This is a genomic window from Acinetobacter sp. Root1280 (genome assembly GCF_001425285.1).
GTDB classification, from domain to species: Bacteria; Pseudomonadota; Gammaproteobacteria; order Pseudomonadales; family Moraxellaceae; genus Acinetobacter; species Acinetobacter guillouiae.
Window position 1 is genome coordinate 1 of record NZ_LMED01000010.1, and the last position, 57,671, is coordinate 57,671.

The window sequence follows — 57,671 nt, forward strand, 5'->3', positions numbered from 1 at the left end:
TCAAGACTCAGCTTCAGGCAATCATCTTGATGCAACTGCAGCGAAAAGTCAGTTAGAAAGCAGTCTAAATAACTCTAAAGCCTTAAGTGAAGTTGCCAAGAATCAGCAAACTGATCCACTGGATGTATTGGAAAATCTCAAGCAATTTCTTGATCAAATCGAAAAAGGTGAAAAAGACAAAGCGGATGCATTTAAACAAGCTTTGATGATTTTAGCTGCACCGAATTCAATTGCATTGGCAAGCAATGAAGACTTACATCTTTCTGCGGATAAACAAATCAGTTATACCGCAGGTGATAGTATCAACCTGAGTACGCAAAAGAATTTAGTTGCACATGCACAATCAAAGATTAGTCTTTTTGCGGCACAAGAAGGTGCAAGACTTTTTGCTGGGAAAGGTAAGGTTGAGATCCAAGCACAAGGTGATGGTGCGGATTTGATTGCACGTAAAGGTATTCAAATCATTTCGACTGAGGAGATGATTGAGCTAAAGAGTCTCAAAGAAATTATTATCACCTCTGGTGGCTCTCAATTAAAGATTAATGGTTCAGGTGTATTTGTGACTACGGCTGCTAAGTTCGAAGTGAAGGCAGGGCAACATAGTTTTATTGGTGGAGCAAAAGTCGATTATTCACTTCCATCATTCTATGAAAATATTTGTAAGCCTTGTTTGTTAGATGCTGCAAAGTTTGGAATGGCATTTGTTGATAAATAAAATGAAAAGAAAAATTGTTCCATTTAAAAATATAAAAAGCTGTATCGAAGATGATCAACATGATTTGAACATGTATTTAATCTTGGATGCAGCGCAAGTTTCAGATCAAACTTTGCACTTTATCAATACATGGCGAAATGACGCAAGGTTAGAGTTTTATTCATTATTTTCAGGTACAACGGAGGGCAATGCACCTTTTGAAGTAGCCCCTGTACTTGTCTTAATCAATGATTTAGAGGTGCTCGAAGAAGAAGGGTTTAGCTTTATTTATCAAACATGGAAAGATGAACAGGCGTTAAATCTGGTATTCAGTTCATTGGATTTGGCTCAGTTTGTTAAAAAAATGAAACGCTATCTCACAGTAGAATTTCCTGATGGTACACAAAAATTATTTAGATGGTTTGATCCAAGAATTGTTAAAAAAATTCATAAAATACTGACAGATCAACAAGAAGATGAGTTTTTTGAGGGTATTACAAAATGGATCATTTCAATTCGAAATTATCAGGATGTAGATTCTAATCAATTAATGGTATTGGAGAATGCATAATGTTCATACTCAGCCAAGAAAAATTATATGAATTAGATGTTGAGCAAAATAAAGAATTTTTATATGACCTTGTCTATGAAATTATAAAAGAAAACCCAGCCCTTAAACTGAATAGGCAATTTGATCAGCTATTAAAACCTGTCCAAAGCCTGATCAATCTATATGTTGAAAAAGGCATCAATCAAATTTATACACTCAAATATATGGTGAAGAGCCATGTTTATTTGGGAATAGATTATCCAAATGATCCGCAATATCTTTGGCTCCAAAATGAAATGCAGCATTACAGTATTGCGGAGCAAGTATCTTATGTAGATGCTTTTTATACACTTTTGGAAAGCTATAAAAGTGTAGTTTTAGGGTATGATTTTAAATTTTTTTTTAAAGCAATTGAGCGGTTAAATCAGAGTCTTAGCTATTCTAATCTTCAAGAAAATCTTTCAATTATTTATCCAGAAAAAATAGAGTTTTTAAAACAAAAAGATTTATTGGGTTCACTTCAAGAAAATTATTCCAATGATATCCAATCATATAAAGAGTATGTATTGGGAAAAGAATTTCATCATAACGTTTTTATAAAAAATTTGATTAATTTGGAGGTTTAAGATGGGTGTTGGTGGTGCAAGTCCTACAGCGGGCACTTCATGTGCAACGTGTTTGAAAAAATTTTTAGTTCATTTTCGGAGACCTCAAGACTATAGTGGTAATTATGGATTTGATTGGTTAAGAGATGATTATCTTTATGCTAATAAATTTGTTGCAGAAGCGGGTAATACAAAAAGCCCATTTTGCATTGATGTGGAAAAATTAAAAAATGAGTACAAAACTGATGTTAAGAATCCAATAGCACCCTATGGGAAAGAATATTTTCCTGCATGGTTGAGTTTATTTTCTTATATTAATGGTTCTAATAGTCCTCATATCTCTACAATGACAAAAGATGGGTTAAAATTAGATTTATATATAGAAGAAATTGAGCCTTTAAGCAACGATGGGACAGAGTTAATTTTTCAATGTCAAAATAAATTTATTCAGATATCTCCTAAAAATATTCCTTTAGAAAGTGCATTTAAAAAGAAAGTATTAGATTTTGATGGGAAAAAACAATTTTATCATTTAGCTCGCAGTATTTTAATTAAGTGTGAAGGTGGTTGGTTAACTAATCATGAAGAGATTAAGGTTTTTGCAAAGAAGGGAAGTGTGAAGGTTGAAGTTGGAAAGTTAATGCTTTATAAGAATGATATTATAAAGCATGCAGATATTATATTAATACCAGTAGTTACTGAATATAGAGGTGGAAAACCCGTTTTACCAGATCGTGTTGATGCTTATGAATACCTAATAAAACGTATAGCATTTAATCAAGCTTTAATTCGTGCGGAAATTAAAAGAGAAGCCATATTAGACTTAACAAAATATCAAACAGATCCTTTGGTAAATATTAGACTTCTTTCATAAGTCCTTTTTAAAACCATTAATCAACATAAAAGTACCCTCATCCTAGCCTTCTCCCAAAGGGAGAAGGAACTTTCAATACCAATGCACGAGCATTACGAGAATTATATAATAAGTATGGTCCAATACAAGTCAATGGAGGAATTGATCAAAATGGTAATGGGACTTCAAATAGTAAAAAGACATTTGTATTTTTGACTACAAAGCAGACAGCTGCTGGAGGAGTTTGTACTTTAGATGGTCATGTCTGGGGGGATATGGTTATTGTTTTTAAATCAAATTTGAATCATGCACATTCTTATCCTCACGAGCTTGGGCATTCTTTTTCATTACCTCATACTTTCCAAAAAGGAAGTATGGCAAAACATACTTTTTATCGTGGTTTTACTGAAAATTATATGGATTATATGACAGATAGTTTAGGCAATAACAATCCTTTTCATACCGGGAAAAAGCCATTTACTTTTTTTAAATGGCAATGGGATATTATGCGTCAAGATAAAAGCATGAACTAATAAATGGTGGATAGTAGTTATGAATATTTTTTTAAAAATTAATTTTTTAATATTTTCTTTTTTAATTTCATCGTGTAGTTCTGGGAATAATGTAGAAAAGAGTAGTAATAAGTTGGACGAAAGGATATATGTTTTTGAAAAAAAATCAAATTTAGAATCATCTTCTGAAATAAATTACTCAAGGTTTGCACCAGTAAATCAGCTTAATTTAAAAGGGATGCCTGTGGATTTTAGAAAGATAATAAATATTCTTGAAAAAAAAGGATATATTAATACTGATAAAGTCTCTAGTATTAAGCGCTATGAAGTTATATCGTATAATTCAACTACAAAAAAAATATATTTTTTTAATAATGGCAATGAAAAACCAGACCTTTTTTCTGAAATCTATGCAACGAGCTCAAAATTTAATCAACTTGAAAGTATTCGTTTAGGGTTGAGCGCTGGATATGATGGAGAAAAATTTAAACAAATGAGTACTGATACAACTATTCCTACAAGCTTTATTTCTGCTTTAAACGTGATTGATGAAAAAAAAGCGAAAGAAATATATGGTTCACTTATAAACCAGCATATTTTGAATATAAAAAAAAATGTGAATGAGTATTGTGGGTTTTTAGTGACAACAAGAGTGAAAGTACAAGATTATTGGTTTGAGTTAAATACAGAACAAATAAAAAATAATACTTATTTTAATATTTATCAAAGTGACGAGATCCCCAAGAAATGTGATTTTTGATTTTATTGTTATATGTTTTATACAGTAAATTAGTTGAAATTATTTTAAAATATAGGTGTTTAAGTTGATATGGGTGAAAATTAAAATATATATTGGATTCTTATTTTTAATATTTACGATCGGTTGTGATGGAAAAGTAATATCATCTGGTGATAAAAATGATGAGGTAATAAATAAATTTTGCCTTACTCCTGAGCCTAATGTTAGTTTGGATATAAATAAATATTTACCATTTGAAAGTTCAATGGAGAGTCCTATAGAAAAGAACTTAGGAGTAAATGTTATTGATTTTTATAATAAAATTCAAAAATCCACTTCCTTGAATAATATGGATGTATATGAAAATCAAGGTTATATCGATATTGTTGATGATAACTACGATGTGGTAGGCAAAATTCTAATTATTTCAGCAGGCACTTATGTTAAATATATTAATTTTGAAGTTAGATCTGATCCCCAAATTTTTAAAGGAAAACTTATAAAAAGTGCACTTATAGATGTGATTTCTGCAGTAAGTGATACCGATTCTGAATTAATCTATGACAAAGTTTTAAGTAATTTAATTAACAATATTAAGGATGGTAAATTTAATCCTCGAACTGGTATATATTCAGGTTCTTTTGATGAGAATGAAGTTGTATATGAAGTATCTACAATTAATAAAAAATTTATTGCAGCTAAAGTTGCTAGCGGCGAAATTAGAGATATCGATTGCAAAACTAAAAAATACAATGAGTATAAAGATTTGGAATTATCACTTTTTTCAATATTCAAACATTAATCTTAATGATTTTAGACATCAGGTATAATTATTTATTAGGTTATTAGAGATGGTGGTGTTATGAAATCTTTCATTTTGGTGATAGCTTTAATAAATCTATCAGCTTGCTCATTTGACTCAAATAAGGATAATTATAGTTTAAAAAATAGTGAAAATTCAGATGTTGGAAATAGTTATGATATTAAAGTTGGAAAAAATATTTCTAGTTTTGTAGATGAAAATAGAATTTTTTTAAATTATCATCAAAAAGAAATAATTAACAGATATAAAAAATTAAATAGCAATTACATGGTTTTAAAGGTTTTAGATAAACTTCCTGCTGAAATAGGGTTTGCAGATGGTACTGTCGGTAATAATGTTGAAGAAAATAAGCATTATATGTCTAATCTAGATACACATATAAACTTTAAGACAAATTACATATTTTTTAAAAGTACGAATTATGTACCTTACGATGATAAAATTTTCAATACTATTGCTAAAATGTTGGGTGATCAAATTTATGTGATCAATGGAAATAAAGTAGATTATAAAGATTTAGATAAAAATATTAATCTTTTTATTAAAAGGCTCGAGTGCAGCACTTCGTCACAAGAAGAAGTGCTAGAGTGGAATGTAAATGATATTCATATTATTTTAGAAGCATCAGGAAATAAAAATGAAAAATTAACCAGTCTTTTTTTTACAGCTTATTTTACAAAGAAAACGGATAAAAAATATGAAACATCAATATATTAGTTTTCTATATCTATGGTGTTGAAAATTATATAAAAATTTTATACCTTTGATAAGGCTTAATGAGTTATGAGGAAAATTTTAACTATTTTTATATATTCTTTTTTTCTATTTGCATGTGCTCCTAATGAGCCATTAGATCATCTATGTCAGATAAATAAAAAAACTAAAAAAAGCGATACTCAAAGTGACTTAAAGGACATATCGAGAGATATTAATTTATTTGTTGTTAATCATGATTTGTATTTGGACTATAATTTTAAAAAAATATATAGCAAATATAAGGAAATGAATTCAAATTATTTGAAGTTAAAAGTTATAGATCGATTATCAGCTACTCAAGGTTTTGATAATGGAATAGTTCACAATGAAAATTTTGAAGATAATTATCATCATATGTCTACATTAGAAGTACGAACTACAGGACAAGGTCCAAATACAAATTATTATGCTAGTGATAATTTCGTTCCATTTGATGAAAATATCCATAAAAATATCTATCAATCAATTTCTGATCAAATTTTCTTAATAAATTCAGCAGCTTTAGATAAAAGTAGTCTTGATAACTTCATAGAAAATTTTTTAACTAAAGGGCGATGTCAAGGTGGGGATCAGTACGGAAAGGTTATTACTGAAAAGAATTTTAATGGTGTACATATTATCTTGGAATCTGAACCTGAATGGTTTGTAGGGAAAGGCCAAGTCAATAGTTTTGCTTATACTGTATACTATACAAAAATGACAGATAAAAATTATGAAAAATCATTATATTATTAAACTTAAAATAATAATTTTGATATGCTTTTTTATAACGTCCTATAGTTTTGGTAGGAGTATTGAAGATCATACAAATTATTATATTTTTAAAAATAATAGTGAACGTCTAATAGCCCCAGAAGTGGATTTTAGTAAAAATGCCCCAGTGAATCAGCTTAAATTGGAAGCTATTTCTATTGATTTTTATAGAATTAAAAATGAAATTTTAAAATCAGGATACATTGAGCATAAGAAAAATGCTCCCTTGAGTAAGAAACGTTATGAAATTGAACCAAATTCATATGGTATAAATAAGATCTTCTTTTTTGGTCGTGGTGACGAACTACCTGAAATCTCATCTACAATATATTCAACTGGAGAGAATCTTAAGTCTCAACGTAAAATAGTAATCTATTTAGGTCATGATTATGATGAAGTTACTGGAAGATATAAGAAAATTAATTTGGATCCAGAAGTTCCAATGATCTTTACAAATATTTTAGGATTGAATGAAAAGATTTAATGGATGTTTACGAAAAACTATTGCATGAGCACATAACAGATATTGAGAATAGAGTACATAAGTATGGAGAATTCTTAGTCACAAATAGAATTAAAGTTTCAGGTTTTTGGTTTGAGTTTAATACTGATCAAACAAATAATTATACTGCCTTTTATATTTATAAGAGTAATGGTGTAACAAAAGTAAATGCTAGTGATTAATACATTAGTCAATAATGAAAAAAGGTTGGAATGAAAAAAATATTTTTAGTACTACTTTTTGTTTCTCTTGTATTTTATGTTTCTAAGAATAAATCTGATATTCATTTTGAGAGTATGGAGGCAAGTGAAAACAGAGTAAATGACCCATGTGCGAGTGCAGATTGTACGCCTAGAAGCTTGTCTACGTCATACCATAGCGTTGCACACCAAGATAGGAAACGAATAGATAATGTTTTATTTAAAAATCTGGTTGATGGCTTATTTTATAAAAAAATCATAAGTGAAAATGACTACAAAAAAGTAAATTTTAACGACAATGTAAATCCTTTGATTTTAGAAATTGGAAGTTCTATTTTAATTATTGGCCCTGAGGAAAATGGTTTTGGTGTTAAAACGATTGAATATAGGTTTGATGATTGTAATAAAATTTCAGATCTAGATAAGAATAATGTTAAATCTATTTTGAGCTTAATTGGGTTTGATGGTAATCATGATAATTTCTATAAATTTAACAGGAATAAAGATGAAATAATGGTTAATAACTATAATTATAAAAGATTTAGTTTAGAAGTGAATTGTGATCCAATTAATAATTTTGGTCAATTTAATATATATAATAAATAAAACAATGAGTGTGAACTTTAAAATTTTTTAAGATGAAAATTATGAAAAATCATTGTTTTATTAAATTTGAAATTCGAAGCTTTAGGATATCCAATTTAGCACTCAGGTCAATTCCATATCTACTGCGAATAAGCTATATTAATGGCACCAAAAATAGATAATCAACAACATGCAAAATTTACAACAACTCTTTATCAACACCCAAGAAAACTACGAATTGATCCCTGATTTTATCGATCTGCTTTTAGCATCGGATATTTATTGTTTGGCAACACAAGATCAGCATAAAAAAATTCAATTCCGTATTCTAGAAACACCAGAAGGCGATCAAGCAATACCATTCTTCATAGAGCTAGAAACCATTCAAAATGATATTGGCGTCGATGCCGAATATATCACTTTAAATACACGGCAGTTTTTTGAAATGACTCAGGGGGCAACATTGGTATTGAATCCAACTTCTGAATTATCAAAAGAATTTCAACCTGAAGAAATTAAAGCAATTTTAGAGATTGATGAAGAAATTTAAGAATGTGCAGGATTCAATTTCTCCAGCACTTCGTCAATTTTTTTCAACCGTTTGATTTCATCCCATAAGGCTTTGGCTTCGGGGTAATGCTTAGACATCATCCCAATCCATTGTTTATAACGGCCGACCATGTTCAGCTCTTTTTTATATGGGCCATTTAAAAAACGAATTTGTAAATTTAATAGTTCAGACCAAGTGATAAGTGGTTCATCCGTATTTTTACGAATGCACTGGGTGAGATCTGGTGTAGTCACAGCACCACGACCAATCATCAAATCTTGGCAACCTGATTCAAGTTGGCATTGTTTCGCATCAGCATTGGTCCAGATTTCACCATTGGCAATCACATTGATCTTGAGTGCTTCACGAATAGGCTGTAGCTGATCCCAAAATGCTGGTGGGGTGTAACCATCAGCTTTGGTCCGAGCATGGACAGTGACCCACGCTGCGCCAGCATCTTCAATGGCATGCGCATTTTCAAGGGTAAAATTTCGGTCCATATAACCTAAACGCATTTTTGCTGATACAGGGATGTGTTTGGGTACAGCATCACGTACAGCCTTGACCAACTCATGTACAACTTCAGGCTCATCGAGAAGTACTGAACCACCTCTATGACGGTTTACTGTTTTGGCAGGGCAACCAAAATTCATATCGATTGCAGGAGCACCTAACTCAGCAGCGCGGACCGCATTGGCTGCGAGCATTTCAGGATTATTTCCTAAAAACTGAACGTGTACTGGTGTGCCAGCAGCTGTCTTGCCTTGATTGTTTAATTCTGGACAATAGCTATGGTAAACATGGTCAGGTAAGACCGAATCCGTTACACGGATAAACTCAGTCACGCACCAGTCAAAGCTACCGACATGTGTGAGAACGTCACGCATGATAGGGTCGGTTAAGCCTTCCATTGGGGCGAGTATAAGTTTCAATGTGATTTTACCTAAGAGTTAAAAACAGGTGCGTTATACTTTTTTTTGAAAGGGTTGTCTATAAAAATTAAAGCAATAATGCCTAGCTAACCTAAAAAACATTGATCTATTGCATTATGTTCAAATCGATATTTTATACCCTATAAAGAAAATAATGTTAAAACACCATAAAATTTATTATTTTTTAGTGATTTATGGTCGTAAATAGAAAATTTCACCCCATCAGTATATCCTCTTTCATTCACTATTGCATATACAGTTCCGATCGCAAAATTATTTAAATGAAAGGTAAAATTATGCTTAATGGTATCATTTTTATGGATAATAAATTCTGGCAGTATTTGAAATTCAATTTCATCCGTGTCAGCATTTGTATGAAATAACCAATAAACTAAATTTACTTTTATAATAACTTGAGGAAAAAGAAATGAAGAGTTTGAATGTTGAATAATATGGAAATCATTGATGACCCTTTCTTCTTCTAGATTTTTTAGATAGTCAAAAAAAGAGCTGATTTCCATAGTTTTATCTTAATTCGTAATATGTACTAGTCGTTTAATAACTGATTTTTTATCACCGATGCAAAATCATTTCCAAAACAAATTTAGAGCCAATAAAGCCAACCGCCAATAAAAAGAATCCGATCATGGTAAAGCGAATGGCTTTTTGACCACGCCAGCCAAACTTATAGTGACCAATTAACAACGCACCGTAAACAAACCAAGACACAATACTAAACACGGTCTTATGTGCTAGGTGCTGTGCAAAGAAGTCATCAATGGTAAAGAAACCAAAACATAGGGCGACAGTTAATAAAACAAAACCAGTAATGAGCATATCAAAAAGTAAGGATTCCATGGCTTGATATGACGGTAAGAAGTTGACCCAAATACGTTTTTTTTGTTTCTTTTTGAGTTCACGGTTTTGAAACCAAATCAAAACGGCTTGTATGGTTGCCATGAGTAAAACGGCATAAGCAGATAAAGACAGAATGATATGGATGTCTAAACCGATAGAATGCTGTTCAATAAATTGATCTGGTTTACTAAAACAAAAACCGAGAATCAAACCAAAGGCGGCAACAGGAATTCCAATCAAATTTAGTGAAAGAACAGGACGATAGGTACTATAAAGCATACTTAGAACCAACATTAACGCAGAGGTAAAAGACATCAAGTTAAAGACGTCGTAATTAATCCCTAGTGGTGTAAGTATGTCGTTATGCAGTACACTTGCATGTAATATCAGCCCTAAACCTGACATGATGCCAATAAACCAAGGGTTTGCGGAACGTTTAGCCATTAAGTGCATGAACAAATACCAAAATGAAGAGGTATAGGCAATTAATGCTAAAATCGTATAAACCAAGGGTAGGCTAATCATGTCAAACCTTTTTCAGGATGATGAATATTCATGTTATAAGATATAAATTCCATGTGAACTACAGTATCCTATAGCATCTTGAGCATAAATTTTCTATTTTAAGAAAGATTTTTTTGCTACTAGCTATTTTAAGCGGATTTTGCAATGTTTGATACCTTAACAGAACGACTCACGCAGAGTCTCAGAAATGTTACTGGCTCTGGGCAGCTAACCGAAGATAATATTAAAGATACCTTACGTGAAGTGCGTATGGCACTTCTTGAAGCCGATGTTGCTTTGCCTGTAACTCGTGAGTTTATTGCGAAAGTTAAGGAAGAAGCATTGGGTCAAGAAGTTATGACTCAGCTTTCACCAGGTCAAGCTTTCGTTAAAATTGTGTATGACGAACTCACCAAAATGATGGGTGAGGCAAACGAAAGCCTAGACTTAGCTGCAAAACCACCTGTTGTGATTCTTCTCGCAGGTTTACAAGGTGCTGGTAAAACCACGACAGCGGCAAAACTTGGACGTTTCTTAAAAGAACGTCAAAAGAAAAAAGTGGCGATGGTTTCTGCCGATGTTTACCGTCCAGCTGCGATCAAGCAACTGCAAACAGTTGCTGCTGAAGTGGGTGTTGATTTTATTGAATCGGACGCTTCTGAAGATCCGATTAAAATTGCACAACGTGCAATTGGTCAAGCCAAAATTAACTTTAACGATGTTTTGATTGTCGATACGGCAGGGCGTTTGCATGTCGATGATGACATGATGGACGAAATTAAAGCATTACACGCTGCAATTGGCCCAACTGAAACCTTATTTGTCGTTGATGCAATGACAGGTCAGGATGCGGCAAATACCGCCAAAGCCTTTAATGATGCATTACCATTAACGGGTGTTATCCTCACCAAAACTGATGGTGATGCACGTGGTGGTGCGGCGCTTTCGGTACGAGCGATTACCGGTAAGCCAATTAAATTCTTAGGTATGGGTGAAAAACTCGATGCCTTAGAGCCATTCCATCCTGAGCGTGTTGCACAACGTATCTTAGGTATGGGTGACGTACTTTCTTTAGTCGAAGAAGTTGAACGTAAAATCGACAAAGAAAAAGCCGAAAAAATGGCAAAAAAATTGCAAAAGGGCGGGAGCTTCAACTTTGAAGACATGCTGATGCAATTTGAACAGATGAACAAAATGGGCGGTATGATGGGCTTCTTGGATAAGTTGCCTGGCATGAGTAATTCAGGCATTCAAGATGCGATTGCACAAGCAAATCCTGAAAAGCAAGTGAAAAAGATGGAAGCGATTATTCAATCGATGACCATTAAAGAACGTCGTAACCCAGACTTAATGAATCCGAGCCGCAAAAAGCGTATTGCAGCAGGCTGTGGTATGGATGTGGTTGAAGTCAATAAACTGATCAAACAACATGCACAAATGGCGAAAATGATGAAGAAATTTGCCAATCCATCGGGTATGGCAAAAATGATGCGCTCATTGGGTGGAATGCAAAAACAGTTTGGCGGTGGTGGCGGTATGGGACCATTGTTTGGTAATAACGATAAAAAATAAGTCTCATTTTTTTTATAAAAAGCGCCTTAGGGCGCTTTTTTGTTAAATAAAAATAACATACTTTTGTTGGCTGTTTAGATATTCTGAGCCCATTATTTGAATATGATTTAAACAATAATTGATAAGAAGTTTATTTATGAAAAAAGTATTTATCGTACACGGTTATAAAGCCTCCCCTGAACATCATTGGTATCCGTGGCTAAAGCAACAAGTATTGTCTACAGGGCATGCATGTGAAGTGATTGATCTAGAACATCCAGAGCAGCCCCAATATGAGCTGTGGAAGCATAATATTACGCAGCAAATTAAGTCACTCAATGACGATACCATCATTGTGGCACATGGTTTAGGCGGGATTGCCAGTCTAGACTTTCTTTCGAGTGAATTATTGGGGCGAAAATTAGCTGCTTTATTTTTGGTTGCTGGATTCAGTAAAAACTTAGCCGTTTTACCTGAACTTAACTTATTTTTACAACACGCTCGGGTCGATGATGCGCTGCTCAGAATGAATATTCTGAATCGCTTTATCTTTTTCTCTAACAATGATCCTTTTGTTCCAGCGCCTGTCAGTATTCAATTGGGTTATTCGCTGAATTCACAAATGATTGAGGTGAAAGGTGCAGGGCATTTCATGGCAGCAGAGGGCTATACCAGCTTAACTGTACTTTGGGAAAAGTTAGCAGTTCTATTACAACCTGAATCCCAAGCTGGTACTCAGGCTGCATATTCGATTTTATCTTGATGCTGTTTTATTGATTGAGCTTTTGATAAAGCTCGTCAAGTATCTCCTGAGCGCGTTGCTCATCTTGAATCAAATTGCCTTGTTGATCCCAAACCTTACTGTCCAGAATCGAATAATCTTCACTTGGGCTTAATTTTAGTTCAGCTGCAGGTTTACCATCTTCATACCATACTTTTTGAACGATGGGCTGATCATCTGAATATTCTTCCTGTAGCCCAAGTTGGCCATTTGTATAATATGTTTCAGTTTTTCCAACTGATCTCTGGTCTTGGCTGGTCGATTTAAAGCTGATTTTTCCATTTTCAAAATAGCCCACAACTTCACCGTCGACATATTTACTATCAAAGCTATTTAAGCCTTGAGGGGCTTTAATCCAAAATGGGTCAGATTGTTTTTTACGACTATTTTGATAGAAGTCCTGAACTAAGAAACGGCCATCTTTATCACGACCTAATAATTTTCTGAAATATCCATTTTCTACAGGTGTGAGTGAATAACCCTGATCCATGACTAAGCCGCAGTCACAGGCTTCTTCACCTGCATCTGGAGCAAAGTAAGCAATAACAGGTTCAGTTGTTGCCATGGTTGTTGAAGATGAGTGCGTAGTTTGTAAACTGGTACAACCCACCATTGTGAAGCTCATTAAACAGGCACTAAGCAGTAAGGGTATCGTTTTCATAATGATTGCTCTTTTATCGTGTTTATGATTGTGTTTATTTATTAAAAATGGAAGATTGCTGATCTTCCATTAAATTGTATTTAGGTTTAAGCGGTTTGTCGATCTATATAGAACTGTAAGCCTTTGAGTAATAAATCTGATTCAATTCTTGGTTGATATTTCTCTAGAAATTGTGCAAATAGATTGGCATCACCACCTGTTAAAATAAGCTTTCGTGGTTGTTGCTCAAGAACTTTTTCAATGGTGCTTAACAGCCCCAAGAAAATGCCATGATGCACTGCATCTATGGTATTTCGACCAGGACTTAGCTCTGAAAAAGCCGCATCTGGAATTTTAATGCCTTTGGTTTTTTGAATTAAAGAATCACGTTGTAAATAGAGGTTAGGCAGAATATAACCGCCTAAATGTTGTAACCCTTGGGTTAAATCAATTGTTAAAGCTGTACCGCAGCTAATCACACACAAGTCATCATCAGCTTTCGCCACAGCCAAAACTTGTAACCAACGATCGATTCCAAGTTGTTCTATATGGTCATAGCCACAACGTAATCCTGCATATTCAGCATGCACTTTGGCAAAAGTCACCGGAATATCGAGTAATTTTAAAATCTGGACAATGCGTTCGTTGTTCTTTTTATCTTGGACTGAGGAGATTCCAATTTTGTCTAAGCCTAAACCACGAAAATGTTGAATTAAACCCAGTAGCAGATCCGCAGGGGATTGGAGATGTAATTCTGCTGCCTGTTGGATAATTTGATTATTTTCAGTAATCCAATATTTTAGACGGGTATTTCCAATATCTAACCAAAGTGCTTTCATGATTTTGCCTAATTGAAACTGAACACAATCTGCATAATTATTTTATTTGAAAATATTGAACGACTTAGAGAGCATCTCAATCTGATCAATCAAATAGGGCAAATAACCTGCGGTTCATTTTGCTGAACGTTGTTCCGTACTGTTAGTAACTGTTTGCTATGATCTTTGGATCAATACGATTACTGCGCAATATATAGCGAAATGTATAGCGAAAAAAGCCCTGTTTTAAATAATTGCCGAACACTTTTTAGCAATTTATATGCTCAATCTAACTCATTTTAAACAATAGATCACATCGTTATTTATGCTTCAGCTAAGCGTAAACGCCCTTGATAGACATTGACTAAGCCTTGAGCTGTCAATAAATTCAGTGCGCCATCATCAGAAATTCCTTTGAAAATACCCTCAATTGAATTTTGAATTTGTTCAAAATGAACCTGCTGATCCATAAAGGCAGCATAGTGATTAAATCGTGCTGCGAGGTTATAGCAACCATGATCAAACCATTGTCCAGCTTGTTGAATTGCCAAATACATTTCTGCAATGATTTGGATTCGATTTGGAAATTTTAGGCCTAATTGCATTACCGAGGTGGCTTGTTGGGTCACATTTTCTTTGGGGATCGGAAATAAGTTGATCCCGATTCCAACAATGGCTTGATGTGGTGAAATGGGCTCAACCAAAATTCCACCCCACTTTCCTTGAGGGCTATATAGATCATTGGGCCATTTAATTTGTAATGCTGGTAAATTCTTAAGTGTTGGCATTTGTAAGATATTTAAAGCAATTTCCAATGCTAAACGCCCATCTAAGGGTGTTCGAGTTTCAAGCAATGTGCTTAAATAAATGTTACCAATGGGCGAAACCCATTCCCGTTGGTGCTGACCTCGTCCTTGAGTCTGAGTTTCACTACAGACCAAAACTGTCTTGACGCCGCTGAGCGCAATTTCACGCACATCATCATTGGTCGATGCTGTCGTCTGCTTTAAAAGCAGCACTTCAGGGAGTTCATTTGCTTGTGTAAGAAGTTGTCTAAGATGACGAGTCTCTAAATCCATGTTGAATCTGAGAAGAGTGAAGGAACATTTATGGAGTTAATCATATATTTAGGTATTGGTGCAATCGCAGGATTTGCCGCAGGACTATTTGGTGTTGGCGGTGGCTTAATTATTGTACCAATTCTCTATGTGGTCTTTACCAAAATGGGCTATGATCCTTCGGTCATTATGCACATGGCATTGGGAACTTCACTTGCAACAATTATTGTAACTTCAATTAGTTCCGTAACAGCGCATCATAAAAAAGGTGCAGTACTTTGGAATGTTTTTAAAAACTTAGCCCCAGGTTTGGTGATCGGCTCATTTATTGGTGCTGGCATTGCAGATATTTTATCAGGTCAGCATTTACAGCTGATTATTGGTGCATTTGCGATTTGGGTGGCATTTAAGATGTTTAAAGGGGCCAATGTCAAAGTTGATGAATCTAAACAATTACCGACCGCACCTATGCAAATGCTGGCTGGTGGGGGAATTGGAGTTGCATCGGCAATTTTTGGTATTGGTGGCGGAAGTCTGACCGTTCCCTATCTCAACAAAAATGGTGTGGTGATGCAAAAAGCCGTTGCAACATCAGCAGCTTGTGGTTTACCAATCGCGATTGCGGGTGCGCTCGGCTTTATGTTCTTTGGTGCACAAGAACCAACCGAAATTAAAAATTCAATTGGTTATGTCCATATCTATGCCTTTATTGGGATCAGTGTAATGAGTTTTATCACTGCCAAATTTGGTGCAAAGGTGGCGCATGCACTTTCTCCTGCGATGTTGAAAAAATGCTTTGCATGCTTACTTACAGTGGTCGGTCTTTATTTTATTTATCAAGGTATTACTAAGTAGATTCCGATCAATGGTACTTTTTCTAAACACTGAGTTGACTTAAAATACATTAAAATTGTCGGACAATGTCATGGTTTCAATTGAATTAAATCAGGTACAACTAAAATAATGACAATTGACATTGTCCAAGTAAAGAATAATAAACCAAGATAGGAATTATATGCATTCGGAAGAAGTGGATAGCCTTTCAGAACAGATTGCCAAACATATTAGTGAACAAATTATTAGTGGCGAGTTGGTTGAAGGGGAAAGAATACAAGAACTACGTATTGCCAAAGAACTGGATGTCAGTCGTGGCTCGGTACGTGAAGCCCTTTTGCTTTTAGAAAGAACCCATCTGATTGAAATTTATCCTCGTCGTGGTGCAATTGTCTCAGAAATGTCAGCACAACAAGTCCGTGCATTGTTCGATACCAGCGCATTGTTATTAGGTCAAATCGTGCAACGTATGAGTGAAACATGGCGCAATCATGAAGCTGAAGCGATTCAGCAGATGATGAATCATTTGGTTGAGCAGGTGAAGCAAGGCAATACGGAAAAGTTTTATGATGGCATATTTCAATTTTTATCAGGGCAACAGGACATGGTTGGGAATCCCTACCTGATGAAATTTTATAAAGAGCTGTTACCATCCCTACGAAGAAGTTATTTTTTAACCTTAAATACTTCAAGACGCGAGCTTCAAGAAGCTTTAGAATTGCTTAAGTTGGTGATTGACGCAATTTTAATCCGAAAATCACAACAAGCTACTTTATTTATGGAAGATTTTTGTCGACACTTACGTAATCTGGTGTTGGAATCTCTGACACGGATGAAACAAATCGAACTCGCTTGGGCGCGGAGATCGCGTCGGTAATTACTAGGACATTATGCGTTTAAGCAGCTTAAAACTTTCAGGCTTCAAATCTTTTGCCGATAGTACAACACTACAATTCAAAGATAACCGTACAGCGGTGGTAGGTCCTAATGGTTGTGGTAAATCCAATGTGATTGACGCGATCCGTTGGGTGATGGGGGAATCCAGTGCACGCCAGCTCCGTGGTGGCAGTATGCAGGATGTTATTTTTACAGGAACGGCAAAACGTAAACCTGTAGGTATGGCAAGTGTAGAACTGCGCTTTGAAAACACCTATGGCAAATTAGGTGGGGCTTATAACGCCTATACTGAACTTGCTGTTCGCCGTCAGGTGAATCGTGATGGAAAATCTGAATACTTTCTCAATGGGACGAAGTGCCGACGTCGTGATATTACTGACATTTTCTTGGGTACAGGTTTAGGTCCTCGTTCCTATGCAATCATCGAACAGGGAATGATTAACCGCTTGGTTGATGCCAAACCTGAAGAAATGCGTATTTTTCTTGAAGAGGCTGCTGGAGTTTCTCGTTATCAGGCTCGTCGTCGTGAAACACTACAACACTTAGAACATACCACGCAGAACTTAGACCGTCTCGAAGATATTGCTTCAGAACTCAAATCACAGCTTAAAACTTTAAAACGCCAGTCTGAAACTGCGGTTCAATATAAGACTTTAGAAACTGAAATTCGTACGTTAAAGATTGAAATTCTATCTTTCCAGTGTGATCGTAGTTCTCGTTTACAAGAACAATATACGATTGAAATGAACGAATTGGGAGAGCACTTCAAACTGGTGCGCTCTGACATGAGTACTTTGGAACATGATCTGACTTCAACCAATGAGTTGTTCCAACGTTTGATTCAACAGTCCACGCCTTTGCAAAATGAGTGGCAACAAGCTGAGAAAAAACTCTCTGAGTTGAAAATGACTTTGGAACAGAAACAAAGTTTATTTCAACAGAACTCAGAAGCTTTGGGAAATTTTGAACAGCAAAAAGCTCAAACCAAAGAAAAGATTCAGTTGATGGAATTGCAATTGGAAACCTTGCACGGTCAATTGGAGCAGCAGACTGAACATTTACAACATGCTGAGTCTGAAACACAACAACGTAGCCAGTCCTTTACCGATTTAAAAGCGCAGCAATTGCAAGCACAACAACAGTATGAACAGGTCAAAGTTCAAGTTGAAAAGCAACAGCAGCAAAAAGCACAAATGCAGGCGCAAATTGAACAACTTGCAAAAAATGTAGAGCGTATTGAACAGCAGAAAGACACCTTAAAAACCCAAGCTGTTCAGGTTCAAAGTCAATTTCAAACTGAAGATGTTCAACAACTTGAGCAAGATAAAATAGCAATCCAAGCTGTAATTGTTGAATTAGAACAAAAAATTAATCAAGCAAAGCAGCAGTTTGAACAACTACAGGAAAGCATTAATCAGCAAAAAACTCAGATTTCAGCTTTAAAATCTGATGTACAAGTGTTGCAATCTGAACAGAAAAACCTCACCCAATTAATGGCGAAAAGTGCTGTAAATAGCAAGGCTGATACTGTGCAATTGATGCAGGTATTAACGCTGAATGCACAAGGCAAAGCACATGCACCGCTGGTTGAAAAGTTTTTAGCCAAATGGTTGTCAGCCCATATTGTTGATCAAGATGCTGATTTTGCTGAAAGTGTGGCACGCCAGCTTAAAGCAACAAGCTCGCAAGATAAAATTCAATTGAATGGATTGGCATGTTTAGCAGATTGGATTGAATCTCCACAGTATTCATTGTGGAATCAAGTCGCTGTAATTGAAAACCTCGCTCAAGCTTTAGCGGTACAAGCACAGTTAAAAGCAGGACAAAGCATATTGACGCTGGATGGTTATCATGTTGGTCAAGATTGGGTGATTGGTCTGTTCTTTGATGAGTCGAGCCAAGCCGCACAGGGTGCACTTAGTCATCGTATTCGCCTTGAAGAAATTGAAACACAACTTGCACAGCTACAACCACAGTTGATTGAAGCTGAAACGGTATTGCCAAATTTAAATCAGCAATTGCTGAACCTACAAAAACAGATTCAAACAGAGCAAGACACGCTAAAACATCAGCAAAAACAGCTACAACAGTTTGATCTGCAAATTGCGAAGCAGCAAAGTGCTTCACAAGCATTTGAGTTACAGAAAGTTCAGCTGAATAGTCAATTACAGCAATTAGATGAGCAACTTGAAGAAGATGCAATGCAGAAAGATGATCTTGAAATCGATATGCATTCGGTCATCCTCAAGCTTGAACAAAATCTTCCTGAGTTTAAAACCTTGCAATTTAAGTTGGATGAGCTCAATGAGCAGGTTGAAGAACAGCAACAGCAATTACAGCTTAAGCAGCAAGATTCTGAAACTACACGTCGTCTAGCTGAACAAAATAAACAGCAAATTGAATTATTAGACAAAGACCTATCCTTCTCTAAAACGCAATATCAACAAATTATTGCGCAAATGGAGCAAGCCAAGAAGTTTGTAGATCCAATTCAATTGGAATTGCCGAGTCTAGAATCGCAATATGCTGAGCAGGCACAACAAACTGAAAAACTGCAAAAAACTTGGAGTGAGTGGCAAGTTGAATTGAATAATATTCAATCCAAACAGCAACAACTGACAGAAATGCGCCATTTGCATCAGCAAAATGATGAGCAATTGCGTACAAAACTGGAAGAGCGACGTTTGGCTTGGCAATCGGCAAAATCAGATTTACAGCATTATTCCGATCAACTTAAAGAGATGAATGCTGAAGTTAAGCAAGGTGTATTGATTGATTTACCTGTACATCAAGAAAAATTTGAGAAAGCACAGCGTCAGTTTGAAAAATTAGGCGCGGTCAATTTAGCCGCTTCAGCAGAATATGAAGAAGTTTCTAAGCGCTTTGAAGATCTAACCCATCAAATGCAAGACTTGGAAAATACGGTTGGGCAGTTGAAAGATGCCATGAAGACCATTGACCAAGAAACCAAAAAATTATTTATGGGGACTTTTGATCAGGTTAATGCTGAATTAAAAGTATTATTTCCAAAAGTCTTTAATGGTGGTGAAGCCAGTTTAAGTCTTGAAGATGACTGGCAGTCTGGCGTGAAGTTGATGGCACGCCCACCCGGCAAGAAAAATAGTTCATTGGCTTTGTTATCTGGTGGTGAAAAAGCATTAACGGCATTGGCTTTGGTATTTGCTATTTTCCGTTTGAATCCTGCACCTTTCTGTGTTTTGGATGAAGTTGATGCACCTTTAGACGATGCTAACGTTGGTCGTTTTTGTAATTTAGTAAAAGAGCTTTCTGATCAAGTCCAATTCATTTACATTACACATAATAAAGTTGCAATGACGATGGCAACCGATTTGCTGGGTGTGACGATGCCTGAACCAGGCACATCAAAGCTCGTCACTGTGAATTTGGAAGAGGCAAGAGAATACGGTTTAGCCGCGGAGTCGTAGTATGGAAGTCACCACAATTATTGGAATTGTTGTTGCAGTAATCATCATTCTGGTGGGTTTAAGGATGGTGCTACGAAAGCCCAATGATGCCGCACCTTCTTTAGAGTCTGAATTGCATATCAATGAAGACTGTAAACAACCGGTAATTCCTCGTCATGTACGAGATCAATTGCGAACAGACCGTGAGTCTCAAGAGCAAGTGCGTGTTGAACCGAATTTAACTGCTTTAGACTCGGTCGAAGTTGCAGATGAAAAACAGCAAAAGATTGAGGATGTAGCAGCGGAGTCGAATGTTGCTCAGTCAACTGAGCTTGAGCATGCCGCAATTACACCACAAACTGAAAAGACGCAAACAGCGGCAAGCACTGAATCCGCAACAGAGTCTGTAAAAGCACTTGATGTGCAAACAGAACCGACGACTCAAACTCATGATTCTGCCAAAGCCGTAGTCAGTCAGGACAAAGAGGAAGCGTTTCAGTTTAATGCCAATGTTGAAACAGCTGAAATCAAAGAGTTTGATGAGGAAAGTAGTATTTTAGATGTTCATTTAAATGAGCAACAAAAATATGATGATGAAAGCGTATTGTCTACGGCTGAAACCATTATTGCGCTGAATGTTTATCCGAATCCACGTAAAGCACTGTCTGGGGATAAAACCTTAAAAATGTTGCTCAAATATGGTTTACGTTTTGGTGAACTCTCTTGCTTCCATCGTTATGAGAATCCAGAGGAAGAAAGCCATTTACTGTTTTCGGTATTACGTGTCACCGACAATGGTCCAGATGGTTTTGATTTAGAAACTTTATCGACTGAACAAGTTCAAGGTTTGGCTTTTTTCTTGGCACTTCCTCATTCAGATGTGCAAAAAGGCTTTGATACCATGGTCAGTATTGCTGGTTTAATTGCCCGAGAAATAGATGGTACGGTCTATGATGAAAACAATCTTGAATTTACCCCACAACTGAAAGAGCATTGGCGCCATAAAGCGATCGATTATCGTTCAGGACATGACGCTTAGCATAACGTCATATTTACTTTATAATTGGTATTCAGAATTTTAGGCGGAGTATTCCGCCTTTTTATGGTGAAAAAATTTATGGAAAATAATCCTGTCGTGACGCAAATGCGTCAATTGATTCAACTCATTGCAAAACATAATCACGCTTACTATGTGATGGATCAGCCGAGTATTGAAGACAGTGAATATGATCAGTTATTTCACCAACTCAAAGCTTTAGAGCAACAATACCCAGAATTGGTTCAGGCAGATAGCCCAATCAATAAAGTGGGTGGAAAACCACTGTCTAAATTTGAAACCATTACCCATACTGTACCGATGCTGTCCTTGGGCAATGTATTTAATCAGGACGAGTTATTTGCTTTTGCCCGCCGTATCGAAGAACGATTGCCCAATCAAAAGATTCAATATGATGTCGAGCTAAAATTTGACGGATTGGCGATTTCGCTCTGGTATGAAAATGGTGTATTGACACGTGGTGTAACCCGTGGTGATGGTGAAACAGGCGAAGTGATTACGCAAAATGTAAAAACTATTCGTAATTTACCGAAAGTATTGTCTTCGGATAAAGTTGCAGTGCCACGCTTGTTGGAAGTTCGTGGTGAAGTATTGATGCCAAAAGCTGGCTTTGAACGACTCAATGCTGAAAATGAAGCGAAAGGTGAAAAGACCTTTGCCAATCCTCGAAATGCTGCGGCAGGTAGTTTACGTCAGCTTGATCCAAGTATTGCAGCATCTCGCCCTTTGGCATTCTATGCTTATGGTATTGCACAATGTGAGCCGCATCATGGCATTGAGTCGATGTCAGCGAGTCTTGAATGGTTGACTAACTTTGGCTTTGCTGTGGGTGAACGTCATTTCATTTGTGAAAGTATTCAAGAAGTACAAGAAAAATATCAGCAAATCAATCAAGAGCGCCCGAATTTAGCGGTTGAAATTGATGGCATGGTCATCAAAGTTGATGATCTTCAACAGCAACAAAAGCTGGGCTTTTTAAGTCGTGAACCGCGTTGGGCAACAGCGTATAAGTTTCCCGCAGTTGCAGCCTTAACAACGGTTGAAAATATTGATTGGCAAGTCGGACGTACCGGGACTTTAACCCCAGTAGCACGCTTGAATCCTGTGGCTGTGGGCGGTGTAACGGTTTCTAATGTGACTTTGCACAATATTGGTGAAATTCACCGTCTGGACGTTCGTATTGGCGATACGGTCAGTGTCTATCGTAGCGGTGATGTGATTCCCAAAGTTGAAAAAGTATGGTTAGAATTCCGTCCAAATGACGTGACAGAAGTACATTTACCTGAAAATTGTCCAGTATGTTCTTCTCCTGTCGTAATGCCAGAAGGTGAGGCTTTGGCACGTTGTTCGGGTGGTTTATATTGTTCTGCACAACGTATTGAGGCCATTCGCCACTTTGTTTCACGTAAAGCGATGGATATTGAAGGTCTCGGTGATCGTTGGGTAGAGTCACTGTTACATCTTGATCTGTTAAAAGATGTCGCGGATATTTACCATTTACATGAGCATCGTGAACAGTTACTGACCATTGAAAAAATGGGTGAAAAATCTGTCCAAAATTTATTGGATGCGATTGAGAACAGTAAGAAAACCACACTTGCTGCATTTATTTATGCCTTGGGTATTCGTGGTGTAGGCGAGACGACTGCACGTATGCTTGCCAACACTTTCCAGACGCTGGATGCGATTCGTCATGCTGATCTTGAAGCATTGAAGAAAACTCCAGATGTTGGTGATATTACCGCTGAGTGGATTGTTGATTTTTTCCAAGCCCCACATAACCTTGAAGTGATTGATCGTTTGCTTGCAGCTGGGATCCATTGGGATGCACCAGTTGCACCCACCCGTCAGCCTTTAAATGGTGAGAGTTGGGTGATTACAGGCACATTGGCAACCATGGGGCGTGATGATGCGACTCAAATGCTACAAGCACTTGGTGCGCGTGTCAGTGGCAGTGTGTCGAGTAAAACTAAATGTGTGGTTGCGGGTGAAAAAGCCGGTTCTAAGCTTGAAAAAGCAGAGAAACTGGGTGTCGCTGTACTGAATGAACAGGAGTTTTTAGCATTAATGGCTGAGTATGGACAGGCATAGATTCGTTTAAATTAACTCTAAAATTACTGTAAAGATACAGTTGTTGTATCTTTGCAGTTTTCAAAAATTAAAATCATCAATTTGAGATTGATGCGATAGCAAATCAACAAGTCATCATTTTTTAATAAAACTTTGAGCACTGTATTTTAGCGATTGTATTTCGCAAGGTTGCTTGATCTATCATTAGCACGCTATATGATAATAATTCTTATTAATTAGAATTTTCCATTAAACTTAACTTTAGATGAGAAATTACAATTCTTAACAATAGTGAAAGTATATATAATAATCATTATCATTTAAAAAGTGTCTTATTATTTATATGAAAAATTTTTCTCGAACATTTCTAGTCAATTCTATTTCAATCGTGCTTTTTGGTGGGGGACTTACACAAACAATTTGGGCAAATGATGAAATTACTGCTTTGCCTACGATTAAAGTCGCTGCTGAAAAAGAACAAGAAAAACCAACATTTGCCAATGGTGCTTTGCAAAAAAATACAGATTTGGGGCCATTGGGAAATAAGAAAATTATAGATACGCCGTTTAGTATCACCTCTTATTCAGCACAATTGATTGAAAATCAACAAGCAAACACAGCGGGGGAAGTGTTAAAAAATGATGTCAGTATTCGAACCACAACCAATCAAGGACATTTAAATGAAAATTTTAAAATCCGTGGTTTCGATGTCAATCATGAGGATTTAAATTATAACGGCTTTTATGGCGTTGCACCTTATGGTCGGATGCCTACGGAATTTTTAGAGTCAGTGACTGTACTTAAAGGTCCAAATGCATTGGTTGCAGGTGTTGCACCTACAGGCAGTGTGGGCGGGATTGTGATGGGGCATTCTAAACGTGCAGATCAAGAACTCACCCGAGTTTCTGCATCGTTTCAAGATGAAGGATATTATCAATCAGGCTTTGATGTATCTCGTCGTTTTGGTGAGAACAAAGAGTTTGGTGTGCGTGTGAATGGCGCTTATGCAGATGGCGAACATATCATTGATGGAATGAATGATCGTCAAGCTCTAGGGGCAATTGCTGCGGATTACACCACGGATAAACTAAAGATTAATTTAGATGCTTATGCGGTCAAAGGAAATCGTAAAGGCGGTTCACCTGCAATGGTCGCCATGGGTGGCAAGGGCAGTGTTAATCATGTACTTGCAGCACCTAAAGGTGATTTAAACTACTTTTCAAACTTAGAAGGCAATACCGACAGTCAATTTGTAGGCTTATCCGGTGAATATAAATTTACCCCTGATTTAAAAGCATTTGCAGGTATTGGATATGTAGAAAAATCATATGATGGTCACCTTTTTGGCACACGTATGATTGTCAATAATTTAAATGGAAATGCAACCTCACAATATTATCGAGTGGGATCAAAAGAACATAACACTGCCGCTAATGCAGGCTTTGAAGCAAAATTTGATACAGGTGCGATCAAGCATACTTTGGGATTGCGTACTGATTATTTAACCCGTAAATATTCACAACATAAATCCGCAACCAGTTCGGGGTTTACGACCAATTTATATGATCCATCAAATACAGGATCAATGCCAACAACCTACCCAGAAATTGTTCCTTATGGTGATAATGAGTATGTGAGTTATACCTTAACGGATCAGCTTTCAATGTTGGATGATAAATTACAACTGATTTTAGGTGGGCGTTATCAAGATATCGATACTAAGAATCTTGTCAAAAAATCAGCTTATAGTGCAGATAAGCTATCACCAAGTTTGGGGATTGTTGTCAAACCATTTGGAGAGGATTTATCTTTTTATGCAAGCTATGTCGAGGGCTTAGCTGAAGGGATAACGGTCTCAGAAACGACCTATCCAACTGCGACAAATAGAGGTGAGACACTTGCACCTTATCAAACCAAGCAATATGAGTTAGGTGCAAAATATCAGTTGGGTTCGTGGTTAAATACTTTGGCACTTTATCAGATTAAAAAGCCTGAGGCTTATCTGGACAGCATAAGTAATAAAGTCAACGATGATGCTGAAACGCGTTCTCGTGGGGTAGAATGGTCATTCTCTGGCAATGTTACAGATACTTTATCTGTGATGGGGAATTTGGCCTATATCGATGCTGAATATGTGAAATCAGCGAAGGTCGCTTTCGAAGGTAATAAAATATATGGTGTACCCGATTTTACTGCTTCTTTAGGGCTTGATTATGCCATTCCTAACGTTGAGGGGCTTCATGTCAATACCCGTGTAAGTTATGTAAGTGAGCAATATTTGAATGAAGAGAATACGCTAGAACTACCAGACTATACGATTGTTGACTTAGGCGCTCGCTATAAAACCAAACTTGGTGGGGTAAATACCACATTCCTCGCAAATGTTGATAATGTTGCCAATAAAAAATATTGGGAAGGTGTATTTAATTCAAACTATGCTTTAGTCGGTGGTGCACGAACTTATAAAGTCGGTGTAACTTTTGATTTCTAAGCCTTAGCTGATATTGAACGCTATAAGCCAAAAAGCCTTTTTCATGATTGAAAAAGGCTTTTTTGATTTAAGAATCAGTTGAGCTGTTATTAAATATATTTCTTCACCACACCGTCATCAAGAAGCTGCTGGAAATGCTCGACTAAACTGGTTTCAATATTACGATAACTCATCCCCAGTTCCTGTTTGCTTTTATCAGCATTAAAAAAGATAGGGTAGCCCATATTCTTTTCAATAAAATCACGTGAATAGCCAAATGCAGGTCCAATAAATTTAAATGCTTTTTTCGGAACTTGGTTGCGTGGAAAAGGAAATTTTTGTCCAAAATTTTGACGTAAAATTTTACCCATTTCCAAAAGGCTGAGTGAGCCACCACTAATAATGTAACGTCCAGCTGCATTTTCCTTGAATGCTGCCAAAATATGCGCATCAGCAACATCACGAACATCCACAATACCATTCCACATCGGTGGGACACCGAGTAAGGTCATGCCGTTGGCAAATTGCTCTAAGACTTCTACACTCCCTGACTGTGTATTTGCGGTCAGTGATGGGCCAAGTACCAATGCAGGGTTAACACAGATCAGCGTCCAACGATTTTGTGCTTCTGCCATTTCCCATGCTTTACGCTCTGCCATAACTTTTGAATAAGGGTACGGTTGGTGCGTGGTTGAACTGGTGGTATTCCAATGAGATTCATCAAACTGATTATGCTGCGTTTTTAAAATATCAATTGCATCGCCATAAGTAGACGCGATACTTGAAGTCACAATGACTCGTTTGACAGAATCTGTTTTATTGACACTATTTAAGACATTTTCCGTGCCTAAAATTGCAGGTTCAATAATATCTTTAACGGCATCTTTATAATTGGTCACAACAAATGGTGAAGCCATATGCAACACAACTTCACAGCCTTGCATGGCTTCATCAAAAGAACCATTTTCTAAAAGGTTGGCTTTAAATAGTTTTAGTGTGCCAGAGCTAGCTTGTGCGATTTTCTCTAAATGTACAAAGCTTTGTTTCTTATTGAGATCACGTACAGTGGCATGAACGGTATAACCTTGCTCAAGTAATTTTTGAATAACCCAACTGGCAATATAGCCTGTTGCACCTGTAACTAGAATAGGTGCTGATGTGTTTCCCTGAGACATTATTTTTTTCCTGCTAATTGTTAATATTCAATATCATAAATATTAAAGTTAAAATTGTCTTGAAATATTAGCATTAAAAAAAGCCAATAAGATAAAGTGATGGTTCTGTCATTGAAAATGAACAGAAAATGGAATAATGAGGGTGAATAAGAAGCATTTTTAATGGTTACAAAATAAATCATTTTGAAATTTGATGAAAAATCACCAATAAACCATCAATGAAATATTGTAAGCGGTTATTTTTTATATGAAAAAATACTTATTCAAATTGCAAATGCGTATGTTTATCATTTTAATTTTATAAAAATCATAAACTTACACATTTTGTCTTTTGCAAAACTTGCAAAATTTGTCCATACTATTGCAAAAGAATGTGGAGTAATTGAAATGCGTGGCAATCCAGAAGTCATAGACTATCTAAATATGTTGATCGGTGGCGAACTGGCTGCTCGTGATCAGTATCTTATTCATTCACGTATGTATGAAGATTGGGGCTTAAGCAAAATTTATGAACGTATTGATCATGAAATGCAAGAAGAAGCTTCACATGCAGACTCTTTGATTCGCCGTGTACTTTTCCTTGAAGGTACGCCGAACATGAAGCGTGACGATATTGTCACAGGTGAAGATGTTGTAACCTGTTTAAAAGCCGATTTGGCATTGGAATATCATGTACGTGAAAAATTGGCGCAAGGCGTAAAGCTATGTGAAGAAAAAGGCGATTACGTGACCCGTGATATGCTGCGTCAACAAATGAACGATACTGAAGAAGATCATACTTACTGGCTTGAAAAACAATTAGGTTTGATCGAGTTAATTGGTTTACAGAATTATATTCAATCTCAAATGTAAGACACACTAAGCGTCTTGCTTAAGGTGAGACGTTTTAGATTAAAAAAGCCTTTAGATATTCATCTAAAGGCTTTTTTAATGCTTCAGTGGTTATTTCTTTGAAAACTTCTGAATATCTGCTAAAACTTGATCGGCATGTGTTTGGGTATTTACACTGCTATAGTGATAGACAATTGTTCCTTGTGGATCAATCAAAAAAGTTTCTCGTTTTGCTATTTTGGCAATGCCCAAGTTTCGGATGATTCCAAATTGGTCTGCGAGTTGATGATTGCTATCGGCAAGAATTGGAAAATTTAGTCCCAGCTTTTCGGAGAACTTTTGATGAGATTTCACATCATCCAAACTGACACCGAGCACCACCGCATTATTTTTTATAAATTGTGGATAGAGTGATTTAAATTGATTGGCCTCCTGTGTACAGCCCGGTGAATCATCTTTTGGGTAAAAATATAAAACAACCCATTTACCTTTATATTGACTTAGTTCATGCCATTTTGAATTTTGATCTTGTAGTTTAAAATTTGGCGCAGGTTTACCTACCCATTGCTTTTGGTTGGAATCCAGTTTGGAGAGGATAGAGCTTTCCGCATGGCTGGCCGTGTTCAATATGCATAAAGCTGAAACGGAAAGTAAGCTAATACTGAACAGTCGTGATAATTTCATGACAAACACTTTCCTAAATTGATCCTGATTTGATCTTAGCAAATTTTAAGGTTTTGGCGGTATGTAAAATGTTTGCAATTGTTCACATGCCATTTATGATGAAAGACCATTTAAAATAAATAGAACCTAACATTATGGATGTTGGTGCAGTATTGATTCAACTGAAAGTAGCGGTGATGGACGATGTTGTTGCATGGCAAAATCAATTGAATAGGCGTAAGCATGAGGCAATTGAAACACTTCAGGCTGAAGGCGTGCATGTTGAATCATGGTTCCATGTGGAACTGGATGGACTAGATTATTTGATTGCTTATACACGTGCAGATGATATTGCAAAAGCACATGAAGTTTCGAAAAAAAGTCAGTTTGCAATCGATCAAGTACATCAGCAATTTAAACGCACTTGGCAAAAAGTGATTCCAGCCAGCTTATTGGTCGATTTACAAGATCAGAAATAGTTGTAAGTCCGATTGTCCTTCAATTTTAAGCATGCTCTAATAAAACATCGTTACTGTTTTATAGTGATTTAAATTGAATCGACGTATTTTGCTGATCACAGGTTGGGGCGGTGGAACCAAACTACTTCATGCTTTACAACAGACTTTACAACAGCAAGACCATGAAGTTGTATTAATCAATATCTTTAATGCGTTGGATGAACGTGTCTTACAACAGCGTGTAGAAATAGCCAAAGATTTTGATGTGATTTGTGGTTGGTCTTTAGGTGGACAATTGGCGACTTTGATAGTCGAGCAAATTGAACAGCAATATCAACAGCAAAAAGTCTTGATTACACTGGCTTCAAATCCTTGTTTTGTCGCAAATGCTGAATGGCAAACGGCAATGAGTCAGGCAATGTTTCATAACTTTAAACAGTCCTTTGAACATGATGCAATTGCGACATTAAAGAAATTTGGTTTTATGGTTTGTCAGGGTACAGCAACCACACGTGAAGATTTTGTACATTTGCAAAGTTTGATTCAGCCACAAAATTTAGCGTTATTAAAACAGGGATTGGCCTGTCTCGAACAATTAAATAATGTGGCGATCTTAAAAAACTATGCAGGGAAGCAGTATCATGTATTTGCTCAACAGGATTTTTTAGTTAGTCACAAAGTCTATGAGAATTTCAAAAATTTCACAGCAAAGTTTTTAGATGTTGAGCTGGTAAATGGTTCACATGGTATTCCAGTTTTTGATTTTTTAAGTCTAAGTGACAAAATCTGCCAATATTTACAAAAAATAGAATAAATCTATGGATCAGTGGTGAATCTCGCAATTTATTTTTATTGCGCGCAGGTTTAACATCGCTAAACTGTTTTTTGCTGTAATTGTAATGCACATGGAGTGAACGGATGACCGATTTAAATAATGGGTTTGATGATGTCGATCTTGAACAATCAAAGTTAGATGATCTGGACTTTGATCGGCAACATATTTGGCATCCATATACTTCTATGACCAATCCCTTACCGACCTTTAAGGTTAAAAAAGCCTATGGTGTAACCATTGAACTTGAAGATGGGCGCCAATTGATAGATGGGATGTCTTCGTGGTGGTGTGCCATTCACGGTTATAATCATCCTGAGTTGAATCAAGCAGTGACAGATCAGTTACAGGATATGTCACATATCATGTTTGGTGGATTTACCCATGATCCTGCGATCCAGCTTGGAAAATTACTGGTTCAACTGACCCCGCCTAATTTAGATAAAGTGTTCTTTGCCGATTCTGGTTCCGTCGCTGTAGAAGTGGCATTGAAGATGGCTGTACAGTTTTGGTCTTCACAGGGCTATACAGAGAAAACTAATTTTGTTACCCCACGATCTGGCTATCATGGCGATACTTGGAATGCGATGTCTGTTTGTGACCCTGTAACGGGCATGCATCAAATTTTTGGTTCAAGTTTGCCCAATCGCTTATTTGTTCCAGCCCCTCAAGTCGGATTTTATGAGCAATGGGATCAAAATGACATTGCTGAACTTGAGAAAACTTTGGCTGAACAGCATGCAACGATTGCAGGTTTAATTCTTGAGCCAATTGTACAAGGTGCGGGAGGGATGCGTTTTTACCATCCTGAATATTTGCGTCAAGCCAAATTGCTTTGCGAAAAATACAATGTTTTGCTGATTTTTGATGAAATTGCTACGGGTTTTGGGCGTACAGGAAAACTATTTGCATGGGAGCATGCACTAGTTGAACCTGACATTATGTGTCTCGGGAAAGGCCTAACGGGTGGCTATATGACGCTTTCTGCGACATTAACCACCAAGCATATTGCTGAAACGATGAGTCAGGGCGAAGCGGGTGTGTTTATGCACGGCCCAACTTTTATGGCAAATCCCTTGGCATGTGCAGTTGCTGTCAAAAGTACACAATTATTAATTTCTCAAGATTGGCAGAGCAATATTCAAAGAATTGAAGCTCAGCTTAGAGATGCCTTACAGCCCTTACAGTCCCTTAATCATGTCCATGATGTGCGAGTTCTTGGTGCGATTGGTGTGGTTGAATTGACTGTGAATGTCGATATGAAGACTTTACAACAGGAATTTGTACGTCGTGGTATCTGGATACGACCATTTGGTAAATTGGTCTATGTCATGCCTCCATATGTCATCACAGCACAAGAATTAAAAACTTTGCTGGAACAATTGGTCGAAGTGGTCAAAGGTATGGAGCAAAGCACATGAGCTTGATCAATACGCACCTTGAACATTTTTCACAGCAGCTTGATGTGCTTAAACAGCAAGGCAATTTACGCCAATTTCGTTCGAATGTTCAGCAAGGCCGTTATATTCGCCTTGATCAGCATCAAATGCTCAATTTGGCTTCAAATGATTATCTAGGATTGGCATCTGATCTCACCTTACGTGAACAGTTTTTTGATGAAACACCAAATGATCAACGACGAATGAGTTCTTCGTCTTCACGTTTGTTGACTGGACATTTTCCAGAATATGAACTGCTTGAAAATAGTTTAACTCAGGCTTTTCATGGTCGGGCGGCATTGTTATTTAACAGCGGCTATCATATGAATATTGGTATTTTACCTGCACTTGCAGACAGTAAAACGCTGATTCTGGCAGATAAATTGATTCATGCCAGTATGATTGATGGGATTCGTTTATCCTCTGCCAAATATGTGCGTTATCGTCATAATGATTTAAATCATTTGACTCAGCTTTTAGAAAAATATCATGCAGGTGAGGCTTTCGAGCGCATTATTGTCGTGACTGAGTCGATTTTTAGTATGGATGGTGATGAAACTGACTTAGCTGCATTGGTGAGTATTAAGCAACAGTTTTGCAAAGTCATACTCTATGTAGATGAGGCACATGCAATTGGAGTACGTGGTGAGCAGGGCTTAGGTTGTGCTGAACAATATGCGGTGATTGATGATATTGATCTACTCGTGGGGACTTTTGGTAAGGCAATCGCTTCAGTTGGCGGTTATTTAATTTGTCATGCTGTGATTCGGGATTATTTGATTAATACTATGCGTCCTTTAATTTTCAGTACAGCACAACCGCCAATATGTATGGCATGGACAAACTTTATTTTTCAAAAAGTTTTAGGCTTAGATCAGCGCCGTCAATATTTGCAGTCTACAAGTCAGTATCTACAACAGGCTGTTCAAAGCAAAGGTTTTGAGTGCCCATCAACATCACATATTGTTCCAGTCATTGTAGGCGACTCAATTAAAACGGTTGAAAAGGCCAAAGCATTACAAGATGTGGGATTTTATATTATGCCTGTACGTCCCCCGACTGTACCGCAATACAGCTCACGGTTACGTATCTGTTTAACTGCTCAAATCACCCATGCTGATCTAGATCAGCTAACTCCGTTGTTGTGAGTTGAATGTGAAACATCCAGAAATTGATAAATCACAGGTTGCCTTGCGTTTTGCTCAGGCAGGGCAGAGCTATACTGAACATGCGGTCGTACAAAAAATTATTGCACAACAACTGTTTAATTTAATAAGTGAATATTGCCCAGCACACTATGAAAATGTGTTTGAAATTGGTTGTGGTTCAGGAAATTTAACTGAGCTTTTACTGCAAAATTTGCAAATTAAACATTTGATTTTAAATGATCTATATCCGGAAGTTCAGCAGCATTTTTCTGCGGATAAACCGATTGAATATCGGATTGGTGATATAGAACAGCTTGAATTTCCAAAATATTTAGACTTAATTAGCTCAAGTTCCGTTTTACAATGGATGAGTGATTTAAATGGCATTTTTCAACAAGCCTTTAATCATTTAAATCCTAATGCGTATTTTTGTTTTTCAACTTTTGGACAGCATAACTTACAGGAAATTAAAAGCTTAACGGGGCAAGGTCTGAATTACCTATCCCTTGACGATCTGCAACAACAATTAAAGCGAAATGGTTTTGAAATTCTACATATTTCAGAACAAATGGAGCATCTCAATTTCTCTCACCCCAAATATATTTTGCAGCATTTAAAAGCCACAGGAGTGACTGCGACAGCATCTGGCTTTAGATGGACAAAGCAGAGTCTCTCCGATTTTTATCATCACTATCAACAGTTTTCACAGATTGATCAGTCAGGGAAAATACGCTACTCACTGACTTATCACCCTATTTATTGTATTTTGCGGAGAATGTCATGACTGGATCAGTTTACTTTATCAGTGGAATAGATACCGGAATTGGCAAAACCTATACCACCGGGTATTTAGCCAAATTATGGAATGAGCAGGGTCAAAAAACCATTACTCAGAAATTAATCCAAACTGGTAATACCGATATTTCAGAAGATATCGAACAACATCGTGAAATTATGGGAATGGGCTGGTTTCCAGAGGATGAAACCAAGCTCACCATGCCTGAAATCTTTAGCTATCCTGCATCGCCTCATTTAGCCAGCAAAATTGATGGGCGTGAGATTGATTTTGAAAAAATTGCAGAAGCAACTCAACAACTGGCTGAAAAATATGATGTTGTCTTATTAGAGGGTGCAGGTGGATTGATGGTACCCCTAACCACCAGCTTACTTTCAATTGATTATGTGGCACAGAAAAAGCTTCCTGTGATTTTAGTCAGCTCAGGCCGATTGGGCAGTATTAATCATACGATTTTAAGTTTAGAGGCTTTAAAAAGTCGTGGGCTTGAGCTTTATGCTCTTGCTTATAATTTAAATGATGAATCTCAGGATGAACTGATTTCAAAAGATACCGCAGAATTTTTAAAGTATTATTTGGTGAAACATTTTCCGAACAGTGCATGGATTGATATTCCAGTAATCTGTTAGTTTGTTCATCGAATTGAGTGCTGAAACAGCTGATTCATAGTGTTCCGAGTCTGCTGTTTTCTTGTCGCTTTTAAAAAATCTGAATGCTTTAAATAAGCGATGTGTATAAAAGGTAATCCTGATGAGTTTTAAAATTCGAATTGAGTTATTTAAAGAGCTTGAAATAACTTCACTTGATTTTGAAAGTAATGCAGCAACGCAAATTTTAAGTCGTTTTGATCAGATTGATTGGATGCAACAAGTCGTCTGGGGATACATGGAGGAGCACCACGGTGATTTTCCATTTTTTCAAATTGAGCATATTCAAACTGGACGTAAGTTCGGCGGATTATTTGTGGTTTATAGTCGCAATCAATATAACTTTAATGCACATGCTGAACTCTATCAAAAACAACAAAAATCGCATTTTTTTGGTTTGTTTAAATCTGAAGAGATGCCCAGTTTTGATAACGATGACCTTCCTTTTGCGGTATTTCGAGATTGTTTGGAAAATTTTTTACGTTGCAATGATTCGGAAATCGAGCGTTTAATGAAAACAGTCTATCCAGGTTATACCAGCACAGGTTTTTTTGATCATTGATCGTTAGTGGCTAAATGCAGAATCTAAATTTAAAGTCATTTTTTTAAATGGCTTTAAATTTTATTGTGACTTAATAATAAAAGCATACTTCTGATTTGAACTATGTAACTCTGCATCGTTACATAAACAATAAAGTTATAACAAATTAATCTTTTTTTAACATGAAAAGTCATTTATATTTCATATCAGTAGCGTAATTTATGTCCAATAAGCGCTGTGAAATAAAATAAACCGAAAATAATGAAGAGGTGAACCATGTCAGGATGGTATGAAATTAGTCAAGCTAAAGATGGTCAATATCGCTTTGTATTAAAAGCAGGAAATGGGGAAATTATTCTCACCAGTGAGCTCTATAAAGCAAAAGCTTCTGCACAAAATGGTATTGCCTCTGTGCAAAAAAATAGCCCAGATGATGTACGTTATGATCGTCTAGAAGCGAAAAATGGTAAACCTTATTTCAACTTGAAAGCGGCGAATCATCAAATTATCGGAACAAGTCAATTCTATTCAGGCGATGCTGCTCGAGATAATGGAATTGAGTCGGTGAAGAAAAATGGCCCTTCAGAGAAAATAAAAGATTTAACAGAACCAACCTAAATCCGCAATAAATGATCCACATCAATCAGTAAAAGCATGTCATTGCAACGACATGCTTTTTTTTGAACTCAAAAAACAGACGATGAAAATAAGTGTCTATTTATGGTAATAAAATCCTAATATTTGAATGATTGTAATGGGTTTTAAAACATAGAAATTAAACCATAAAAATATATATTATTAAGTTGTATAGAATAATCACCTCGAACCCAATATATAAACTTGAGTTGGATATCAGTTTAGATCATCTATTTATATCTTAAGTTTTGAGCTTCCCCTTATATTGGAAGGCTAGTATGATTTTTTCTCATGGTCATTTATGATTTTTTTAAAGATTTTTTAGAGATTAAATATGTTAGGCTAACTTCAATATTAAATAAAAGGAGAATGATTATTTAATAACAGCTTCAACATTAATTAAGAAGATTATTAAATTTAGTTAATAAATTATTGAAGAATTATTAATTAAATTAAAAATAAGCTTTTTATGATGAAGGGCAAATTTTTTATATCTATTTGTATTATTGAGTGATTTATTTTTGTGAAAGGTTTTGGTTAATATCTAAGCATAATAGGGTTGGTTTTATAAACTGCTTAAATCAGATTAATTAACAATGATTATTTTGATTTAAATTGATTAGATATGAAAAAAATAAACAAAACACTTCACATAATACTTATTAAGTGTTAAATTCATCACAAATAAGAATAATGAGGTTTTATGATGAAAATAGCAATCGATGGTAATGTGAAAATTGCCGACGAGATAATATCTCAAATTGAATTATGGGATGCTGCTGTTCTTGGTAATAAAATTGATCATCTATTAGATCAATGTGCGGATGATATCAATATGTTTGATGTGAGTATACAATTAGACGGTATCGATGCGTACAAAAAAGAATGGGAGAAATTCAGTCCATATTTTAGTGAAAATGTGCAAATTGTACGTCGCAATATGAAGATCTATGCGTCAAACGATTTGGCTGTATTGCATTGCCATTCAAAAGTGGAAAATTCTGTGCTTAAAGATAAGTTGCAGATGCCATGGTGTCGAACAACATTGTGTCTGAAAAAGAAAGGTGATCAATGGTTAGTCGTACATCAACATATTTCGATGCCGATTGATATGAGCACTGGTAAAGCGATCGTGATCAAAGACATTGCTAAATTGAAATTAGTGGTTTAGCAAGCTAGATTTGTTTGTTATTAAGCCCTTTGATTGGGCTTTTTATTTATGAATTTTTAAATTTAAGAGATAGATGTTAGATCATTAACAAAATTGTCAAAAGAACTCAGTTTTTTACTTGAATGAAAGCTAGAGTTTTGGAAAAATCATGATAATAATCTCAATAATGTGAAAATAATGCCAAATTCATTATTTGTAAAATATGGGTGGTTAAAGCCACTTGCACCACGAAATCCACACGAACCACATCGCGCTGCAACCTCATTAGAATTGTTATTTGACTTAATTTTTGTGGTCGCCATTGCTACAGCAGGGCAACAATTACACCATAGCATTATCGAAAATCATTTATCACATGGCTTAACACTTTATTTTATGGTGTTCTTTGCGTTGTGGTGGGCATGGATGAACTTTAGCTGGTTTGCATCTGCCTACGACAATGATGATGTATTTTATCGAATCATGACCTTTGTGCAGATTATTGGTTCACTTGTGATTGCAGCAGGGATACCTAGCGCATTTCAGCAACAAGATTTTGATGTGATCATTATTGGTTATGTCATCATGCGTTTGGGCCTCGTTACACAATGGTTTCGTGTTGCCAAAAATGATCCTGAGCGTAAACAAACAGCGTTGAGATATGCGGCTGGTATTATCATCGTACAGATTGGCTGGTTACTTTTTCATTTTACCCCAATAAATTTCACCATTTATTTGTTTCTACTTTTAGTCATTGCTGAACTGAGTGTGCCCATCTTTGCTGAAGCAAATAACATGACACCGTGGCATCCACATCATATTTCTGAACGTTATGCTTTACTCACCATCATTGTCCTTGGCGAATCAATCATTGGAAGTTTCGCAGCAATTTCTGATGCATTAAATAATCAGTTGTTAAGCCAAGAATTAATATTTTTGACCATTGGTGGCTTATTGATTATGTTTACCATGTGGTGGGCATATTTTGATCATGATGTCGCTGAACGACTCAATAGTCGTAAACGTGCATTTTCATGGGGCTATGGTCACTTTTTTATTTTCGTGAGTATTGCAGCCCTTGGTGCGGGTTTAGCTGCTGCGGTGGATGTGGTGACGCATAAGGCTGAGATCTCGGCTGGCATCGTCAGTTATTTTGTTGCTATCTCTTTGATTGTCTATACTGCGAGCCTTTGGTTACTACAGGAAATTCACCATCTTTCAGGGATCAAGAAATGGTTTTATCCAATTACAGCCGCCATCGTACTCTGTATTCCGATGATCTTTACCCAAGTGGGTTATGCTGTTTTTGCTATGGCAATTGTTTATGCGCTACGTTTAATTTTTTCAAAATGTTATTTGGCAAGATAATCAATTAAGTGGGTTTTGAGCAATGGGATTTCATGATTTTTATCGTTTGAGTTCGCACGCTGTGATTTTTAATGAAAATCGACAAGTCTTGTTATTGAAAGCAACCTATGCAGATTGTGCATGGGGCTTACCTGGTGGCGGGCTGGATCAGGGAGAAACAGTGCATGATGCGCTGATTCGTGAGTGCCAAGAAGAATTAGGCTGTGATGTTTCGATCGAATATTTATCAGGGGTTTATTATCATGCTGCAGTAAATTCCCATGCATTTATGTTTAGGTGTACATTGCAGAACGATCAGTCAATCAATTTAAGCGATGAGCATTCTGAGTATCGATGGTTTGACTTTGACCAACTTTCACCTGTGCAAAAAATTCGTATTGAAGATTGTTTTCATTTTGATGGTCAGGTAAAGAGTAGGGCATTTTAAAGATTGGCTATCGCATGGTGATATGGATATCGCGATCAAACGGGGGATAGAATATCTATCTTATCCAAAAAGCAGATTCACTTTTATACAAGTGTATGGATTTAGATAAAGCAATAAAAAACAGGCCATCAAGACCTGTTTTTTATTTACCTCAATTTAAGATTATTTATCTGGTAATGCATAAGCAACGATAGAGTCACCCATTTTGGTACCAAATGAACCATGACCACCCGCCATGATCACAACGTATTGTTTACCATTGCTTTCATAGGTCATCGGTGTTGCTTGCCCACCTGCTGGTAGACGACCTTTCCATAGCTCATCACCATTGCTGACATTGATTGCTCGGATGTAATCATCTTGTGTGGCTCCAATGAACATCACATTACCCGCTGTTGAGATCGAACCACCTAACATTGGCACACCCATTTTAAATGGTGGCAATGGAATACCTGGCATACTGTCACGAATTGTACCAATACGACGTTTCCAAGCAACATCATGTGTTTTCAAATCTACACCAGCAACATAACCCCATGCAGGTTGTTTACATGGTAGGCCAAATGGTGAAAGGAATGCACTGATTTCAACGCCGTAAGGGACGCCATACATGGGTTGAACACCCGCTTCTGTACCTGCACCTTTGGCTGTTTGTTTACGGTTAGGATCAGCAGGAATCAATCGACTGACAAAAGGTAGGCCAATTGGATTCATGACTGCGATTTGACGGTCAGGGTTAAGTGATAAGCCACCCCATTCAAATACACCCAAGTTACCAGGGAAAACTAAAGTTCCGTTTTCTGAAGGTGGAGTATAAATACCGTCATAATTTAACTTGTGGAATGACACACGACAAATTAACTGGTCAAACATGGTTGCGCCCCACATTTGTTTATCCGTTAATTTTTCTTGAGGTGCTAAGTTAAAGTCTGAGAACGGTTGCGTTGGAGAATAGAATTCACCCTTAGTTTGCGGACCACGTTTTACACTTTGTGGTACTGGACGTTCGTTAATCGGTACAATTGCTTTACCGTTACGGCGGTCTAAAACAAAGGCATTCCCTGTTTTAGTCAATACATAGATTGCTGGAACAGTTTGTCCAGTTCTGTCTTTGATATCCGCTAAGGTTGGCTGTGATGGTACATCCATATCCCACAAATCATGGTGAGTCGTTTGGAAGTTCCAGATCAATTTACCCGTTGTTGCATTGATTGCTAACATTGAGTTTGCATAGCGTTCATGCAGTTTTGTACGGTTACCACCCCAAATATCTGGCGTACCTACACCTGTTGGTACATAAACGATATCGAGTTTTGCATCATATGCAAGCGGAGCCCATGCATTCGGTGAGTTTTGGACATATTTCTGACCAGGACCCGGAATCTGATTCGGATTTTCAGCACCTGTATCAAATACCCAAAGTAATGCACCAGTATTTACATCATAACCACGGATAACACCAGAAGGCTCTTGAGTCGAATAGTTATCTGTCGTTGAACCACCAATGATAATTGTGGTGCCTGTGACAACAGGTGGTGATGTTGGAATATAACCACCCGGATAAGGGAATGGCATATCCTTTTGTAAATCAACTTCACCGTTATGACCAAAGTCAGAACATGCTTTACCTGTTTCAGCATTTACCGCAACGATACGACCATCATTGACTGGTAAAATAACTTTACGCGGACATTCGGTAGATGAGGATTTTTTTGCTTGTAAACTTGCAGCGAAACCAACGGTATTGTCTGCATCGTAATAAGAAACACCACGACAAGTTAAATGTTGGAAGGTATTATCAGCTTTGAGTTTTGGATCAAATACCCATTTCTCTTTACCTGTAGAAGGATCAAGAGAAACCAATTTTTGATGGGTTGTACACAGGTACATGTTATTCCCGATTTTAATCGGTGTGACCTGATTGGTTGTTTCGCCTGAATCATTTTCAGTCTTGAATTCACCTGTACGATAGGTCCAAGCAACTTTAAGATCTTTAACGTTCTCTGAGTTGATTTGGTTCAACGGAGAATAGCGTAAACCAGATTGAGTCCGACCATAAGCCGGCCAGTCTGCATCTGCAATACCATCAATCGCTGCTGGCGTTGGTTGTTTACTGGTTAAAGTCCCACGAATTTCTTGTGGATCATTAAAGATAGAATAAGCCATAACCGCAATGGTGATTGCCAATGTACCTGAAAGTGCAATTTTAGCACTTTTGGCATCGAAACCACGTGTTACTGCTGGAATGAGTAGCCATAAGCCAAACACACCTAAAATATCTAAACGCGGTGCAAGCGCGAAGAAATCTGAACCGACTTCCCATAGTCCCCAGACAACTGTGCCGAGTACTAAGGCTGCATAAACGTATAAAGCAGAACTATTTAATTTGCGTAATAAAATTGCTGTTGCAATGAAAAGTATCCCGGCAATGATGTAGTACCAAGACCCACCCAGTGCTGCCAGCCATACTCCGCCGCCTAATAGAACTACACCGAAAACAATTGCAATCACAACTGTTAGGGTTCTGAGTCCTGAAGATGGAGTTTGCATATTGACCACCTATCTATTTGATTAATTTTTTACGCTTTACCTTTCCATTGAGGATTAATGAAGCACATTGTTTAAATTTTTAGATTTTAAATATTTCGATGCGAGGGGAGAGAAGAGTTAAAATTGCATCGAAATATTTATGATCTATAACACTAGAATGCAGTTTGGAATTTGATACCGCCAACCCATGCATTTTCGCCATCTTTATATGCACCAACATGACGAATATATTGCACATTTGGACGGATCGTCAGCCAATTTGTTGCATGTACACCGTAGTAAATTTCAGTGTTGTACTCTTCATCTTGTTGACGAATTTGAGTATCGTTCACATCATTGTTGATGCTGATACGAGAAAAACCGATTGCGACATCATCTTGAGGGCGCGCATCGAAAGGACCTTTATAGACCAGTCCAATATTTTGCATATTGTCGACAGTGTTTGTGTCTGAGTCATGAAGGGTTAAATTAATGAAACCCGTTAAGCCACGACGTACATCACCGTGATGTGCTGTAAATTGTTGCTTGGCAACCAGCCATCCACCTTGTTTATGATCTGTTTCATTTGGATTTTTAATGCGTTGTGCATCGACAGTACTATAGTAATAGCCCAAACGATATTCGCCTGGCAATTTTGCAGCACTGAGTTTTGGTTGCCAAACCACTTCCGCAGGAATAATTGCACCATGTGAACCGTCTGTACTTAAGTTAAACCCCTTGCCACGTTCTAAGTTTTCAGGATTGTATTCATAAGCACCGACTTGAGCATATAAGTCAGGTTGGATGTTATATTTAACTCGCGCAGCCCATTGGCTAACAGGCCAGTTATACCATTGGTCGCCTACCCAGTTACCCACTTGAGAGCCACAAAGTGCAAGGTTTTGAAAATCACAGTCAAAGCTGTTAAAATCCTCGCCTTCGCCAAAACGACCCACTTTAATATCTAATTTTTGCTCAAAGAATTTTTTCTTGATCCAAAAATCAGTTAAGCGCCAAGTTTGACCGCGACCCCAAACTTCTTGGGTTGAGCTGAGTTGTCCTGCAAGGGCATCAGAGGTTTGCGACAATGAACGACCATTACGTTCAGTGATGGTGATTTGGGCTTCTGTGTCTTTCCATCCAAGCACTTTTTCCAAGTCTACATGACTACCAATCGCAAACTGATCTGCATACTCAGTACCATGGCTTGAATGGTTTTTTGAATCTAATAAGGTGGCTAATTCGCCAGTATAGCCGAAGCTGAAGTCATAACCTTTTTGTTGGAGCTCGGTTCTTTTTCCGTTCCAATCACCAAACATCCATGGGCTTTCTGCATTAAATGCTTCAGCTGCATGAGCACTTTGAAAAGAACTACATAAAGATAATAAGCTGATAGCCCAATAAAAGTGACCTTTAGATTTATTCATATTTGGTGACCTTGATAACACTTTGTAACTAATTATTTATAATACTCTCATATTTGTATAAAAATCTATTATTTTTGACTTTTAATTGTAATTAATGTGAGTATTTTATCTCATGGTGATAATTTTTTAATAAATGAATATTGGCTTTTTGAATGTTTTTGGTCAATTTAATCTATTGTTTTTAAACTACTAAATTTTATTTAAAAATTAATTGAAAAACCATGGATTAAAATTGATCTGAGAAGAACAGGGTACCTGTGTAACGTATTTAGAATTAAGATTACACAGGATGCTATGGTTACAAATTATACAAATTGTAAGTAAAATGACAGAATTGTAATTTTATTTAACTTGAATTGTGCTGTATTAGCTGTATTAAATGGGCAATTACCATTTCCCTTCACCCAGTTGCTGACCAATATAGTGATATTGCATTTGTGATCTTGAAAACTTAATTGGACAGGCTAACTGTGGTTCAGTTTGATCAGAATTAGGCTTCAATGGCACATTGACCACCCAATTACGTTGTTGAGAAATTTGGGATTGCAGTGCTTCGTCTAAACTCAGTACGGGTTCTACGCAAACGTCCAGTTGTTCAAACAGTTGATTCCATTCAGCCAGATTTTTACTTTTAATTTTATCTCGAATCGCTTGCTTGAGTATTTGACGATCTTCGGTATCGAAAGAAGCACCTTTTTGTAGAAGGATTGGCAATTCTAAGGCGCTTGCCAGTCCAGTCATAAATTGTGGCTCTAAGCTACCAATAGATAAGTAACGAGCGTCGGCCGTTTCATAATAATCATAAAAGGTCCCGCCATTAAGCTGTTCAGATTCACGTTGCTGCTGTTGAGCACCAGCCAAACTGGCTGCGGCCGCCATATTATTGAGCCCCACCACACAATCGGTCATGGAAATATCAATATATTGTCCCAGACCACTATTTTGGCGTTCAACTACAGCAGCAAGAATACCGATGACAGCATGTAAGGAACCACCTGCTACATCTGCGATTTGAATCCCCATCGGCGGTGGTCCACTGTCTTGGCGACCACAGTGTCCAGCGATACCAGACAGGGCAATATAGTTAATATCATGTCCAGCTTTATCTTTATATGAACCTGTTTGGCCATAACCCGTAATTGAACAGTAAATTAAACGTGGGTTAATTTCAGCCAAAGTTTGATAATCCAAACCCAAACGTTGCATCACCCCCGGACGAAATTGTTCAACGACAATATCAAACTCAGAAATCTTCTGTTTAACTTGCTCAATGCTGGCAGGATCTTTTAAATCTAAAGTGACGGATTGTTTATTTCGGTTGAGATAACTGTGTGAAGTCGCTTGTCCATTGGCATAAGGCGGGAACAAGCGCACCAGATCTGGACGCGTTGGCGATTCAATATGGATCACTTCTGCACCTAGGTCTGCAAGGTATAAAGTTGCAAATGGACCTGGTAATAAAGTGGAAAAATCGAGTACTTTCAATCCCTTTAAAGCTGTTGTCATAATTGTTTTTACCAATACTGTCTTGATTTTACACCCATAATAGAAATATAAAATTAACAAAACAATGTCATGTTCAGCCATTTACCTTGATCATTTCGGCAATTTATGATGTAAAAAGGTGATCTGCACTGTTGTAAATCGCCAATAAAACATTTTTTAGCGTCATTTAGGTCAATTGTTAGTGAACATCAAAGAGAGTGAAGGATTTACCATGAGTCGTGATACGATCAGTATCCATTTTGTGAATGCAGCCTTAACAGGTGTGAAGCGTCTAGGAATGGACGTTGACACCTTACTTTCACATGTTGGCATAGAAGCAGAATTACTTCGCCAACCTAAAGCACGTATTTCACCAGAGCAATATACACGTTTTGTGAAAATGCTGTGGATGGTGACCCAAGATGAACATGTTGGCTTTGATATCCAACCTCGTCGTTTGGGATCTTTTGCCATCATGTGCCAATTGATTATCCACGCTAAAACTTTGGGTGATGCTTTAGAGTTATCATCACAATTTTATAAATTATTTGGTGATGAATGGTCGGTCGCGGTCGAACGTGATAAACATGAAGCGCGTTTAGTGCCATTGATTCCAAAAACTATGGACCCTGATCATTTTATTACTGAAAGTATGTTGATGATTTGGCATGGTCTAGCTTCATGGTTAATTGAACGTCGTATTCCTTTAGAACGGGTACATTTTGGTTACCCGCGTCCAAATCATGCAGATGAGTATGATGCGCTGTTCTTTGCACCAGTGATGCAATTTGATATGCCACGTACTGAAATTACTTTTGCCGCAGACTATTTGGATTTACCGATTCGTCAGGATGAAGCAAGTTTAGAAGAGTTTTTAAAAGCTGCGCCTGCTCAGCTTTTGGTGAAATTCAAAAATACCAATTCTTTAACTTCGCGTATTCGTGAAGTCTTAAAGAGTCAAATTGGTGAAGAAATGCCAACCTTAAATGATGTGGCTTCAATGTTGTATTTATCACCACAAACCTTGCGCCGTCGCTTGGCTGCAGAAGGTAAGAGTTACCAAGGTGTTAAGGATGCCTTGCGTCGAGATGCTGCAATTCATTTGTTGTTAAATCCGGATTTAACCTTGGAAGATGTAGCACAACAAGTGGGCTTTAGTGAAACCAGTACCTTCCATCGCGCATTTAAAAAATGGACAGGGGTTACCCCAGGACTATATCGTCAATTGCATGGTTATCATTAATTCGACATAGATGAATTCTAAAGTAATTTAGCTGATCCTAAGCCCAAGTGATACTTGGGCTTTTTTATGCCTGATCATTTCAGCTAAAATTTCTTGTAAGATATAAGCGATAAAGTGAAAGAATTTTCAAGAATAGGGTATTAAAAAATGATTAGACTTGCTGAGTTTGATGATGTGCAAGTACAAGATTTACTCAGAATTCATTTACATGGTATGCATGAAAACTCACCGATTGAGCATAGTTTTGCATTAGATCTAACTGCGTTACAACAACCCGAAATTAGCTTTTTTACCCTTTGGGAACAAAATGAACTTTTAGCTTGTGGTGCAATTCAAGAGTTGTCAACTACACATGCTGAATTAAAGTCTATGCGGACACATCCCAAACATTTACGTAAAGGTGCTGCAACAGAAATGCTGAAACATCTTTTATTGATTGCACAACAACGTGAATACCAAAAATTGAGTTTGGAAACGGGAACACACTCATCTTTTGAACCCGCAATTTGCTTGTATAAAAAATTTGGCTTTATCAAAGGTGCTTCTTTTTCAGAATATCAAGAGTCTGATTTCAATCAGTTCTATCATTTAGATTTATCCACTCAATAGCGCATTGAATAATCTTCGCTATGATTGTGATGATTATGAAAAAAGAGAATATCGGACCTGCTTATTTTAGGTTTGAGCTAATTAGTTAGATGATATTTAAATATTTTTATACTGGATATATAGATGACATGTTTGATTAGAAAAATTGACCCTTCGGATATAGCGCAACTGATCGAAATAGAAAAATCTGCTACTCAAGCATTTTCAAGTATTCCCGAGTTATCTTGGCTTGTCGAAAGCCCAGTGTTGTCAGCACAAGATCATTTGCAATTGATTTCTTCTGCTTATGCATTTGTTGCGATTAATCAAAAGAATCAAGCTACAGGTTTTTTATATGCAGAAAGACAAGCGCTTGATTTATATATTATCGAGTTAGATGTGAGTGCCGCATTTCAAAAACAAGGGATCGGTCGGCAATTGATTGAATATGTGATTGCTACTGCTCAGGGAGAGGGCTGTGATGCTGTGACCTTAACCACCTTTCATGATGTGATTTGGAATCGACCATTTTATGAAAAATTAGGCTTTGAAAAGATCAATGCGCTTGAGATGCCTCTCTATCTTGAGCATAAACTTGAGCATGAAGTTGCATATGGTTTTTCTCGTAACAGCAGATGTGCAATGAGATTGGCGCTTAATTGAAATACGCGATTTGTTTTTGTTTACCCATTCAGAGCAAACCAGCCAATTGACAAAAAATATCAACTGACTATTTCGTTCTCGTCATTGAACTCTCAACTTTATAACGTACACTCAAAGCAGATAACAACCTAGAAGTCATAAGAAGGAACAGCTATGAGCGAGGCTTACATCATTGATGCCATTCGCACACCACGCGGAAAAGGAAAAAAAGATGGTTCACTGTATGAAGTGAAACCAATTACATTATTAACCACATTGCTCAATGAATTGAAAGATCGTCACCAGCTTGATACTTCAAAAGTAGACGATATCGTACTGGGTTGTGTAACACCAATTGCTGATCAAGGTGGTGATATTGCTAAAACTGCTGCAATTGCGGCAGGCTGGGACAATGATGTTGCCGGTGTGCAAATCAACCGTTTTTGTGCTTCAGGTCTTGAAGCTGTCAATATGGCTGCTCAAAAAGTACGTTCAGGCTGGGAAGATATTGTTGTTGCTGGCGGCGTAGAGTCTATGTCACGTATTCCAATGGGTTCCGATGGTGGACCTTGGGCACTGGATCCTGAAACAAATTTAAAATCACATTTTGTTCCTCAAGGGATTGGCGCGGATTTAATTGCCACGCTCGATGGCTATAGCCGTACAGATGTGGATGAGTTTGCTGCCAACTCACAACGTAAAGCTGCTGCTGCTCAGGCCGCGGGACGCTTTGATCAGTCGGTGGTTGCGGTTAAAGATAAAGCTGGTGTTACGATTCTTGACAAAGATGAATTCATTAAACCGACCACAACTGCTGAAGGCTTGGCAAAACTCAATCCAAGTTTTGAAATGATGGGTGGAATGGGCTTTGATGCGATTGCATTACAACAATATCCAGAAGCGCAAAAAATTAACCATGTACATCATGCTGGAAACTCATCGGGCATCGTAGATGGCGCAGCTGTGGTGCTGATTGCTTCTGAAAAAGCAGTCAAAGAGCAAGGCTTAAAACCTCGTGCAAAAGTATTGGCAACGGCATTGGTTGGAACAGATCCAACCATCATGCTCACAGGTCCTGCACCTGCTGCGCGTAAGGCGCTGGCAAAAGCAGGTCTCACTATTGACGATATTGACCTCTTTGAAGTGAATGAAGCCTTTGCATCTGTGGTGATGCGTTTTATGACTGAACTTAAAGTTCCTGCTGAAAAGGTCAATGTAAATGGGGGTGCAATTGCAATGGGGCACCCATTGGGCGCAACAGGTGCAATGATTCTTGGTACGCTACTTGATGAATTAGAACGTCAGGGTAAAAAACGTGGTCTAGCAACATTGTGTGTAGGTGGTGGCATGGGTATTGCGACCATTATTGAGTTGGTATAAGGAGAATAATAATGAGTGCAATTCAATATGAAAAAAATGCGGATGGCATTGTTATTTTAACGATGGACTCTCCAAACCAGTCTGCAAATACCATGAACGCTGATTTTCGTGTGGCTTTAGAAAATGTTGTGTCTAAACTTAAATCTGAAACCGATTTAAAAGGTGTGATTTATCGCTCTGCGAAAAAAACTTTTTTTGCCGGCGGTGATTTGGATGAGCTGATTGAGGCAACGCCAGAACATGCCACTGAATTCTTTAATATGACTGCCAAGCTAAAAGGTGATCTTCGTGCGATTGATACCTTAGGTGTTCCTGTGGTTGCGGCGATTAATGGTACAGCGTTAGGTGGTGGTTGGGAAATTGCTTTAAGTTGTCATTATCGTATTGCTTTAAATGATCCTAAAACCAAATTAGGTTTGCCAGAAGTAACACTGGGCTTACTTCCAGGTGGTGGCGGTGTGGTGCGTATGGTACGCCTGCTAGGTTTGCAAAATGCATTTCCATTCCTTATGGAAGGTAAGCAATTTGGGGTAGATAAAGCCAAGTCTTTAGGTTTGGTCAATGAGCTTGCAGATAGCGAGCAAGACATGCTGGACAAAGCAATTGCTTGGATCAAAGCCAATCCAAAATCTCAACAGCCTTATGATGTGAAAGGCTATAAAATTCCGAATGGCGATCCTAAAACACCTGCGGTTGCCCAGATTCTGGCAATTGCACCTGCAATGCTACGTGATAAAACCAAGGGCTGTTATCCAGCGCCTGAAGCGATTATGGCTGCCGCAGTGGAAGGCGCCCAAGTTGATGTAGATACAGCTTTCCGTATAGAGGGTCGTTACTTCACTTATCTTGCAACAGGGCAAGTTGCCAAGAATATGATTGGAACATTCTGGCATGGTTTGAATGCAATTAAAGCAGGTGCAAGTCGTCCTAAAAACATTGCTAAGTGGCAAGCGACCAAAGTGGGTGTACTTGGTGCAGGCATGATGGGGGCGGGTATTGCATATTCGACAGCAATCAAAGGCATTCAAGTTGTGCTAAAAGATGTCTCTGTGGAAAATGCTGAAAAGGGTAAAGCCTATAGCCAAAAATTATTGGATAAGCGTGTTTCGCAAGGCCGTATGAGTGCGGAAAAACGTGATCAAGTTTTAAGTTTGATTACCGCAACGGCATCTGCAGAAGACTTAAAAGGCTGTGATTTGATTATCGAAGCTGTATTTGAAAACCAAGAATTAAAAGCCAAAGTGACTCAAGAAGCGGAACAATTTCTTGCTAATGATGGTGTCATGGCTTCAAATACATCAACATTACCGATCACGGGTTTAGCCAAAGCCTCTAAAGATGATACGCATTTTATTGGTCTACATTTCTTTAGTCCTGTCGATAAAATGCAATTGGTTGAAATCATCAAAGGTAAAAACACCTCTGCTGAAACCTTAGCAAAAGCCTATGACTATGTGCAACAAATTGGCAAAACGCCAATTGTAGTCAATGATAGTCGTGGTTTCTTCACCAGCCGTGTGTTTGGTACATTTGTGCAAGAAGGTCTACGTTTACTGCATGAAGGCGTACATCCTGCACGTATTGAGATGGCAGCACTGAAAGCCGGTATGCCTGTTGGCCCATTGGCGATTCAAGATGAAGTGGCATTAACACTTTCTGAGCATGTGGCCAAAGAAACCCGTAAAGCACTTCAGGCAGAAGGTAAAGATGTACCACTTTCAGGTGCTGATGATGTTATTGAAACCATGATTCACACCTTTGAACGTAAAGGCAAGGCAGCTGGTGCTGGTTTCTATGAGTATCCAGAAGGTGGCAAAAAGCATCTTTGGGATGGCTTAAGCCATTGGAAGAAAGATGTTGATATTTCTGAACAAGAAATGATTGACCGTTTCCTATTTGTTCAAGCTTTAGATACCTTACGATGCTATGAAGAGCATGTATTGGAATCTGTGATTGATGCCAATATCGGTTCGATTTTTGGTATTGGATTTGCACCGTGGACCGGTGGAGCGATTCAATTCTTAAATCAGTATGGTTTAGAAAAAGCTTTGCTTCGAGCGAACTCGCTTGAAGCAAAATATGGCGAACGTTTTAAAGCACCGCAAAAGTTAATTGATCAAATTCCACATGGAAAGATTATCTGATTTTTATATATTGCTTTAAAAATTGTAGATGAATGTCTCAATCATAGATTAGACAATGATTTGCACAGAAAGAGGTCAAGTACCTCTTTCTTTTTTCGAATAGATTTTACTTTTTACAGAATAAAAGTGTATGAAAAACATGCAAAACCAGTTAATATCTGGCTACAGCTTTAGTACAAAAATGTCAGTAACACTTATAAAATAAAGAGAGAAAGCAATGTCACAAAATAAAACCGAAGATCAATATAATGCGATTGATTGGTTTAAAAAATGCCTAAGTAATTATACCAACTTTTCTGGGCGTGCTCGCCGTAAAGAATATTGGTACTTTGTATTGATACAGTTTGTTGTACTGATCATTGCAGTGATTTTAGACTCAATCATTTTTAAAAAACCGTTTGTATTGTATTTGATCACTGTATTAGCACTGATCGTGCCTTCAATTTCAGTTGCAGCTCGCCGTTTACATGATATAGGAAAGACAGGTTGGTGGTATCTGCTTATCTTTGTTCCTTTTGGTGCCTTTGTTTTAATTTACTGGTTTGCTTCAGATACCAAGCCTGAAACAAATCAGTGGGGTGGTCCTGCAAAGTAATTTTTTCAGATTAAAAAATAGGGCATTTGCCCTATTTTTTATGAATTAAATCAAAGCTAAATTTTATCTATCAAGCGAATATTTTATAGGTTAAATCGTGATAAAAGTGGATTGATTTGGTGTGTGATGGTGTTGCTAAATTTGAAAAAATAGCAATAATCGAAGGACCGACTAAAGTCTGATACTTCCCTTATAAAAGGATTGGGAATTCACATGGATTTAATACAAAGCAATGGTCAACCCCGTTATGGGCGTTTTAAAGATGTGCCGAGTAAGATTAATGTTAATCAATATATCTACAAAACCCCGTATGGCAAAGTATTAACAGGTTGGCGTAAACATTTAAAATATAAAAAGTTTAAATTTTGTGGTATCCAGCATGAACACTATTCTATCGGTATCGCAATAGCAGATATTGGTTGGGCAGGGCATGGCTTTATTTATGTCTATGACCATTCAACGAATGAAGTTTTAGAATGGAATGCCAATACGATTTTAGGGCGAGGGACAAGCTTAGATGAGCAGCCTTTGTATAGCCAAAGTCACTTTAGTAAATCACCTTTTGAATTTGAAATGCAACATGCCAATGGTGTGCGTTATATACGGGCAACTCGAAATGGTGAAGAGCAGTTAAAAGCCCGCATTTTTTGTGCAGGAACAGAGCCTTTAAGCTTATGCAGTCCCAATGGTATTAATGGTTGGACCTATACGCAAAAGAAAACCACCTTGGCTGTAGAAGGCTTCTTTATCAATAAAGATAAAGCGCGTATAGATTTTAATGAAAAAACATTGGCATCTCTCGATGACACCTGTGGATTTCTAAGACCCGAAACAGCGTGGTTTTGGTTATCGTGTAACTTTTGGGATACGCAAGGAAACCGTATAGGCTTAAACCTCGCTTCGGGTGTAAATGAGAGTTTTGGCAATGAAAATTGTCTGTGGGTCAATGGTGTTCTATATGCAGTTGCCGATGTACTGTTTGAAAAGATAGATGCGAACCTTTGGTCAATTCGTTCTTTAGACCAGAAATTAAATCTGACAGTTGAAACCGGCTGGCGGAGATTTGAAAACTTAAATTTACGTTTGGTGGGTAGTCAGTTTAGCCAATGGCAATCACGCATTAGTGGTACGGTCGAATCTGAAGTTGGTGAGTGTATTCAATTAGACCAAGCCTATGGCTTGTTGGAACAGCATTACGCGAAATGGTAAGGCTGTTCTAATTTAAAGCTTTTTTAACCTTATAACGCGGCTTTCCAAAACGCTTCACCTGCTTGAATCGGATCATTGGTTTCGGCCAAAACATCGACCCAAACCTGATATTGTCGAATCACAGGGTGCTGGCTCGGATGAAAATCAGGTTTAAACCAATCTAGGTATTGTTCACGCATTGCTGATAATTTACCGTGTTTGCCAAAAAACCATGGAATACCTTTGAGTGCAAATTGAGCACGTTGCAAACGACTGAATCCATCGTATTTAAGCATGACATTGGCACGGTAAAAGGTAAATCCAAACATTTGTAAAGTGACAAAGGCAAGCGCAAATTTACGTAAGTTTTCAGGAACTTCTCCAACCTCTTTCATGACATCAAAAGCGACATCTCGATGTTCCATTTCTTCGATTGAATGCCAAGCAAATAGAGCACGAACAAAAGGATGGACCTCCGCTAAAGTCTCTTGTTTACTGTAAAAAGTTTCTGCCATTAATGCGGTAAGATGTTCTGCTGCGGCAGTCATGGCAATGTTGTACTGTTTGGAACGATGTTTCAGTATATGCTCGAAATGTGCACCCATAAATTTTACAAACTGATCAACAGGCATGCCTTGGTGCAGCATTTCTTCATTCATTTTGTCATGTGCAATACCGTGCTGTGCTTCCTGTCGAATAAAATCCGTGACACGTTGCTGTAAATCTGGATCGGTGATTTTGTCACGCAGTGCCCGAACACTTTGAATGAAATATCTTTCCCCTACAGGAAAGGTCAAACTCAGTGCATCAAACATACGGGTACGAAAAGGGTCATTATCAAACCAAAAGCGTGGAACTTCATTCAATCTAAAATCTAAATTGCTGCGAACCACAGGATCAACTTGGTGTTTTACATATGCATTCATTGTTTTATTTCTCGCATTATTCAGTTCAAATCCCTATTCAGGATAGAACTGATCGGTTTATATCAAGACAGCTATAGTCCAGCCTGCCAAAATGCTTCACCTGCTTGAATAGGATCATTGGTTTCAGCCATCGTATCGACCCAAACTTGATATTGTTGAATTACAGGGTGTTGGCTCGGATGAAAATCTTTTTTAAACCAGTCTAAATATTCATTTTTCATTGCAGATAAAATCCCTTTTTTACCGAAGAACCAAGGCAATCCTTGCGTTGCCATTTTTAAACGTTCTATACGGCTGAATCCATCATGTTTAAGCATGATATTGGCACGGTAGAGGGTAAAGTTGAACATCATTATGGTGGTAAAGGCTAAAGCAAATCGACGTAAGTTGTCAGGGACCTCACCGACTTGTTGCATCACATCAAAGGCCACATCTCGATGTTCCATTTCTTCAATAGAATGCCACGCCAGTAAGGCCCGGACATAAGGATGTGCTTCAGATAAGGTTGCTTTATGGCGATAAAATGTTTCTGCCATCAAAGCGGTGAGATGTTCGGCGGCAGCTGTCATCGCAATATTGTATTGAGGCGAGCGTTGGCTCAATTCAAATTTAAAAATCTTACTTAAAAGTTGGATAAATTGATCGACAGGCATGCCTTGATCTTTCATGACCTGATTCATTTTGTCATGTGCAATACCATGTTGTGCTTCTTGACGAATAAAATCAGCAACACGTTGTTGTAAATCTGGATCGGTGATTTTGTCACGGAAGAGCCGAACACTTTCTATGAAATAGCGTTCACCATCGGGGAAGGTCAGACTAAGTGCGTCAAATAGTCGCGTGCGGAATGGATCTCCACCAAACCAGAAGCGTGGCACTTCTTCAAGTTTAAAGTTGAGCTTGGTTCGAACCACTGGGTCGACCTGATATGTAACTAATGCATTCATTTTATTTTACTTGCATCACTGTTGATGATTTCAGTATGTCGGGATTTTGCAAGTTTGTTTTGACAGATATTGCCATTTTTTATACATTTTACGACAAAATGAAAATTTGCAATGTCAATTTTCTAAGTTAAAGGATTAAAAAGAGTGCAAGACGATGCAGGAATTACAGATTCCAAATGGTTATTTTCATCTCTGGCAGATGTATCTGTCTGAACGAGGGATTGATCTTGCGACGCTTGATTTCTTACAAGCGGATGAAAAAAAACATTTAATTGGAATTTTGTCACAGCCGATTGATACACAATCTTCCTATTTCTTCTTTCATCAACTGATTGAAAAAACCAAACAAGCGCTAGATTGCCCTCAGATCGTTTTTGAAATGGCAGAATATGTGCGACCTGAGCATTTTGGGGTTTTGGGCTATATGGCATCACGAAGTACAACCGTGGCAGAAGCTTTACAAAATATTATGCGCTTTAGTCGTTTGGTGATTGATGGTGATGAAGTTATTCCAATGCAAATGCAGCTCAAGGGAGAATATGTACATTTAATTTGGCCCTTTCATCATGAAAAATACATTCTTATTAATGAATTTACCAATGCGTTAATGATGCATCTCGCGCGTAAAATTGTACCGCCAAATCAATTTCCATTGCATGCGGTGCATTTTGCTCATGCACCACAGATGGCATTCTATCATTATCAAAAGTTCTACGGCTGTGAAGTCTCTTTCCATCAACCGCAATACAGTTTTGTTTTAGCCTCAGCAGGTTTAAATTTAAAAATCCAACAGGCAGATCCATCCTTAATGCAGCTTTTGGTTAAGCAAGCAGAGGAAGCTATTGCATCTAAACCTCGCTATGAAACCATTGCTCAGCGTTTACATTTGATTGTGGCAGAATATTTAAAGTTAAAACAACAAGCCCCAAAAATTGAAGAACTTACTCAAGAACTTCATATATCCACCCGGACTTTACAACGACAGTTAAGTGACTTACAGACATCGTTTAAAAAAATTGTAGAGATTGAACGGATGAAGCGTTGTGATTTTTTATTGGAAAGCCACATGCCGTTCAGTGAAATTGCGATGCAGTTAGGTTATTCAGATCAGTCAGCTTTAACCAGAGCATATAAGGCTTTTAGTGGGCAGACCCTGCTCGAGAAAAAACAACAGTTGAAGTCATTGTGAAAAAACAGTTCAAATAAATTATGCTTTAAAAAAAAGCACTTAGATAGTATTTCTACTATCTAAGTGCTTAGTACGATTGTAATTTTTTAATTTATGCACAAAACACAGGTTGATCTGATTGTTGAATTGGTTTTTTAAAACCATGATTCAGCATGATTTCAAGTTATCTTTAATTTAGGAAATCTAAATACGATTGCCAAGATTGCAAATATCGCCAATACCCAACAATAATAAATCGAACCAATCAGCTCAACAGGGGACAGTTTGGCAATTGAGCATGCAAGTAATAGTTGTGCACCGTATGGAATCAAGCCCTGAACCACACAAGAGAAAATATCCATAAATGCGGCTGCACGTTTGGGATCAACAGCATATTCTTTGGCAACTTCTCGTGCCATGTCTCCAGATAAGATGATGGCAACAGTATTATTTGCGACAAACACATTCGAGAAAACCACAAGGAAGCTAATTCCAATTTCTCCCGCACGTTGCTGACCGATTTTAAATCGGCGAGTTAAGGCATAAATACGTTGAATTAACCATTCTAAACCGCCTTCTTTTTGCATAATCGCAGATAAACCACCTAAGAACATAGAAAGTAAGGCAACCTCAAACATACCCACAAAGCCATCATAAATAGCGGTATTGTATTTAAGTAGGGTAAATTCAGGATTTTCAATGATGCCAAGACAACCCGAAAGTACTATTCCGATGGTCAGTACTGCAAGTACATGTAAACGTGTAAATGCTAAAAAGAACACGATTACATAAGGCAAAATAAGCCATAAGTTATAGTTTTTATATTCAATGGTTTGTGCATGATGACTGGTCAAAATATAAATCAATATAGTGATGATCGCAGCAGGCAGTGCAATCCAGATATTCACTCGAAATTTATCACGCAGTTCTACATTTAGGCTTCGAGTCGCTGCAATGGTGGTATCTGAAATCATGGATAAGTTATCACCAAACATTGCCCCGCTGACCACAGCACCAATTGCATAAATGGGCTGAATATCCGTTGCTTGAGAAAAACCAAAAGCAATCGGCGCACATGCAGCAATGGTTCCCATCGATGTTCCCATTGCTGTGGCAATAAAGGCCGAAATGATGAAAAGCATCGGGAGGACAAATTCAGATGGAATAATCGATAAACCAAATTGAACAGTGGAGTCCACACTACCGATTGCACTGGTTACGCTGGCAAAGGCACCTGCAAGCATAAAGACCATAAACATCAAAATTAAATTGGGATGGCTTGCACCATGCAAAAATGTTTCTATAGCGGCATTGATTTTCCCTCTATACAGCAGGATGGCCAAAATAATTGCAGGAAGAGCAGCAATAGGGGCTTTCACTTGATAAAAAGCAAACTCAGTACCAATGATCGTGTGATAAATACCACTGCCTAAAAAAATGGCTAAAAAAACAATAAGCGGCAAGAGCGCAAGCACGCTGGCTTGCACTTTAGCCTGAGAATGTGTGGTCATAAGAGGAGATAAAAAATCAGAATCCTGACTAGTATAAACAGCTTTTGCAATTTCTGAAAAATAATTAAGTGATGTGTGTGATAGGGTGTTTGGCTGTAGGGTGATGATTTAACTTTATTTTTTACTCATAATGATATTTTTTTGTAAGCTTGAAAATAGGTAGCTTTGATCATTGTCCTCAACTTGAAAATAGCGCTAAATGTATCTATGGGTTGTTTTATTATTTGTCATATAAAACAAGATACGCGAGAGCGACTATGTGACTCTATCCTTTGAGTAAAAAATAGCGTTACAATGCAGTGTCTTGTATTTATACATTTGGATGATTAAACCGTAAATAAATCCATTTTGAATTTATTTACTGGTGTTTAATGATCTAAAAACTCCTCAAGTTTGAACAATTCAAGGAATGTACAATCCTATGTCACGTTTAGCCACTCGTTTTGCACAGCTTAAATCTCAACAGCGTAAGGCTTTGGTTTCTTATGTTATGGCGGGTGATCCTCAACCACATGTAACCGTACCATTGTTACATCAAATGGTTGCAGCAGGCGTAGACGTAGTTGAACTTGGATTGCCATTTTCCGATCCTATGGCAGATGGTCCAGTGATTGCACTTGCAGCAGAGCGCGCTTTAGCTGCGGGTACCAATACCTTTGATGCCTTGAATATGGTTAAAGAATTTCGCCAAAAAGACACAACAACGCCAGTTGTTTTAATGGGGTATTTAAACCCTGTAGAAGTGATTGGTTATGAAAAGTTTGTAGCTTATGCGAATGACTGTGGTGTTGATGGTGTACTTCTTGTGGATTTACCACCTGAAGAAGCACAAGATTTAGATGAAGTATTGCAAAAGTACAATATGGATCAAATCTTCTTGCTTGCACCAACCTCTACCGATGAACGTATTCAGCATGTAGTGAAACAAGCAAGTGGCTTTATTTACTATGTGTCTCTAAAAGGCGTAACGGGTGCAGCAACATTGGATACAACGGAAGTTGCAGCACGTATTGAAAAAATCAAAACCTTTACCGATATTCCAGTTGGGGTAGGTTTTGGGATTAGTGATGCCGCTTCTGCAAAAGCCGTAGGTCAAGTTGCTGATGCAGTGATTGTCGGAAGTGCTTTTGTCAAACCATTTGCAAATCTTGCACCAGAACAAGCTGTTGAAGCAGCAGTGAATAAAGTCAAGGAGCTTCGAGCCGCGCTCGATGAGTTAGTATGAATCAAGAAGTGAAATCAGGGAAAATCCTCAGCGCAACAACGCCGTGGACAGATCGTACAGTTCCAGGCATCCATATGCCTGACCAACAACAAACACTCAAAGCGACGTTTACAGAACCAACCATTGAGTGCCCTGAATGTCATGCACTCGTGACTCGTACTGCAATGTCTTTCAATGCCTATGTTTGTCCATCATGCGATGAACATTTGAAAATGAAAGCACGTGATCGTTTAAATTGGTTTTTTGATAATGTGACCACTGAACTTGGTCAAGAATTTGCAGCAAAAGATCCTTTACATTTTGTAGACAGCAAGCCTTATCCAGAGCGTATTAAAGAAGCGCAGGAAAAAACAGGTGAAACTGAAGCCCTTGTGGTGATGCAAGGTCAAGTTAAAAATATTGCAATGGTTGCATGCGCATTTGAATTCGACTTTATGGCTGGATCAATGGGTACTGTGGTCGGTGACCGTTTTGTACAAGCTGCTGAAAAAGCGATTAAAGATAAGCAACCACTGATTTGTTTTGCTGCTTCAGGCGGTGCTCGT

Annotated in this window: 56 protein-coding genes (1 of these 56 running past the window's edge); 42 read left to right on the plus strand and 14 right to left on the minus strand. The window is 37.5% G+C overall.

Annotated elements, in window-relative coordinates:
* The 12 genes from ASC84_RS09070 to ASC84_RS09125 form a co-directional block, all read left to right on the plus strand.
* On the plus strand, positions 1-715 hold a 715-nt coding region (locus tag ASC84_RS09070), incomplete at its 5' end, for a DUF2345 domain-containing protein (RefSeq protein ID WP_155860338.1).
* Position 716: 1 nt separating this feature from the next.
* Positions 717-1,265: a DUF4123 domain-containing protein gene (locus tag ASC84_RS09075; RefSeq protein ID WP_056513901.1), complete on the plus strand. Its 549-nt coding sequence runs from the start codon at positions 717-719 to the stop codon at positions 1,263-1,265.
* Positions 1,265-1,870 (plus strand): hypothetical protein, encoded by a 606-nt coding sequence (locus ASC84_RS09080; protein ID WP_056513903.1) that lies wholly within the window; start codon positions 1,265-1,267, stop codon positions 1,868-1,870. Before ASC84_RS09075 ends, ASC84_RS09080 begins: the two co-directional genes overlap by 1 nt.
* A gap of 1 nt (position 1,871) precedes the next feature.
* Positions 1,872-2,723: a hypothetical protein gene (locus tag ASC84_RS09085; RefSeq protein ID WP_227515125.1), complete on the plus strand. Its 852-nt coding sequence runs from the start codon at positions 1,872-1,874 to the stop codon at positions 2,721-2,723.
* 191 nt (positions 2,724-2,914) lie between these two features.
* Positions 2,915-3,235 carry a hypothetical protein gene (locus ASC84_RS09090; RefSeq protein ID WP_056513908.1) on the plus strand — a complete coding sequence of 107 codons (321 nt, stop codon included), beginning with the start codon at positions 2,915-2,917 and terminating at the stop codon, positions 3,233-3,235.
* 19 nt (positions 3,236-3,254) lie between these two features.
* Complete coding sequence (locus ASC84_RS09095; protein WP_056513911.1) at positions 3,255-3,974, plus strand: hypothetical protein; 720 nt, start codon at positions 3,255-3,257, stop codon at positions 3,972-3,974.
* Positions 3,975-4,047: 73 nt separating this feature from the next.
* Positions 4,048-4,755, plus strand: a complete 708-nt coding sequence (locus tag ASC84_RS09100) for a hypothetical protein (RefSeq protein WP_227515126.1) — start codon at positions 4,048-4,050, stop codon at positions 4,753-4,755.
* A gap of 60 nt (positions 4,756-4,815) precedes the next feature.
* Positions 4,816-5,493 carry a hypothetical protein gene (locus ASC84_RS09105; protein WP_056513917.1) on the plus strand — a complete coding sequence of 226 codons (678 nt, stop codon included), beginning with the start codon at positions 4,816-4,818 and terminating at the stop codon, positions 5,491-5,493.
* 66 nt (positions 5,494-5,559) lie between these two features.
* Positions 5,560-6,267 carry a hypothetical protein gene (locus ASC84_RS09110; RefSeq protein WP_004724072.1) on the plus strand — a complete coding sequence of 236 codons (708 nt, stop codon included), beginning with the start codon at positions 5,560-5,562 and terminating at the stop codon, positions 6,265-6,267.
* Positions 6,245-6,769 (plus strand): hypothetical protein, encoded by a 525-nt coding sequence (locus ASC84_RS09115; protein ID WP_227515127.1) that lies wholly within the window; start codon positions 6,245-6,247, stop codon positions 6,767-6,769. The genes ASC84_RS09110 and ASC84_RS09115 overlap by 23 nt, the downstream gene beginning before the upstream one ends.
* Before the next feature lie 230 nt (positions 6,770-6,999).
* Positions 7,000-7,593, plus strand: a complete 594-nt coding sequence (locus ASC84_RS09120; RefSeq protein ID WP_056513921.1) for a hypothetical protein — start codon at positions 7,000-7,002, stop codon at positions 7,591-7,593.
* Positions 7,594-7,762: 169 nt separating this feature from the next.
* Positions 7,763-8,122 carry an SseB family protein gene (locus ASC84_RS09125; RefSeq protein ID WP_056513923.1) on the plus strand — a complete coding sequence of 120 codons (360 nt, stop codon included), beginning with the start codon at positions 7,763-7,765 and terminating at the stop codon, positions 8,120-8,122.
* On the opposite strand, the gene ASC84_RS09130 is transcribed toward ASC84_RS09125, so the two are convergent.
* The 3 genes from ASC84_RS09130 to ASC84_RS09140 form a co-directional block, all read right to left on the minus strand.
* Positions 8,119-9,054, minus strand: a complete 936-nt coding sequence (locus tag ASC84_RS09130; protein WP_201784136.1) for a tRNA-dihydrouridine synthase — start codon at positions 9,052-9,054, stop codon at positions 8,119-8,121. The two genes, ASC84_RS09125 and ASC84_RS09130, sit on opposite strands and share 4 nt — an antisense overlap.
* A gap of 140 nt (positions 9,055-9,194) precedes the next feature.
* On the minus strand, positions 9,195-9,575 hold the full coding sequence (locus ASC84_RS09135) for a DUF6334 family protein (protein ID WP_056513930.1): 381 nt from the start codon (positions 9,573-9,575) through the stop codon (positions 9,195-9,197).
* A gap of 52 nt (positions 9,576-9,627) precedes the next feature.
* Positions 9,628-10,437, minus strand: coding sequence for an inner membrane protein YpjD (locus tag ASC84_RS09140; protein WP_004724062.1), 810 nt, complete (start codon positions 10,435-10,437; stop codon positions 9,628-9,630).
* A 144-nt stretch (positions 10,438-10,581) separates the two neighbouring features.
* On the opposite strand from ASC84_RS09140, the gene ffh reads away from it, so the two are divergent.
* Both ffh and ASC84_RS09150 read left to right on the plus strand, forming a co-directional pair.
* Positions 10,582-11,988, plus strand: coding sequence for a signal recognition particle protein (gene ffh, locus ASC84_RS09145; RefSeq protein ID WP_004817818.1), 1,407 nt, complete (start codon positions 10,582-10,584; stop codon positions 11,986-11,988).
* A gap of 136 nt (positions 11,989-12,124) precedes the next feature.
* Positions 12,125-12,730 (plus strand): alpha/beta hydrolase, encoded by a 606-nt coding sequence (locus ASC84_RS09150; protein ID WP_056513933.1) that lies wholly within the window; start codon positions 12,125-12,127, stop codon positions 12,728-12,730.
* Positions 12,731-12,737: 7 nt separating this feature from the next.
* On the opposite strand, the gene ASC84_RS09155 is transcribed toward ASC84_RS09150, so the two are convergent.
* The 3 genes from ASC84_RS09155 to ASC84_RS09165 form a co-directional block, all read right to left on the minus strand.
* Complete coding sequence (locus tag ASC84_RS09155) at positions 12,738-13,409, minus strand: toxin-antitoxin system YwqK family antitoxin (protein WP_056513935.1); 672 nt, start codon at positions 13,407-13,409, stop codon at positions 12,738-12,740.
* Between the two features lie 86 nt (positions 13,410-13,495).
* Positions 13,496-14,227 carry a type III pantothenate kinase gene (locus ASC84_RS09160; RefSeq protein WP_004724053.1) on the minus strand — a complete coding sequence of 244 codons (732 nt, stop codon included), beginning with the start codon at positions 14,225-14,227 and terminating at the stop codon, positions 13,496-13,498.
* Positions 14,228-14,529: 302 nt separating this feature from the next.
* Positions 14,530-15,285 carry a biotin--[acetyl-CoA-carboxylase] ligase gene (locus ASC84_RS09165; RefSeq protein ID WP_056513939.1) on the minus strand — a complete coding sequence of 252 codons (756 nt, stop codon included), beginning with the start codon at positions 15,283-15,285 and terminating at the stop codon, positions 14,530-14,532.
* A 30-nt stretch (positions 15,286-15,315) separates the two neighbouring features.
* On the opposite strand from ASC84_RS09165, the gene ASC84_RS09170 reads away from it, so the two are divergent.
* The 6 genes from ASC84_RS09170 (at position 15,316) to ASC84_RS09195 (ending at position 26,038) form a co-directional block, all read left to right on the plus strand.
* Positions 15,316-16,119, plus strand: coding sequence for a sulfite exporter TauE/SafE family protein (locus ASC84_RS09170; protein WP_004724050.1), 804 nt, complete (start codon positions 15,316-15,318; stop codon positions 16,117-16,119).
* A gap of 160 nt (positions 16,120-16,279) precedes the next feature.
* Positions 16,280-16,975 carry a GntR family transcriptional regulator gene (locus ASC84_RS09175; RefSeq protein WP_004724049.1) on the plus strand — a complete coding sequence of 232 codons (696 nt, stop codon included), beginning with the start codon at positions 16,280-16,282 and terminating at the stop codon, positions 16,973-16,975.
* 13 nt (positions 16,976-16,988) lie between these two features.
* Positions 16,989-20,441, plus strand: coding sequence for a chromosome segregation protein SMC (gene smc / locus ASC84_RS09180; RefSeq protein WP_056513941.1), 3,453 nt, complete (start codon positions 16,989-16,991; stop codon positions 20,439-20,441).
* Between the two features lies 1 nt (position 20,442).
* Positions 20,443-21,459 carry a cell division protein ZipA C-terminal FtsZ-binding domain-containing protein gene (locus ASC84_RS09185; RefSeq protein ID WP_056513951.1) on the plus strand — a complete coding sequence of 339 codons (1,017 nt, stop codon included), beginning with the start codon at positions 20,443-20,445 and terminating at the stop codon, positions 21,457-21,459.
* A 78-nt stretch (positions 21,460-21,537) separates the two neighbouring features.
* The gene (gene ligA, locus ASC84_RS09190) at positions 21,538-23,568 is read left to right on the plus strand and encodes an NAD-dependent DNA ligase LigA (protein ID WP_016539469.1); all 2,031 of its coding nucleotides are present in this window, start codon (positions 21,538-21,540) and stop codon (positions 23,566-23,568) included.
* Positions 23,569-23,890: 322 nt separating this feature from the next.
* Entirely contained in the window at positions 23,891-26,038 is a 2,148-nt protein-coding gene (locus ASC84_RS09195; protein ID WP_056513954.1) for a TonB-dependent siderophore receptor, read from the plus strand.
* A gap of 89 nt (positions 26,039-26,127) precedes the next feature.
* Here the strand turns inward: ASC84_RS09195 and ASC84_RS09200 are convergent, their stop codons facing one another.
* Positions 26,128-27,192, minus strand: coding sequence for an aldehyde reductase (locus ASC84_RS09200; RefSeq protein ID WP_004724038.1), 1,065 nt, complete (start codon positions 27,190-27,192; stop codon positions 26,128-26,130).
* A 387-nt stretch (positions 27,193-27,579) separates the two neighbouring features.
* On the opposite strand from ASC84_RS09200, the gene bfr reads away from it, so the two are divergent.
* Complete coding sequence (gene bfr, locus ASC84_RS09205) at positions 27,580-28,044, plus strand: bacterioferritin (protein ID WP_056513955.1); 465 nt, start codon at positions 27,580-27,582, stop codon at positions 28,042-28,044.
* 90 nt (positions 28,045-28,134) lie between these two features.
* Here bfr and ASC84_RS09210 read toward each other — a convergent pair whose 3' ends face one another.
* Entirely contained in the window at positions 28,135-28,707 is a 573-nt protein-coding gene (locus ASC84_RS09210) for a peroxiredoxin (protein WP_056513956.1), read from the minus strand.
* Positions 28,708-28,841: 134 nt separating this feature from the next.
* Between ASC84_RS09210 and ASC84_RS09215 the strand changes: the two genes are divergently transcribed.
* The 11 genes from ASC84_RS09215 to ASC84_RS09265 all read left to right on the plus strand — a co-directional run bounded on the left by ASC84_RS09215 (position 28,842) and on the right by ASC84_RS09265 (position 38,128).
* Complete coding sequence (locus ASC84_RS09215) at positions 28,842-29,165, plus strand: DUF6176 family protein (protein WP_056513957.1); 324 nt, start codon at positions 28,842-28,844, stop codon at positions 29,163-29,165.
* A gap of 73 nt (positions 29,166-29,238) precedes the next feature.
* Positions 29,239-29,958 carry a hydrolase gene (locus ASC84_RS09220; protein WP_056513958.1) on the plus strand — a complete coding sequence of 240 codons (720 nt, stop codon included), beginning with the start codon at positions 29,239-29,241 and terminating at the stop codon, positions 29,956-29,958.
* A 104-nt stretch (positions 29,959-30,062) separates the two neighbouring features.
* Positions 30,063-31,397: an adenosylmethionine--8-amino-7-oxononanoate transaminase gene (gene bioA, locus ASC84_RS09225; RefSeq protein ID WP_056513961.1), complete on the plus strand. Its 1,335-nt coding sequence runs from the start codon at positions 30,063-30,065 to the stop codon at positions 31,395-31,397.
* Positions 31,394-32,563 (plus strand): 8-amino-7-oxononanoate synthase, encoded by a 1,170-nt coding sequence (locus tag ASC84_RS09230; protein WP_056513964.1) that lies wholly within the window; start codon positions 31,394-31,396, stop codon positions 32,561-32,563. The genes bioA and ASC84_RS09230 overlap by 4 nt, the downstream gene beginning before the upstream one ends.
* 7 nt (positions 32,564-32,570) lie before the next feature.
* Positions 32,571-33,347, plus strand: coding sequence for a malonyl-ACP O-methyltransferase BioC (gene bioC, locus ASC84_RS09235; protein ID WP_056513967.1), 777 nt, complete (start codon positions 32,571-32,573; stop codon positions 33,345-33,347).
* Positions 33,344-33,988, plus strand: a complete 645-nt coding sequence (gene bioD, locus ASC84_RS09240) for a dethiobiotin synthase (RefSeq protein WP_056513969.1) — start codon at positions 33,344-33,346, stop codon at positions 33,986-33,988. The genes bioC and bioD overlap by 4 nt, the downstream gene beginning before the upstream one ends.
* A gap of 121 nt (positions 33,989-34,109) precedes the next feature.
* Positions 34,110-34,568 (plus strand): hypothetical protein, encoded by a 459-nt coding sequence (locus ASC84_RS09245; protein WP_056513970.1) that lies wholly within the window; start codon positions 34,110-34,112, stop codon positions 34,566-34,568.
* A gap of 255 nt (positions 34,569-34,823) precedes the next feature.
* Positions 34,824-35,165 (plus strand): YegP family protein, encoded by a 342-nt coding sequence (locus ASC84_RS09250; RefSeq protein WP_056513973.1) that lies wholly within the window; start codon positions 34,824-34,826, stop codon positions 35,163-35,165.
* Positions 35,166-35,889: 724 nt separating this feature from the next.
* The gene (locus tag ASC84_RS09255) at positions 35,890-36,354 is read left to right on the plus strand and encodes a nuclear transport factor 2 family protein (protein ID WP_004724016.1); all 465 of its coding nucleotides are present in this window, start codon (positions 35,890-35,892) and stop codon (positions 36,352-36,354) included.
* A gap of 177 nt (positions 36,355-36,531) precedes the next feature.
* Positions 36,532-37,701, plus strand: a complete 1,170-nt coding sequence (locus tag ASC84_RS09260) for a low temperature requirement protein A (RefSeq protein ID WP_056513975.1) — start codon at positions 36,532-36,534, stop codon at positions 37,699-37,701.
* Positions 37,702-37,723: 22 nt separating this feature from the next.
* Positions 37,724-38,128: an NUDIX hydrolase gene (locus tag ASC84_RS09265; protein WP_056513976.1), complete on the plus strand. Its 405-nt coding sequence runs from the start codon at positions 37,724-37,726 to the stop codon at positions 38,126-38,128.
* Between the two features lie 162 nt (positions 38,129-38,290).
* On the opposite strand, the gene ASC84_RS09270 is transcribed toward ASC84_RS09265, so the two are convergent.
* The 3 genes from ASC84_RS09270 to ASC84_RS09280 form a co-directional block, all read right to left on the minus strand.
* Entirely contained in the window at positions 38,291-40,678 is a 2,388-nt protein-coding gene (locus ASC84_RS09270) for a glucose/quinate/shikimate family membrane-bound PQQ-dependent dehydrogenase (RefSeq protein WP_056513979.1), read from the minus strand.
* Positions 40,679-40,830: 152 nt separating this feature from the next.
* Positions 40,831-42,084, minus strand: coding sequence for a carbohydrate porin (locus ASC84_RS09275; protein ID WP_056513984.1), 1,254 nt, complete (start codon positions 42,082-42,084; stop codon positions 40,831-40,833).
* 387 nt (positions 42,085-42,471) lie between these two features.
* On the minus strand, positions 42,472-43,590 hold the full coding sequence (locus tag ASC84_RS09280; RefSeq protein WP_056514048.1) for a CaiB/BaiF CoA-transferase family protein: 1,119 nt from the start codon (positions 43,588-43,590) through the stop codon (positions 42,472-42,474).
* 211 nt (positions 43,591-43,801) lie between these two features.
* On the opposite strand from ASC84_RS09280, the gene ASC84_RS09285 reads away from it, so the two are divergent.
* From ASC84_RS09285 to ASC84_RS09315, 7 genes are all read left to right on the plus strand, one after another.
* Positions 43,802-44,812 (plus strand): AraC family transcriptional regulator, encoded by a 1,011-nt coding sequence (locus tag ASC84_RS09285; RefSeq protein ID WP_004724010.1) that lies wholly within the window; start codon positions 43,802-43,804, stop codon positions 44,810-44,812.
* A 147-nt stretch (positions 44,813-44,959) separates the two neighbouring features.
* Positions 44,960-45,421 (plus strand): GNAT family N-acetyltransferase, encoded by a 462-nt coding sequence (locus ASC84_RS09290; protein WP_056513986.1) that lies wholly within the window; start codon positions 44,960-44,962, stop codon positions 45,419-45,421.
* A gap of 123 nt (positions 45,422-45,544) precedes the next feature.
* Positions 45,545-46,063, plus strand: coding sequence for a GNAT family N-acetyltransferase (locus tag ASC84_RS09295; RefSeq protein ID WP_056513990.1), 519 nt, complete (start codon positions 45,545-45,547; stop codon positions 46,061-46,063).
* 153 nt (positions 46,064-46,216) lie between these two features.
* Positions 46,217-47,422 (plus strand): acetyl-CoA C-acetyltransferase, encoded by a 1,206-nt coding sequence (locus ASC84_RS09300; protein WP_056513993.1) that lies wholly within the window; start codon positions 46,217-46,219, stop codon positions 47,420-47,422.
* Positions 47,423-47,433: 11 nt separating this feature from the next.
* A complete protein-coding gene (locus ASC84_RS09305) occupies positions 47,434-49,566 on the plus strand; it encodes a 3-hydroxyacyl-CoA dehydrogenase NAD-binding domain-containing protein (protein ID WP_056513996.1) in 2,133 nt (710 codons plus the stop codon).
* Between the two features lie 217 nt (positions 49,567-49,783).
* Positions 49,784-50,161: a DUF805 domain-containing protein gene (locus ASC84_RS09310; protein WP_056513999.1), complete on the plus strand. Its 378-nt coding sequence runs from the start codon at positions 49,784-49,786 to the stop codon at positions 50,159-50,161.
* 213 nt (positions 50,162-50,374) lie between these two features.
* Complete coding sequence (locus ASC84_RS09315) at positions 50,375-51,370, plus strand: DUF2804 domain-containing protein (RefSeq protein ID WP_056514001.1); 996 nt, start codon at positions 50,375-50,377, stop codon at positions 51,368-51,370.
* 29 nt (positions 51,371-51,399) lie between these two features.
* Here ASC84_RS09315 and ASC84_RS09320 read toward each other — a convergent pair whose 3' ends face one another.
* Positions 51,400-52,275 carry a metal-dependent hydrolase gene (locus ASC84_RS09320; protein WP_056514002.1) on the minus strand — a complete coding sequence of 292 codons (876 nt, stop codon included), beginning with the start codon at positions 52,273-52,275 and terminating at the stop codon, positions 51,400-51,402.
* Positions 52,276-52,346: 71 nt separating this feature from the next.
* The gene (locus ASC84_RS09325) at positions 52,347-53,222 is read right to left on the minus strand and encodes a metal-dependent hydrolase (protein ID WP_056514003.1); all 876 of its coding nucleotides are present in this window, start codon (positions 53,220-53,222) and stop codon (positions 52,347-52,349) included.
* Positions 53,223-53,376: 154 nt separating this feature from the next.
* Between ASC84_RS09325 and ASC84_RS09330 the strand changes: the two genes are divergently transcribed.
* Positions 53,377-54,411 carry an AraC family transcriptional regulator gene (locus tag ASC84_RS09330; protein ID WP_056514004.1) on the plus strand — a complete coding sequence of 345 codons (1,035 nt, stop codon included), beginning with the start codon at positions 53,377-53,379 and terminating at the stop codon, positions 54,409-54,411.
* Positions 54,412-54,569: 158 nt separating this feature from the next.
* Here the strand turns inward: ASC84_RS09330 and ASC84_RS09335 are convergent, their stop codons facing one another.
* The gene (locus ASC84_RS09335; RefSeq protein WP_056514005.1) at positions 54,570-55,901 is read right to left on the minus strand and encodes a Na+/H+ antiporter NhaC family protein; all 1,332 of its coding nucleotides are present in this window, start codon (positions 55,899-55,901) and stop codon (positions 54,570-54,572) included.
* A 421-nt stretch (positions 55,902-56,322) separates the two neighbouring features.
* Between ASC84_RS09335 and trpA the strand changes: the two genes are divergently transcribed.
* Both trpA and accD read left to right on the plus strand, forming a co-directional pair.
* A complete protein-coding gene (gene trpA, locus ASC84_RS09340) occupies positions 56,323-57,126 on the plus strand; it encodes a tryptophan synthase subunit alpha (RefSeq protein WP_004723986.1) in 804 nt (267 codons plus the stop codon).
* Positions 57,123-57,671 carry the 5' portion of an acetyl-CoA carboxylase, carboxyltransferase subunit beta gene (accD, locus tag ASC84_RS09345; RefSeq protein ID WP_004723984.1) on the plus strand. It continues 348 nt past the right edge of the window, so only the first 549 of its 897 coding nucleotides appear in the window; its start codon is at positions 57,123-57,125; its stop codon lies off the right edge, out of view. The genes trpA and accD overlap by 4 nt, the downstream gene beginning before the upstream one ends.

What these genes read in the sequence shown, in the direction of transcription:
- ASC84_RS09075 (WP_056513901.1), top strand. Translation starts at nt 717, where the DNA reads ATGAAAAGAAAAATTGTTCCATTTAAAAATATAAAAAGCTGTATCGAA.
- ASC84_RS09080 (WP_056513903.1), top strand. Translation starts at nt 1,265, where the DNA reads ATGTTCATACTCAGCCAAGAAAAATTATATGAATTAGATGTTGAGCAA.
- ASC84_RS09085 (WP_227515125.1), top strand. Translation starts at nt 1,872, where the DNA reads ATGGGTGTTGGTGGTGCAAGTCCTACAGCGGGCACTTCATGTGCAACG.
- ASC84_RS09095 (WP_056513911.1), top strand. Translation starts at nt 3,255, where the DNA reads ATGAATATTTTTTTAAAAATTAATTTTTTAATATTTTCTTTTTTAATT.
- ASC84_RS09105 (WP_056513917.1), top strand. Translation starts at nt 4,816, where the DNA reads ATGAAATCTTTCATTTTGGTGATAGCTTTAATAAATCTATCAGCTTGC.
- ASC84_RS09110 (WP_004724072.1), top strand. Translation starts at nt 5,560, where the DNA reads ATGAGGAAAATTTTAACTATTTTTATATATTCTTTTTTTCTATTTGCA.
- ASC84_RS09115 (WP_227515127.1), top strand. Translation starts at nt 6,245, where the DNA reads ATGAAAAATCATTATATTATTAAACTTAAAATAATAATTTTGATATGC.
- ASC84_RS09120 (WP_056513921.1), top strand. Translation starts at nt 7,000, where the DNA reads ATGAAAAAAATATTTTTAGTACTACTTTTTGTTTCTCTTGTATTTTAT.
- ASC84_RS09125 (WP_056513923.1), top strand. Translation starts at nt 7,763, where the DNA reads ATGCAAAATTTACAACAACTCTTTATCAACACCCAAGAAAACTACGAA.
- ASC84_RS09135 (WP_056513930.1), bottom strand. Translation starts at nt 9,575, where the DNA reads ATGGAAATCAGCTCTTTTTTTGACTATCTAAAAAATCTAGAAGAAGAA.
- ASC84_RS09140 (WP_004724062.1), bottom strand. Translation starts at nt 10,437, where the DNA reads ATGATTAGCCTACCCTTGGTTTATACGATTTTAGCATTAATTGCCTAT.
- ffh (WP_004817818.1), top strand. Translation starts at nt 10,582, where the DNA reads ATGTTTGATACCTTAACAGAACGACTCACGCAGAGTCTCAGAAATGTT.
- ASC84_RS09150 (WP_056513933.1), top strand. Translation starts at nt 12,125, where the DNA reads ATGAAAAAAGTATTTATCGTACACGGTTATAAAGCCTCCCCTGAACAT.
- ASC84_RS09155 (WP_056513935.1), bottom strand. Translation starts at nt 13,409, where the DNA reads ATGAAAACGATACCCTTACTGCTTAGTGCCTGTTTAATGAGCTTCACA.
- ASC84_RS09160 (WP_004724053.1), bottom strand. Translation starts at nt 14,227, where the DNA reads ATGAAAGCACTTTGGTTAGATATTGGAAATACCCGTCTAAAATATTGG.
- ASC84_RS09165 (WP_056513939.1), bottom strand. Translation starts at nt 15,285, where the DNA reads ATGGATTTAGAGACTCGTCATCTTAGACAACTTCTTACACAAGCAAAT.
- ASC84_RS09170 (WP_004724050.1), top strand. Translation starts at nt 15,316, where the DNA reads ATGGAGTTAATCATATATTTAGGTATTGGTGCAATCGCAGGATTTGCC.
- ASC84_RS09175 (WP_004724049.1), top strand. Translation starts at nt 16,280, where the DNA reads ATGCATTCGGAAGAAGTGGATAGCCTTTCAGAACAGATTGCCAAACAT.
- smc (WP_056513941.1), top strand. Translation starts at nt 16,989, where the DNA reads ATGCGTTTAAGCAGCTTAAAACTTTCAGGCTTCAAATCTTTTGCCGAT.
- ASC84_RS09185 (WP_056513951.1), top strand. Translation starts at nt 20,443, where the DNA reads ATGGAAGTCACCACAATTATTGGAATTGTTGTTGCAGTAATCATCATT.
- ligA (WP_016539469.1), top strand. Translation starts at nt 21,538, where the DNA reads ATGGAAAATAATCCTGTCGTGACGCAAATGCGTCAATTGATTCAACTC.
- ASC84_RS09195 (WP_056513954.1), top strand. Translation starts at nt 23,891, where the DNA reads ATGAAAAATTTTTCTCGAACATTTCTAGTCAATTCTATTTCAATCGTG.
- ASC84_RS09200 (WP_004724038.1), bottom strand. Translation starts at nt 27,192, where the DNA reads ATGTCTCAGGGAAACACATCAGCACCTATTCTAGTTACAGGTGCAACA.
- bfr (WP_056513955.1), top strand. Translation starts at nt 27,580, where the DNA reads ATGCGTGGCAATCCAGAAGTCATAGACTATCTAAATATGTTGATCGGT.
- ASC84_RS09210 (WP_056513956.1), bottom strand. Translation starts at nt 28,707, where the DNA reads ATGAAATTATCACGACTGTTCAGTATTAGCTTACTTTCCGTTTCAGCT.
- ASC84_RS09215 (WP_056513957.1), top strand. Translation starts at nt 28,842, where the DNA reads ATGGATGTTGGTGCAGTATTGATTCAACTGAAAGTAGCGGTGATGGAC.
- bioA (WP_056513961.1), top strand. Translation starts at nt 30,063, where the DNA reads ATGACCGATTTAAATAATGGGTTTGATGATGTCGATCTTGAACAATCA.
- ASC84_RS09230 (WP_056513964.1), top strand. Translation starts at nt 31,394, where the DNA reads ATGAGCTTGATCAATACGCACCTTGAACATTTTTCACAGCAGCTTGAT.
- bioD (WP_056513969.1), top strand. Translation starts at nt 33,344, where the DNA reads ATGACTGGATCAGTTTACTTTATCAGTGGAATAGATACCGGAATTGGC.
- ASC84_RS09245 (WP_056513970.1), top strand. Translation starts at nt 34,110, where the DNA reads ATGAGTTTTAAAATTCGAATTGAGTTATTTAAAGAGCTTGAAATAACT.
- ASC84_RS09250 (WP_056513973.1), top strand. Translation starts at nt 34,824, where the DNA reads ATGTCAGGATGGTATGAAATTAGTCAAGCTAAAGATGGTCAATATCGC.
- ASC84_RS09255 (WP_004724016.1), top strand. Translation starts at nt 35,890, where the DNA reads ATGAAAATAGCAATCGATGGTAATGTGAAAATTGCCGACGAGATAATA.
- ASC84_RS09260 (WP_056513975.1), top strand. Translation starts at nt 36,532, where the DNA reads ATGCCAAATTCATTATTTGTAAAATATGGGTGGTTAAAGCCACTTGCA.
- ASC84_RS09265 (WP_056513976.1), top strand. Translation starts at nt 37,724, where the DNA reads ATGGGATTTCATGATTTTTATCGTTTGAGTTCGCACGCTGTGATTTTT.
- ASC84_RS09270 (WP_056513979.1), bottom strand. Translation starts at nt 40,678, where the DNA reads ATGCAAACTCCATCTTCAGGACTCAGAACCCTAACAGTTGTGATTGCA.
- ASC84_RS09275 (WP_056513984.1), bottom strand. Translation starts at nt 42,084, where the DNA reads ATGAATAAATCTAAAGGTCACTTTTATTGGGCTATCAGCTTATTATCT.
- ASC84_RS09280 (WP_056514048.1), bottom strand. Translation starts at nt 43,590, where the DNA reads ATGACAACAGCTTTAAAGGGATTGAAAGTACTCGATTTTTCCACTTTA.
- ASC84_RS09285 (WP_004724010.1), top strand. Translation starts at nt 43,802, where the DNA reads ATGAGTCGTGATACGATCAGTATCCATTTTGTGAATGCAGCCTTAACA.
- ASC84_RS09290 (WP_056513986.1), top strand. Translation starts at nt 44,960, where the DNA reads ATGATTAGACTTGCTGAGTTTGATGATGTGCAAGTACAAGATTTACTC.
- ASC84_RS09295 (WP_056513990.1), top strand. Translation starts at nt 45,545, where the DNA reads ATGACATGTTTGATTAGAAAAATTGACCCTTCGGATATAGCGCAACTG.
- ASC84_RS09300 (WP_056513993.1), top strand. Translation starts at nt 46,217, where the DNA reads ATGAGCGAGGCTTACATCATTGATGCCATTCGCACACCACGCGGAAAA.
- ASC84_RS09305 (WP_056513996.1), top strand. Translation starts at nt 47,434, where the DNA reads ATGAGTGCAATTCAATATGAAAAAAATGCGGATGGCATTGTTATTTTA.
- ASC84_RS09310 (WP_056513999.1), top strand. Translation starts at nt 49,784, where the DNA reads ATGTCACAAAATAAAACCGAAGATCAATATAATGCGATTGATTGGTTT.
- ASC84_RS09315 (WP_056514001.1), top strand. Translation starts at nt 50,375, where the DNA reads ATGGATTTAATACAAAGCAATGGTCAACCCCGTTATGGGCGTTTTAAA.
- ASC84_RS09320 (WP_056514002.1), bottom strand. Translation starts at nt 52,275, where the DNA reads ATGAATGCATATGTAAAACACCAAGTTGATCCTGTGGTTCGCAGCAAT.
- ASC84_RS09325 (WP_056514003.1), bottom strand. Translation starts at nt 53,222, where the DNA reads ATGAATGCATTAGTTACATATCAGGTCGACCCAGTGGTTCGAACCAAG.
- ASC84_RS09330 (WP_056514004.1), top strand. Translation starts at nt 53,377, where the DNA reads ATGCAGGAATTACAGATTCCAAATGGTTATTTTCATCTCTGGCAGATG.
- ASC84_RS09335 (WP_056514005.1), bottom strand. Translation starts at nt 55,901, where the DNA reads ATGACCACACATTCTCAGGCTAAAGTGCAAGCCAGCGTGCTTGCGCTC.
- trpA (WP_004723986.1), top strand. Translation starts at nt 56,323, where the DNA reads ATGTCACGTTTAGCCACTCGTTTTGCACAGCTTAAATCTCAACAGCGT.